The sequence below is a fragment of the Pirellulaceae bacterium genome (genome assembly GCA_019636385.1).
In the GTDB taxonomy this organism is placed as follows: domain Bacteria; phylum Planctomycetota; class Planctomycetia; order Pirellulales; family Pirellulaceae; genus Aureliella.
The window spans coordinates 1,153,431-1,211,101 of sequence record JAHBXT010000002.1 but is presented as its reverse complement, the minus strand read 5'-3'; the positions used below and the strand labels follow the sequence as shown (position 1 = coordinate 1,211,101).

Genomic DNA, 57,671 nt, shown 5'->3' with positions numbered 1-57,671 from the left:
GTCTTCGAAGGCAATCAAGTTGGGCAGCGTGGTCTGCGGTAAGTGCTCGCGACTAGTCAGCAGGATATAGCTCTTTACGGTCTTCAAATGGGGAGCAATTTTCTCGACCAACGGTAGAAAAGTGGCATCAAAGAACAACATCTTATCTTCTGCATGATTGACAATCCACACGATCTGCTCAGGAAACAGTCGAGGATTGACGGTGTGCAGGATGGCTCCCATGCCCATCACACCGTACCATGCTTCCATGTGTCGATCCGTGTTCCAGGCCAAGGTCGCGATGCGATCCCCCAGTTGGACGCCATGTTGCTTGAGCGCGCTGGTGACCTGCTTGGCGCGTCGCCAAATGTTGCCGTAATTAGTGCGCGTGATCGGACCTTCCAAGCTGCGAGTCACCACTTCGCGCTGCGGGAAACAGGTATTGGCATGATCTAGAATTCGATCGACCGTCAGTGGCCAATCCTGCATGAGTCCGAGCATGACGTTGCCTCCTTCAGATTGAGCGTTGTAAAGCTCCGCAGTATAGAGAATTCGTGGGGCAACGTACAGATGCAGAAGGCTAAGTTGCACTTTACCCTGACAACAGCCGTCCGGGCCAAGTAAACCGGCTCGGACCATAGAAACCATGCAGATCGAATATTCCCACGTGGCGTACTAATTCAAGCGACTGCTTCAAGCGGCTGAGCAAACTCATCTGGCGAAGTTTGCTTCTCATCCACTAGCCCCTCTCGATACTCCAGTGCATTTCCTTCCTGGGCTGTGAACGTCACTCGCCCTGCCGATAGCCGGCAACTTGACGACCTTGTCGGCAGCGTCTTGTGCCACACCGTATGCTCACTCGTATGGACCCGTCCGACTTTGTTTCATCCTACCAACCGCGTGCGCGGTTAGCGGTTCTGCTACTCGACCCGAGCGTCTCGAGAGCCAGCGCAAATCTTTTTAAATTAGGTTAGGATTCCCGATCAAGAAGCGCAAGTCCGCACAGTTTGGCCATGCTCGGAGGGCCGCTGCCGCCTCGTCGGGTCGTCGCTATGACACCGGCGATGCTTATGGCATAACATTTCCAGATAAGGCCACTGAGCAACCGGTCGTTCGACTCTTAGACACCTGACCCAGCCCCAGAACTCGTAGCGTTCGCCAGTTTCCCAATTAAGACAGGCCACCCCCCTCCGAAATACCACCATATTGGGTGGATTGAAGATGTTTGCTGGAGTCTTTGGCAAGCAGTGGAACCGCACTGGAACGGTTCTGTCCTCATTCTAAATGGATTAAGGGGCATTGGTCTCGCTTTAAAGCTTGACAGCGAGCGTTGGTCCGCTACACTGGACACTTTGCGGATTATTACGATTCGGCGGCTTGTGCTCTACAGGGTGATTGTTCTGGGTAATTAAGATAGTTACCCGGTGAGCGAGGTCGGTGACTTATGGTTTCCGTTTGGGTGCATTTGGTGTGAATGTGGGGAGTTTTCACTGACTGTTCGCTGGGCGTGAGTCAGTTTTCTTGAGGAGTATTCAATGTCGAGAATTTTTTCTATTGCTTGTGTTTTCGCGTTGGCGGTTGCCGCTGTTGTGGGTCAAGCCAGCGCTAATGTAATTTTACAAGCTCGGGGGCCTGGCGGTTCGAATAATGTGACGCTTGCCCCTAATCAAACGGTCACATTAACGATCTCCTTGGTAGCTCAGTCTGCTCCGACAACCTACGCGGGAGGTGACTTTCGAATTAATTCCGGCAGCACCGCCACATTCCATGGTACGCAGTACCTGCTAAGTGGGGCTGGCCTCTGGACATCTAGTCCGCCGGCTGGAACGACCGCTCGATTTTTCACCGGTGGACCTTTGGGCACACATACCTTCTCAACCGTCGGCAGCACGCTGGACCTTGGTACTATCGTGATGCAGGCTGGGAACGTGCTCGCTACATTTTCGACAAACTTCACCAGCGTAACTCAACTGGATGGTTCATTCCAAAGCCTGCCAGTTACTCTGTCCGGTTTTACCTACACAGTTGCCATTCCCGAGCCTTCCTCGATGATGTTGCTGGGTGTGGCTGCCGGCGGCATGGTACTGCGTCGCCGACGCCGCTAGCTGGTTGTCGTCCAGTACTCAATAGAACAGTACTCAATAGAACAGTACTCAATAGAACAGTACTCAATAGAACAGTACTCAATAGAACAGTACTCAATAGAACAGTACTCAATAGAACAGTACTCAATAGAACTTTACATGCCGATGGCACTCCTGAGTTTTCTCGGGCGTGCCATTTTTCTTTGTAAATTCCAGACAGTTACGCACTGCACACAGCTACATTATGACACGGTAGCCTGTGGGAGGACTCGCATCTACGACGGGAGTCCAGGTGGCAAGCAACGATGGTCCCGCCATCGGTAGTCGCTACAACGACGCGGCCAACTAAGCGCAGGTATTGCTTGTGTTAGTAGCGTTCATTCAAACCAACGCAGGTTCATTGCGGGGATGTTCTGCCGTAGAACGAAATTGGGCATCATCACCGACATCCAGCTTTGAGTACTCCGGTTGCTGATGCGAAGCAGCAAACATCAGGTAAAGAGCGGGAACGACGAATAGCGTGAAGCAGGTACCGATCAACATCCCGGCTACCAATATGATGCCGATGCTGTTGCGCGCCATAGCCCCCGGCCCCTCGACAATCACTAACGGAAAGTGTCCGCAAGCGGTTGCGGCCGAAGTGATCAACACGGGGCGCAACCGCGTTTTGGAGGCTTCCATGGTTGCCTGCAGTTTGCTGAGCCCTTGCTCTTGAAGGTGATTGGCAAACTCGACAATCAAGATGCCGTTTTTGGCTACCAGGCCCACGAGTGTGATCAGTCCTACCTGGGAGTAGATGTTGATCGTAGTCAATCCAAGGAAGGTAAGGACCAGGGCGCCCGAGATGGCCAGCGGTACTGAACCGAGCAGCACGATCAGTGGATCGCGGAATGAGTGGAACTGTGCGGATAGCACCAGATAAATCAATGCCAAGGCAAAGCCGAGCGTTACCGTCAGCGAGGACGATTCACTGCGGATCTGTCGGGATTCACCACCGTAGTCGATCGCCACGCGGTCTCCGGCTACCTCGCGAACAATTTCTTCCACCTTAGACAAACACATCTCCTTGGTCAGCATCGGAATTGGCAGTGGTTCGCCAAAGATCTGTACCGAGGTGCGTTGCTGAAATCGCTTGAGTGAACGAGGGGCCGTGCCGGGTTCAATCGATGCGAAGCTGGACACTGGGATCAATTCTCCAGCAGGTGTCCTGATCTTCAGGTCCATCAGTGAGGAAGCCGACTGTCGATCCTCGGCCGACAACTGAGGTATGACTTGGTACGAGCGGTTGAAGTAGTTGAAGCGATTGACGTAACCACCACCCAAAAGCACCCCTAACTCTTGAGCAACACTGGCCAGATCCATTCCCAGATCGGCAACTCGCTGGCGATCGATATTAACGCGGGCTTGTGGTAGATCAAACTTTAAATCCGAGTCGGCAAACATGAACATGCCCGATTGATTAGCCTTGCGCACGATTTCCGCCGACAGCTCGACCAACTCCTCGGCAGGCAAGTCGCTTTTCAAGAAGATCTCCACGCCATAATTGCCCGCGCCTGGCAGCGGAGGAATAACGACCGGAAAGGCCTGTAGGCCGGCACTCTGGGACGCAATCTTCATCACATCTGGTAGCATCTCTAATGTCGTACGATCCCGATCACGAAAGTCCTTGGTGACAACACCACCAAAGCCACCCGATGCGCTGGCCAAGGCCCACATATAGCTAGTCTCCGGCAAGCCTCCGAACGCCTCAGCAAGCTCGCCAGTGGCCCTTGTGGATGCCTCCAGCGTGGAATCAGGGGCGGCTTGCAGCATGACCGCAATTGCGCTTTGATCCTCGACCGGTGCCAGCTCCTTGCCGCTGAAAACATACAGCGGAACGGCGGCCAGGCTGACCAGCAGTGTTCCGGCAAGTATTCCGTAACGGGCCTGCAGCGCAAACTTCAGGGAGTGACCGTACCACTGACGAAGCCCATCGAAGCGCGCATTGACCCAGCGCGTCAAGACTCCCTCGGTACCGGAAGGGCTAATCATAAATGCGCTCATCACGGGTGACAGCGTCACCGCCACCAGTCCTGAGACCAAGACTGCCGAAGCCAGTGTGAAGGCAAACTCTCTGAACAACATGCCAGTCAGACCAGACTGGATACCGATCGGGGCATACACCACCGCCAGAGTTATCGTCATAGCAATGATCGGTCCAACCAGTTCGCGGGCACCCGTCAGCGCAGCCTGCATTCGACTGCTGCCTTCCAGAATGTGCCGCTGAATATTCTCGACGACCACGATGGCATCATCCACCACCAGTCCGACCGCCAAAACAATGGCCAGGATTGTCAGCAGGTTAATCGAAAAACCCATGATCGACATCATCAGTACGGCACCGATCAGCGATACCGGCATGGCTACCAGTGGCACGATGGCGGTTCGCAAGGATCCCATGAACAAGAATACCACCAGTCCCACGATCAAGATCGTTTCAATTAATGTGGTGGTGATCTCGCGAATCGAATTTTCCATGAACTGTGTTGCATCAAACGCCAATTGCATGTCAATGTGCGACGGTATGGTTGGGCGCAACCGCTCCATTTCCGCGCGTAGCTTATGAGCCACGTCAATTTCGTTGCTACCGGGTAGCGGCCATACAGACACGTACACCGCAGGCTTGCCGCCATACAGCGCATTCATCATCGGCTCTTCGGCTCCCAATTCAACTCGCGCCACTTCGCCCAAGCGAATGACGGCATCGCTACGCTGGGCGACGATCAGGTCCATGAATTCTTCTGGCGTCTTCAAGTCGGTATTGGTCAGCAGATCGATCTGCACATTGTCACTTTTCACCTTGCCAATTGCTGCCAGATAATTGTTGCGCCTCAAGGCGTTGTAGACATCGCCCGCCGTCAAGTTCAATTCAGAAAGCTTCTCGGGCGAAATCCAAATCCGCATCGCCGGAAACTGACCGGCCTCGATGCCAACTTTTTGAACTCCAGCCAGTGTCTTCAATTGCGGTTGGAGATTACGAATCAACCAATCCGTCAATTGCGAGATATTCAGTTCATCAGAGGTGAAACTCAGATAAAACGAAGCATAGGGGCGATCGGCCCGCAGCAGTTCGACCTGAGGCGGCTCGGCCTCGGCAGGCAATTCGCGACGCACTTGTTGCAGTCGAGCACTAATTTCCGCTAGACCCGCAGTGCTATTATGGTTCAACTTCAAACGCACGGTGATTTTGCTAATTCCGGCTGTCGATTCCGACTCGATATAGTCGATCCCGGCGATCGACGACACCGCCTGTTCGATGGGGGTTGTTAAAAACCCCCGTACAGATTCTGCGCTGGCACCAATGTAGGCGGTCGTGATGACGATGGATGTGCTTTCCAGTTTTGGGTACTGCTGCACCGGCAGCGATACCATGGCACGCAGCCCCACCAGGACAATTACCAGATTGATGACGATCGCCAGGACGGGGCGTCGAATAAAGATGTCAGTGATGGACTTCATAAGATCCAGTTGCTTGAATGACCTGAGACGTTCACTTTGTCAATTCACACCCCGGCTCGAGGCGGGGTGTGTGGGTTTTGAGGTTTCTTGCAACAAGCCGCCGTCCAACAATTTGAACGAGCCGGTGGTTACAACCTGTTCGCCGACTTGGACGCCGGAATACAGGATGGCTTGCCCGCCAATCGACTGTTGAACCACAACACTGCGCTGTTCGGCTCGCAGTTGACCGCTAGCGTTCGGTTTGGCGACAAACACCTGAGCCCCCACCGGCGTCCTTCGCAAAGCCTCAATCGGAATCGACACGCCTTGGCACTCGGCACCATACTCGATCTGAACCTGCACGCTGTCGCCGGGCTTGAGATCCGTGGGAGCATCATCCAGTCGAGCGCGGGCCAGTAGATTTCGTGTCAGGCGATCACTGCGCGAATCCAAGGCTTCAATCTTGGCGGTGTAGTTTTGCCGATTGGCCAGCAATTGAACCCTCTGACCTACCTCCACACTTCCGGCTACATGTTGAGGTAAAGCAAAGTCGATGAAGTAGTACCCCTCCACACTCTGCAGCGACGTGATTTCAGTTCCGGAGGGCAGGTATTGTCCTGGGTGGGTGTTGGACAGTCCCACTCGCGCTCGAAAAGGTGCCACCAAACGCTTTCGCTCGATAATGGCTTTTAATTCAGCTACGCGGGCCTCGGCCTGCGCCAACTGACCTTCGGCCTCCTCTAGTTCCAGTTCGGTCATCGCCCGGTTTCGCTGGGCTTGCTTGGTGCGATTAAAACGCGACTGAGCCATTTTGGCGGCGGCGACCGCTGACTCCAATTGCGCCGCTTCGACGCTATTGTCCAATTCCACGAGCACAGTTCCCGGCTCGACCACTGTTCCCGGCGATAATTGCACCTGCGCCACCGTGCCAGAGATTTCATTGCTGAGAACAATTGAGCGCGGAGCAACAACCGTCCCAATGGCAGCGGATGTTGGACGAAATGAACTGGCAGTCGCCTCGGCCAGCACCACGGCAGTAGGCATCTCCGGCGGTGGCCCATGCTGAGCCATGTGAGTCGACTGCCAATACCTCAAGCCCACCAATCCGCAGCCCACCAACACCACGGCTGCAACCACGCCCATCGAGCTGAGAAATACAGCCATTCCTGGCGAGCGTCGTTTGATCTCGATAGCGCTGTGTGCGCTCATGGTCTCAGGCTTTCTTGAAACGTGATGCAGCCCATGAAGGACGGGAATTTCTAGGACAAAACTGAAAAATGCTCGCTTCTCGTACACTAGCCACAGTAAGGCAACAGTCGTTTCAGGGCACCGTGGAGCTGTGCGATTTGTGTCTCTGACATGGGCGATAAACCGGTTACCCAACGCACCCAGACGCCGTCGACCACTGCCAAGACCAAATCGCTGACCGGCAAATCCTTTGATTCAGCTTGCATTTGTGCGTGCAGCCCTTGATAGAAGACATGCATGGGCGTTGCCTTGCCAGGACAATGGACAAGTATCGCCAGCAGCGCTGTCGACGAACGCCGTAGACGCTCGTTCCATTGAGACAAATCCCCCAGGCAACAATCCAAAAGCGCGTGTGCAGTCCGGTGTGGACCCTCTGACTGCAGTTGCTTGGCCTGCTCTAAAGAGTCCTGCCAATGTGCCACGGTTCGCGCCACCAGAGCTTCGATGAGTGAATCTTTGGACGGAAAGTAATGCAGCAGACCACTCTTGCTCAGCCCCGCCTGTTTGGCGACAGCCTCCAGGGTAAAGCGCCCGACGCCCTGAGCATTGACCAATTCCTCAACGGCATCCAGCAGTTGATTTCTGGCGGCCTCACAGGCTAAAGTTCGAGGTACCGCTTCACAGTTATCTGATTTCATGCTTCCTATATTACCGACCGACTGGTCGGTCTGTCAAGCGGCAATGCTTATCAAATCTGGGGCTCAGGCAGTTCAGGGGCGATTCGCATCCAGAGCAAGCTCCTCATAGTTCCTCAAGCCCATGGCTTGGACGCTTATTGACCACATGCCGCCTAGCCGCAGTGGGAGACTAAGCGACGTGGTTGCTCTACCAGCAATTACTTCTTGATGTCTTTCAAGAGTAATGTCCAGTGCTCCCAAGCGCCCGTTGCTGTGTGTCCCCGTGCGCCCCCGTGCGCCTCAGACTCGGTCGAAGAACTTGGAAAGATCCATATCCACTGCGAAACGGTAGCCGCGTCTGATCGTGCGCTGGACTTGCTTGGCTGCTCCGTGAGCAGATCGCTTTGGCCGAAACCCGTAGCTCGATGTCGAAACGTTCGGATCGAAGACTGGGGTCAGGATTTGAACGATGGCTTGTTGGATCAAGCGGTCGATTAAGTTTGGAATACCCAACAATCGCTTGCCGCCATCGGGCTTGTCGATCGATACTCGCCCAACCGGTTGCGGCCTTTGTAGGATGTTTCTGTTCGTAGCCGCGCAGATTCGGTGTGAATGCGCCCGAGTGGGGATTGACGCTCTGACGGCAGTCGACAGACCCGGTACTTACCCACACATTCGCAGGCTTCCTTCCCACGGTCGGTTGCCCTTCCGCAGTTGCCTTCACCTTGTACTTCTTCTCTCGAAGCTGTCATTTGGTATACTGATCTCCCAGAGATTCCTATCTCGTATAGGGGACTTGAACCCCATAAACTCATGTCCATGACGGGCGTACCATCGATGAACACCAAGACCTCGATCGACCGTTTTGACTTGTGGTGAGTCAACCGCTCGGGCTGGGTTATCGCTGCCGTTCGTCCGGAAAATCGTACTCGTACTCAGTGCAACGGTACTCGTACTCGAAGGGGCCGCGATGACGCCACCGGTTTTCGACCACGAACGACTCGACGTTTACTGTCTCGCCATTGATTACGTCGCGGTCTCGTATCGCATCGCCAAGACGCTGGGCGGCGTTAATCGACAAGCTCGTGACCAGTGGCTTCGCGCTGCTCAATCGATCCCACTGAACATCGCTGAGGGCAATGGCAAACAAAGCCTGAAGGACAAGAATCGATTCTTCGAAGTTGCGCGCGGATCGGCATTGGAATGTGCTGCGATTCACGACGTATTGCGTGTTTACGATGTGATTGATGATGATTCCCATCGAAGGGGTAAATCGGATCTGAAACGGATCGTGTCGATGCTGACTCGATTGATCCAACGAACAGAAGCTGTCTCCGAGGCAAAGATCGAGTACGAGTACGAGTACCGCGATGCTGAGTACGAGTACGAGGCCGACCGAAGTGGATAAATTTGACGAACTGACGGATGAACGCGAGCCGGAATAGGCCGGTTGGCTCGCTTCGCTCGGCAACGTCAACTCCCGGCCGCGTTATCGCAATCGTTAGAGCCCACGGAACCACATGCGTATCGCTATCGTTGAACGCGAGCAATTCCCGATCTGGAAGCGGATGCGACAGGCCGTTTACTCGGACCTCGATCCACGGTTCCACGATGAGGAGATGGAGTGGCTGTTCGCGTCTGACCAAGCCGAGTGTTTTCTCGTTTGGTCCGATGAAGGTGACGCTATCGGGCTACTGGAACTCACGCTACGCAATTTCGTCGATGGTTGCATTGGCGGTCCAGTCGGCTACATTGAAGGTATCTATCTGCATCCCGATCATCGTGGCCAACAGCACGGACGCAGGCTTGTTACCTTCGCCTGCGAATGGTTCAAAACCAAAGGTTGCAAGGAAATGGCTACCGACGCCGAGGTGACGAACACTGAAGCTCAGGCGTTCTACCGGAGGCTGGGCTTCACCGAGCGATGGCATGTGGTCGGCCTTACGAGGTCGCTAAATGGGCTCTAACTCCAAAAGGAACCGACGCGCCGGAGCCGGCGTGCCAGCGTTTGGCGCCCGCGCGGCGCGCGGTTCATTACGACGTTATGCCGACTGGTGCTCTACCAGCCAGCGAATCATGCCCCATCCACTCCACCCCAATCGTCTCCACCGCGTTGCTCGCTATGCAGCATCCGTGACGCCCCTCGAATGAAACGCGACACCAACCAGCGGCCAGATACGTTTGGCTGCCACTTCCTGTGATACCGACCCCAAATAATGCAACCGCCTGGGATGTCGTCGCCAACCTCCACCGCGTAGGCTTCAGCGACGTCATCGCATGCGTTCCATCGATCACTGAATGGCACCTCCACCAAAATGGCAAGCGCCCCATGCTCACACGGCGGCATAACAACCGCATGCACGGGAGCACTCATCGGCGTCTTTTCTGATTGCATAGTTTTTCCTATCGTGCACCGTGATGCGGAGCGTTCGGCAAACCTGGATCATTTTTTTTAGCAGAAGAACAATTGCGTGTCGGTGCAGCGATTTTGGGCGAACTGCTCGAACCGGCTGGCTTCAGGTTCGTAATGTTGACTGTCGGAAATTCGTCTGGTGGACAGTATTCCATTGGTGAGTTCGTTCGCGGGAATCATCGACTGGAACTGCATTATCGTTTTGGACTTGGCATTGTCATTTACCACATTGGGGATCGCTCCCTTTCCCATACGGAACTGATGCGATCACAAGGTTTTTCGAAACAGGCTGCATTCCCGACAATTCTCGATAAATCCCTACTAGGTTTTCATGCGGTTCTCTCAGATTTGCGGAATTGCGGCGGCCCATTTCTCGATGCCGAATCGTTGCAGTTTGCTTTGCTTTCTGAATGGTGCGTAAAGAATCCCAAACCCACAGGCTTCAAAGCGTTATCAAATCAGTAGGCGGTGTATAATTGCCGAACAAAGCGATACACCCAAGTCGCCGATCGCGCGGGTTTTGAAATCAAAGGCTCTTGGCGGCGGCCCGGTTACCGCCGTCGGTACGTGGACGAAGACCACCTCCTGAGCGAAACGGATACAACTCTAACGCATACGAATCGCAGGATTGGTTCTCATCATGTCTCAAATGATAATCGTCGCTGGCACGTTCGACACTTTCGAGGACATTGTCGGTTGGGCGCTCGTCGCATTGTTGATGATTCCGATCGCGTTGCTGATTGCACTTCCGTTTCTGGCTGTTGCATCGCGGTCATCAGGCTCATCGCCGGGGCGAATCTTCCGGTTCATTATGGGCGGCGGTTTTGCCGCCATCGGAATTGCGACTGGACACTGGTTGTATTGGCGTGCGACGAATGACATACCGGCAATAGTCTGGTATGTGACTGGTGGACTAGTTGGCGCGATTATCGGTACCATAATTGCGGCCATCTTTTTGTTGGCGCTTGCGGCGATTTGCGAACGCCTTCCTCGAATTTTCGTTGGTACGCCGGACAAGTCCACGTGTCCATGCGGTCAACCGAAGCCGCCGATCACGCGGGTTTGAAATCGGAATTTTTCGGCGGCGGCCCGGTGAACGGTAGCGTTCGTCGCTTTGACATCCAGGATTGAGTATGGTCAATCTCGTCACTAACCGGCACAAGTAACAAGAGCCCGGAGAGCGGCCCACCGTCTTCACGAAGCGACAGTCATCTCGGCGCTTGCGAAGAAACTCACTTAATGACGCAATCGATGACAAAGACTCGTTGCCACACCGTGCGAAGAAACACGCGAATCGAAAGAAATCTGGAATTTGTCCGATCTGCTTGGCACGACTCGCCAAGAATTCCAAGAATACGCGATACGAACATCGTTGCCAAATTTGCAGATCCCAACTCAAACCAGAAATTCGCTTTATTTCCTGCGGAACATATCGCGTCTGGTCGGGACCCAGTGGACAACGCTGCAAGGGGTGTGGCAATGCAGTATAATGACTGCTTGCATTCCCGGAAGACGCAATGAACAATCGCATGCAACGGAGCCGGCGATCAGGTCGGTTTTCAAATCAATGCATCTCGCGCCGGCCCGCTGATGCGTGTCGTTCGGCGTCAGTCTGGTGAGATATCGGTGGAATTCAGAGCATGAAGACGCAGTACTACGCAGCCACGAGTCTCGACGGCTTCATTGCGACCGAGGAGGACTCGCTAGATTGGCTCTTCCCGCTAGGCGATGTGAATGACACCAGTTACCCGGCATTCATCGCCGGCGTAGGTGCTCTCGCAATGGGCTCATCGACCTACGAGTGGATGCTTCGTCACGCGCTCGTCATCAAGGATCAGCTGGGGAGCACTTGGCCGTACGCACAACCCACGTGGGTTTTCTCCTCGCGGGTTCTGCCGCTCGCGCCCGGTGCCGACGTAAGGTTCGTCAAAGGCGACGTACGACCTGTGCATAAAGAAATGCGAACTGCGGCTGGTTCCGCGAACATCTGGATCGTTGGCGGCGGGGAACTTGCCGGACAATTCTTCGATGCGGGGCTACTCGACGAATTGATCGTACAGGTTGGATCGGTGACGTTGGGGCGGGGCAAACCTTTGTTTCCACGGCGGCTGTCGTCGCCGCCTCTGCGCCTCGTATCCGCAAGTCAGATTGGAACGGGCTTCGTTGAACTGCGGTACGAAGTCCCGAACACACTCGCAGTGAGGGCGAACGAAACGCCGAACAGGGCGGTCAACCTGAGCGGCGTATCGGGCGGACACTGAAATCGAAGGTCCTTGGCCGCCGCCGGGTTACCTTGGTCGTTCGGCAGAACAGTCGTACTCGTACTCAGTGCAACGGTACTCGTACTCGAAAGGATCGTGATGGCAGAACCGACTTTCGATCATGAACGACTCGATGTTTATCGACTGTCGATCGCGTATGTGGCATTCTCGTATGAAATCGCTGAATCGCTCGGCGAGACGAATCGTCAAGCTCGTGATCAATGGCTGCGCGCGGCGCAATCGATTCCACTGAATATTGCCGACGGCCATGGGAAACAAGGTCTGAAGGACAACAATCGATTTTTTGAAATCGCTCGCAGGTCGGCGCTGGAATGTGCCGCGATTCATGACGAATTGCGGGACTGCGGAGCGATTGACGATGATTTGAGTTGTCGTGGCAAACGAGAGCTTAATCGAATCGTATCAATATTGACTCGACTGATTCAACGAACCGCTGGGGCGTCCGAGGATCGAATCGAGTGCGAGTATCGCGATGCTGAGTACGAGTACGCGCCCTGCGCGGAAACCTGAAGAACAAGGCGGTGCACCGGAGCGGGCGAACGGGCAGGTTTTGAAGTAGAATGTCATCTGCACGCGCCCGGCGACCTTGGTCGTTATGCAGTCGCAAAACCACTGCTTCATTCAAACACAATCATTATCGATATTCTGAAGAAACGTGTCCATCATCCCATTCAACTGACCATTCTGCTCTGCCACAGGAAAACACATGAACATTTCCGGATTACTTATCGCTTTACTTATTGGCGCGGCCGCTGGCTTCTTAGCTGGACAAATCATGAAGGGACGCGGGTTTGGAATACTGGGAAACATTGTCGTCGGAATCCTGGGTGCTTTAGTCTTCGGATTCTTGTTTGGCAGTCTCAATTTGTTCAACTCAGCCATCCTCAACCAGATCGCTGGAGGAACAATTGGCGCTGTGATTCTGCTGTTTGTTATCGGCCTGATCAAGAAGGCCACTTGACCAAACGGCCACAACGCTTGCGCAAGAAGAAGCATAACAATGCGATCAACCGAAGTCGCGGAGCAGGGCTGATTCGGAGTGGAAAATCAAATCCTGCGACTCGGTTGTAGCGGTCGCTATGCGAAGGACTTGGGCTGCCACCAATCTCTGTCCAGTTGATATGAGAGTAATGTTGAGTAAAAGGTAAGGGATCGCTGTGCTGCTGGAGTTGAGGCGCAGCCAAGACGGAATGCCGAGACGAAGTGCTAGTCGGCGCGTCAACGGGTGCTTAGGCTTGCGCTCGTAATTGTGCTGTGTCCGCAGGTGGAATGAAGCGGCCAGCATTAGCCTACCGGCTCTGTGGGGCACAATAGCGCACTGCAACAAGATTGCAGGTCATCAGAAAACCCCAGGATTCACTTGACGAGAAAAAAGCGAGGCCGACGGGGCTCGAACCCGCAACCTCCGGCGTGACAGGCCGGTGCTCTAACCAATTGAGCTACGGCCCCCATTGGGCATGGGAGCAAATGAACGTTTACTCAGCCCTTTTCTCGTGCCCGGCGATTATACGCAGCCCGTTTTTGGCTGCAAGTCCATTGTTTGCGAAAACGCATTCGCGCACAGATTTGTTGGCAGGACGATTGAACCGCAGAAAACAGCTGGCCATGGCACCCTAACTATTGCCTATAAATTGCCATGCAGATTCAGATACAACTCGTTCGGCAGGCAATTGGACTCGGCCGCCAACGATGCCCACAGACCGACAGGGATAACCGCTACGATCCGACCAGTACAGCGAGTTTTGATCGGCGATCCGCCGACATGTCACCGGCTGATACCGCGAGTTGCTCAACTGCGAGCTACGAATGAATTGATTTTGGATAGCAGGGCTTGGCTGTCACCGACTGGGGACGACCGACGGCGAGGTCAAATTCTACCAACTGAGGCCGGTTTTTAGCGAGAACTAGCGAGGCGAATCATGAATCAAGTATCCAAGCTAGCAGGGCAATTACTGACAGGGCTGTCCGACTTCATCGAGCGACTGGACATGACCCAATGGGGCATCGTCTCCGTCATCTTCGTGATCGTCGGATTCATGGCGCTGCGCTCCAAGCTGTAGCCGACGGGATTCTGGCCAATCCGCATGGATTGGCAACGTCGTGGGCTGTACCAAAGCTTCGCAGTCTTCTTCGCATTGCCAGTTGTAAGCCACAGGTGGGCTAGGGTACACTACGTGCAGCAGTTTTTTTCCCGCATCATTTTCGTGGGGGTTGCTATGCAGGTACGACACCGGCAGCGGTGGAGCAACGCCTGCCGAACTATTCGCATCTGAAGCTCCTGTGCCGTGCTGATCCACTTGGGGTAACGCGGCCACTGCTGCACAGTTACCGCTGGCATCACCCGGACTATTGCCGAACAAAATGAAAAACGCTGGCCATGCATTCCAAAAACGACAACGACTGCATGATTGCTAGCGAACTGTTGACGGCGGTCGGTAGATGCGCGAGCGTGGACCACTTTCGAGAACTTGCCCTGTCGGCCTTGCAACTACATTTTCCTTCAACGCGCATAGCCTGGGTCCATCAACAAGAGGCTCACTGGGCGGTGGCAGGCAAGTCTGATGCGTTGGCGCAGTTGCCGATCGACTTGGCCGCTACCGCTGGAGATGAATCGGAAATCGCGCAAGGCGGCGGCTGGATGGCGATTCCAATCACTGGACGATCTTTGCCCGCCGAAGTATTGCTGGTCAGCCCCCACAGCGCGGTCGCCTTGAGTGAGGCCGCAGCCCTGGGATATTTGTTGCGTTCCGGAATTGAAATCGCCAGTCGGCATGTAGCTCTTGAGGTGCGCAGGCGACAATTGGAGGTGCTGCTGGAGTTAGCAGGACGTTGGCAGCAGAATCAAGATTTGACTGATTTGCTCAGTTCGATGGCCCAAGCTGCGGCTCGTGTGCTCGAAGGCGACCGAGCCAGCATTTTTTTGTGGGACAAACCGCGCGGCGAGTTGGTTGGGTATCCTGCATTGGGCGTTTCCGGAGAAAGGCTCCGAATCCGCGACGACCAGGGAATTGCGGGCGATGTCCTGCGTAATAGTCGTCCGCGGCGTTGGGATCAAACGCAGAATCAAACTGAAATCAATTCCCAGGTCGGCGAAAAGCTTGGCTATCCAACTCGATCATTGCTAGCCGTACCTCTGCTGGATCGCAAGAATCGGCCGCTGGGAGTTTTCGAGGTACTCAATCACCGCTGCGGCGAATTCTCTGAGAATGATCAAAGTTTTTTGACCGAACTGGCACGGCATGCTGCAACGGCGGTCGAGAATCTGCAGCGAATCGCCAATCTGATTGAGTCGCGTGAACGCTTAGTGCGATTGGCCGGCGGCGCAGTTGAATTGGTCGGGGAGTGTCCACAGATTGTGGCGTTACGGGATACAGTCAGCCGCGTGTCAGCCACCGAACTGTCTGTGCTGATCCTCGGCGAAAATGGAACCGGGAAAGAGGTCGTCGCTCGCGGATTGCATTTACAAAGTCGTCGTCGGGACCAACCATTTGTGGCGGTTAATTGCGCAGCTATCGCCGAGACGCTGATTGAAAGCGAGCTGTTCGGACACGTCAAAGGTGCTTTTACGGATGCCGTTCAAGATCGCGCGGGGAAATTTGAGTTAGCATCTGGTGGCACATTGCTGCTGGACGAAATAGGCGAATTGAGTTTGAGCGGACAGGCGAAGCTGTTGCGGGTGCTTGAGGAAAAGTTGGTGACACGTGTTGGTGGCGAGCGGCCAATTCATACGGACGTTCGCGTGGTCGCGGCCACCAACCAAGATTTGGCCAAGCTCGTTCGCGAGAAGCGTTTTCGCGAAGATTTATACTTTCGTTTGAACGTGGTCACGCTGCAATTGCCGCCGCTGCGTGAGCGCGGAGATGACGTGGTCGTGCTGGCTGAGCATTTCTTGCTGCAGTTTGCGCACCAGATTGGTCGCCGGCCGCTCGCCTTAGCACCATCAGCGCAACGTCGTCTGCGATTGCATTCATGGCCGGGAAACGTTCGCGAGCTGCGTAATTTGATGGAGCGCGTCACCTACCTTGTCGGCGGCGATATCGTTGAGGAAACCGACTTGGCATTCGTGCTGGCTCCTGGATCGTCAAGCGATGTGGGGACCGTCCCCACGAATATGCCGCTAACAGATGCTACTGAAGTATTTCAGCGGCAGTATATCCAGCGGCATATTGAGGCTTCAGCGGGGAACCTAGCACAGGCAGCCAAGCAGCTCGGCATGCACCGTTCAAACCTCTATCGCAAGATGTCGCAACTTGGCATGGACACGCATCACAAGTAACTCAAGTCACACGGCCAAAGTGCATCGAGTGCAGGCACCACTACGCAGCCCATTCAGGCGGTGCGCTGAACGCTGGCTGCCCGATGGACCGGGTGAGACTGGTTAGAAGTTTGGCGGAAGCGCCGGCAACGGCGGGACACTGATCTGACCAGCAGGACTGGCCGATGGCGGTGGCGGCAAATGATTGGCGGTCAGGCCTGTCTGCTGCGTTGCGTGGGTGCCGACCACAGTTGGCCCCGCCGAAACCGCAGAATTGTTCAGGCTGGCTTGGGCGGTTCGGTAAATATGGTTCGCAGTGCCATACGCAGCCATGGCTGTCTGCGCCGTTGGATTTTGGGTTATCTTGGCCATCAATTCCCGTGCGGGCTGAAGGTTTGGATCTAGTTGCAAAGCTAGTTGGAGATGCTGCTGAGCCGCTGCCGGATTCTTGTTGCTGGCTTGCAGATGAGCGACGTTGTAGTGCGCCAAGGCAGGCGGCATTACCTGTTCCAACTGCTTGACGGCTTCCTCCGATCGCCCCACAGCGATCAACATGCCCGCCATGCTACTGCGATAACGCGTCGATGTGGGGTCAAGTGAAATTGCCTTTTGAATAGATGCCTGAGCTTCCGGAAGTTTGCCGGCTCTGTGCAAGGCATCGGCCAACTCGGCGTAGTTCTCAGCGGTCGGTGAGGCTTGTGCAGCGCGTTGATAGAAGTCGATGGCTGATGCAAACTGTTCTTGACGCATGTACAAGCGCGCTGTGCTCTGCAAGGCAGCCAGATTATTCGGCTCCTTCTCCAGGGCTTTGGTGTAGTTATCCAACGCGGCGTTGAAGTTGCCTTTCATTTCAAAAATCTGACCATTGGTGACCCAAATCTCGGCTCCCAAGTTTGATGGCATGTGCGCCAGGCTAGTTTCAGGATCAACGTTCTCGACGGTCTTCGTGCTAAAGGTCGACACTACTGCATTTTTGGCTTTGCCCATGGCGCTGCTCATAGCCGTTCCCATCGACTTGAATTGCGCGGTCATGCCGGTCGCAGAATTTGCAAGCGAGGATGTCGCCGGCTGCGCTGGTGTTGAAGCGGTGCCACCAAACCAACTGCGAGGCGAGCTAAGTGAGGTGCAGCCCGTCGAGCTGACGGTGCAAGCAAATGCCAACAGCAATGCTTGCGACGATGATATTTTGGTTAGCTTTTGAAACACAGCATGAACTCCTAGCGCTGGTACTTCGGATGCGGGTGGCTCGGCTGCGAGCGCCCTTGTCCCTCCAACCGACAATCTCGTCACAAACGCTACGGCAACATTAGCTGATTCGCTACAAGTTGCCAAAACGCAGCCTGAATTCTCGCGGCGAGATGGCGGCATTGAGTGCGCGACGATTAGCAGCATTGAAGATGCGCGTAGCGATTTGTGCAGAAAGCAATCTGCAGTTCACTACGCAGCGTTTCGATGATCAAGCTGATATGACTGGAGAGAATTGTGCTGGTCATGAGACTGCACGAGAGGAGCAACTGCCGTTGTATTCAGAATGTTTCCACAAGGGCCGATAAACTTGACCTGATCCTCTTCTAGGAACCAGATGACCTGATAGCCTTCCCACTGGAAACGGCGACCGCAAAATAGTCCGTTGCGAATTAAGATAGTTTCATGAACCAGATCCGGGGCGCGCCCAGCAAGTCTTTCCAGCTTACCGATAACCGCTTGTCGGACGCGTTCCACGGCGGATTGCGTCAATGCTGCACGATCTGAATTTTCTGCCAAATTCATTTGTCTTGTCGCTCAATTAGTCGGCCCAAACCGCGCACTGTTTACCTGAGACACCATCGGCAGATTCTGTTCGATCAGTCAATCATGGTTTTCATGGATGGTAGCGGCAACGCAAACTTCCCAGCTTGAAGTCCCATGGCCACCGCCTGAGGCTGCTTTAAGTTCCGATTATGTGGCTTCTGACGCCTGTGCTTTTCAATCCGTGATCAACCTGAGGCAGCCACCAGTTCAAAAAAGCTTGTGGATTACGTAAAATGGATAAGCTTAGAGCATTGATGCTCTGCGTGCCAATCACGACTTTTCATCCGCCTTCCTTGAGCCTCAGTGGATGGGCCATCCAAACCCAATTCGAGTTGGGACAGTATCCCTCTGCGACTCCGTACGGAGTTATGTGAGGAATTGTCCTGCGCTCTATCGGAGCCGTTTGCCGTGGTGGCTCCGGCTGTCCGCTGTGGCTGGCTTTTTGTGGATTGGCCTAAGCGCTGCCGCGAACGGGCAGGAACCATTGGACTCTGGCGCTGAACCAGGTGTCTTGCTCAAAGAGGGACTGATTCAACCTCAGCAGCGTATTTGGATTCAGAGCAAGGACGGTCGCCCGCTTACGCACTACACCTTGGAAGAATTGCGAGAATTGGAACGTGTGTATCGCGAGGCAGGACAAATGCCGGCGTTGGTTAGCACTGTCGACCTTAGTGTAACCGTCAGCCAGGCGATTGCTTCAGTGCAAGCTGCTTTGGAGGTACAGTCGCCAGCGTCCAAAGCCGTCCAGCGATTTAATATTGGACTGAAGCGTTTGCAACTGGTGCAACCGGCTGAGTTTGAGTCTGTAACTCCTGACGAAGTGGCTCAACAGCGACTGTTGCCAACAGAGGATGGATATCAATGGCTGGTGCTGGCCTCGCAATCTGGTCGCCATCGTCTGAAGCTTTTCGGCAAGTCGCCGGTTGAACAGTCAAGGGAGCGAAGTGAGCTTGCGCTCGACCTGCCAGTCGCGCTGTGTACGATCCAAGTTCACCTGCCACTCGATTCAAATGACTTTCGAGTGCGTGGAGACGACTTGATTGTTCAGCAATCGACCGATGAAGGCGGCATACACCTGCAAATCCGTTCGCGAGGTGGAGGCTTTTCGCTGACGTGGCGCAAAGCACAAACGCACCCGGAAATCGGGGCGATAGAAGCTGATTGTGACACCGTGATGGAAGCGTTTGATCCGATTGATGCCGAGCAATTCTGGTCTGGCACGACAACCATAGCCTTACGTTGGCGTGGAACGCACCCCGGTCACAAGATTTCCCTGGCGCTACCGCCCGGGGGTCAATGGAGCGATCTGCCAGATTCGGAATGGGATCGTTTGCGACTAACGGTGCGCGTCGTGCCGGCGCAACTAGACACGGCCGGCGTTCCGGCGACAGCGTCCGGCCCAGGGACTGCCGATCCCGCGACAGGTGACACTCCGACCGCGACGGCAGATGACGCAAAAATTGAAGTACTAGAGATTGAGAATGCAGATACGTCGGCGCTGCCATCTATCGAGAATCTGAAATTGTCTTGGAGGTGGTTGCCACAGGGTGCCCAAGTATCTGACGGTACCGCACACTATGGCCTACAGGCTCCTCAGTTAGCCGGAGCGGACCGGCAGCGCCGCTCGCTAGAGATCGTTTTTCCCGGCAGCGTCAAAGCAACCTATGACACGGGTACCGCCGCCAAATTGTTAGAGAACAATCGGATTGGTGACAACAACTTTGGCCGGCAGAGCTTAAGGTTTGCTTTCGTACAAACGCAAGAACCAGTCAGTATGTCCTTTCGGAAGCATTCTCAATTGCCCTACGTGCGACCATTCTATCGCGTTCATCTGCTAGAAGACCGCATTGAATTGACGACCTGGTTGGAGTGTCGAATCGAAGGCGACAGTGCAGAGATCGGGCTAATGGCCAACGCCTGGCAAGTGGATGAAGGCTCCATTTGTGTGCTACCTGATCCTGCGCAACCCTATGCGGTGGATACCGAGCCTATTTCAGTTCGCCGACGTGAAGATGGCGTCTATGTAATCGGTCTGCGCAAGTCACCGGCCCGCGATGGCCTTCCAGTCGATGCCACCTGGTTGCGCATCGGGGCGACCGTCGCGTGGGACGGTCAGTCTAACTCGCTGGTGGATGTCTCGCTGCCGTTGGTGGAGCGTACATCGGAAGTTGATCAATCTGTAGTTGAGCAACCATCCGGTTGGCTGTTTGTAACCAGTGACGAGATGATTTCTACGCAGCCTGATCTAGCTGCCTCGTCAGGTTTGTTGCCGGATTCCCTACCGGCTCAATATCAACGATTCTTGTCGGGAAATGTTAGCCGGCAACACATCTATCGATTCCAGAGACGAGTAGATCCCCTGCGCTGGGTTGGGCAGGCAATGTTTCTCCCTCAGCGGGTCAGTGTGGATCAGCAGGTCGATTTAGAAGCCCGTGAAAACCAGATTCTCATTTCGCAGACGTTTTCATTGCAGGTGGCGCATAGGCCCTTAAAACAGATCCTGCTATCAGTGCGAGAAGATGCCTTGCCATTGCAGGTCACGTTGGGAGAGTATGTGGTCTCCTACCAAGAACTGCCGCAGCTGGCGGTTGAAGCGCAGCAGTCGGTTGATCCGCCTATCACTAGTGACAGCGTTGCTGCCAGCCTTCCAGAGGATGAACCCAGGTGGCGCGAAATCGAATTGACCGGTGTCCCAGAGTTGATCGGAAATTTTCGGCTGACAATCCAATCAGCCATAACTGTGGAGCGAGCCAGGCAGACTGTTGTCCACAATGATTCACAGCCTTCGGAGTTGGATTCGCGAGACACGGCCTCTGTCGTTGAACTGCGGGTCCCCGTAGCCCAGTTGAATGTACCAGTCACCGGCCCCGCTTCACGTGGTAGTTGGCAACTGCGACCTGGTAACGGGTTCGACATTCGCTATTTAGACAAAATGCATCGCTTGGCCAATGAATTCTACAACCAATCGGCAATACAGTCATTGTCTCGGGGGCAGCGGTATGTGACGTTCGCCTTGCATCGGCCAGCGGTTTCAAGTGGCATTTACACAACGACTCAAGGTACATGGCTGCAAACCATGTTGGCCGGCGATCTGCGACGAGATCGATTTGTTGCACGCGTGAAAACGAGTGCTGGCGAGTTAATTCTGCAGCTTCCAGATCAAGCCCAGCTCGACAAGGTTGCTTTGGATGGCGTGGCTTTAACAAGTGATCAGGCGATTTACAATTACAACTTGAATCAGGTCGTTGTTGCAATACCGGACGCAGCCGAGCATGTGATCGAGCTGTTCTATCTGCTGAACCAATCGCTGTCATGGGCTCAGAAAGTCCCTTTGTCCTGTGCGTCAGTCTTAGAATCTGATCCTCAAGAGCGATTTTATTGGCAGGTAATTACTCCGGGCGTCTATCACCTGGGCTGGTGTCCGTCAGAACTGACCGCTCATTGGCAATGGCATTGGCAGGGAGCCTGGTGGGCGCGAGCCAACGAACTAGGGCAATCAGATTTTGAAGCCTGGCTGGGAGCCGGTATTCAAACTGCACCGCCATTGAGTTCCAACAACTATGTGATGAGCTGTCAGGGAGAGTTGCCGCCAGTCGATGTCTGGATTTTATCTCGCTTTGTGATGTGGTTGCCCATGGGGTTAATTGCAGTGACGCTGACGCTATTGACGTTTCACCTGCCGATTCTTCGAGCACCCAGCGTTTGGGTACTGGTAGCGGGATTGCTTTTGACCAGTGCCATGATCTGGCCAGAGCAATCGGTGTTACTTGCCCAGACTGCGGTTGTCGCGCTGGGGCTGGTGATGTTGATGTGGTTGACACGTGCGTCCATGCAGCATCGAGTACGACGAAGAAGCGTGTTCTCAGCCGGGTCCGCTTCCAGGTTCGATATGGGCGATTCTCCCAGCGGATCACGGCCTGCGCGCGGAACTTCATCGGGCGTGTCTGCACCGTCAGTTCCGTCAACGGCCGAAACCAGTGGAGTGCATTCATGAGGCAGAGTCCATTCGTCTGGCTAGCCTGTCTGGTGTTGGTGCTGGCTAATTCTGCGCATGGACAACCAGCGGTACAGCGGGAACTGCAGGACGACTGGGAGCTTGAGGCGGTCTTGGTGCCAGAATCCGATGAGGGCCAGCGAATTCCGTCGGATTATTGGCCCGTCGAGATATCCGAGTTGGTGTCACGATTGCAACAGATCCAGCAGCGGAGATTGTCACAACAGATGGATCCGCCGGGAGTCGCCGAGGCGGTTTATGTCGCAACTCTCAATCGTGAAATGGTGGCATCAGAATTATCGTGTTGGCGATTCAGCGGGCTTGTGCCAGAAGTGAATCATTCTGCTACGTTGGGTGAGGTGTCACTGGCCCTTCGCGACGCTCGAGGAATTTCCGATGGAATGTTGCAGTTGTCGCGTGATTTGAGCTTTGACGGTCTCGGTGCACTGGTCATCAGTGCATCCGCGGAAAATCCCACCAGATGGTTCGGATTTCAACTTACACCGACGGTTACTGGCGATCAGCGCAGCTTTAAGTTTCGATTGCCGCCGGCTATGAGCGGGCGCTTGTTGCTAGCCACCGATTCATCGCTCAAGCTTACCTCCCCGCAGGTCGCTATTGAAAAGGTCGAGCGTCCCGAAAGTTATCTGCCTCCGGATTGGCCTGCCAGTAGCGAGCCAACGTTGGTGACCGCAACCGAGAAGCGAGTTTGGTGGCTAGCGCATCTTTCAGGCGTTTCGCAGTTCGAACTGCTTGTGGCCACGGATTCGAGTCAACCTGTTGGCGTATTAAATCATCTGCTGCGATCAGCCAACTGTCGGTACATGTTGGATCACGACGAGCTGCGCGTGGTTAGCAGATTTGTATTGTCCAGTCATTCAGCTGGCGGGACTTTGCAACTGAGGCTTGACCCAGCTCTACGCCTGACCGACTTAAGTCGAGACGGCGAAACCATGGCTTGGGAGGTAGTTTCCGAACCCAACCTTCTTGGCAATATCATCGCGATCGAAAGCGGTTCAACTCCCGGCGGGGTAATTGAAGTGCAAGCTGTGGCGTCGTTGGTTTCGATTTTACAGCCAGCAGCAGACTCTGAGTCGAATTCATTGGAGGCTTATTCAATGTTGGCCGGTGATAAACTGCTTGGCCTACCAAGAATTGAGCTGGTCAACGCTTTTATTGCCAGTGGAACTTCTGAAGTTATCGGACTGACGCCACACCAAATCTTGGACGTTCAGTCGGATGTTGAATTTAGATTGCAGCCATCCGACGAGGCCCCTGTTGGCGAATTGTCAGGCGGGCGGCAACGTTGGGCCGCCGCGTGGATGGGTAACCCGCCCGGAGCTATCGTTCGAGTCGGGCGGCAGAAACAGCGGTGGTCTGGGATGAGCCTCATCAGACTGGAGCCGCAGTTAACATCTGTCGTAGCCAATGTCGCTGTGCAGCTTCGCGGTCGGGACTTGACATCCAACCAACTGCGACTGCCAATTCATCCAGGCTGGACTGTCGATCAGATGCAGATCATGAACAGCGATTTGAATGGTCTCAGCATACAACTGTTAGAGGCTGGCAATCAACCAGCGGAAATCGTATTGAACTGGCAGAAGCCGCAAATGAATGCTGAATGCAGCTTTCAGATTCAAGCCATCAAGATGTTGGACACTCAGTCACCGTCAGCGGCCATTGATTTTCCTGGCATCGTTAATTGGCAGGAAGGTCCGCATGCCAAATACTACTACGTCGCCAATACAAATCGTCACGCATTGCGGTATAGCACTCAACTGACGCAAGCAACCGTTGAGCGGCACGAACTGCCCCAGTGGGTTCAATCGCTTGTGCCGCAACCAGTGACTGCGATATACAAGGACTTGGCGGATGCACACGGTCTGTTTGCATTTGACACGTTGCCACAGGATTTCCAAGCGCAATCCAAAGTTTTAGTTGAACTCGCGGATGAATCAGAATGGAATTGCGTTACTCAAATTGACTGTCAGCCACCAGCGGCTGGAATGGATTCGATTGATCTGACATTGCCAGCCGGCGAGACTCTGAGCAGCTGGAAATTTGAGTGGTTCGAGGGAGTTCAGCAGCCGCAGTCCATTGATGCCACGTTGCTTGAAGGCGATTCGCCACATTCCCGAATTTCGTTTCGTCTCACATTTCCGAGAATTGCCGGTTCCTTGGTGACGATTCGTGCTTCCACAAGTCTGTCGACTGCAGTCCGGGCAGAGGGAGAGTTTCCATCGATTGCATTGATCGGTATTCCGGCGGCCAGCAATCCTGTAGCCACTGTGTGCTTGCCGCAAAACTGGACCGCAGATTTGGCTGGCATTGACGCTGAAGTACTAGCTGCCCAGGCAGACTTGACCCGTGATTCTTTGGGTCACTTGGCAATGAACTCGGATTCAGCCAGTCGCTGTACCTTTCGAGTACGATTGAATTGTGCCGGCAGTCAACGCCTTGCCATTCGGCCAGTTTCGGAACCTCCAGTCAAAAGCTGGATTTGGCGAGCTGCCATACTGCACGAATTTGATGATAATGGTCAGTCAAGGCATTTCGTAACTGCAGATGTTCAGGCATCCGGAAGTTCAGTGGTTTCGTTGCACGGTCCTGAACAATGGCAAGTGGTCCGCATCACTATTGAAGGCCAGGAAACTCAGAGCTACGTTTGGCAGTCAGGTAAATTGGAGTTGGAATTACCAGCCACCCAAACTGCTAATGTGCGGTGTGAGTTCATCGGCCACCAACCGCTTACTGCGACTTTTTCGCGAATCGCATTGGAACCAGTGCGCTTCGATCTGCCGGTGATCGAGCAGTTGGAACAGATCTGGTTCTCCCCTAACAAAGTATTGCTGTTCGGAGCTGATAGAGATTCCGCAAACGATGCTGACGCCGAGCAGTTTATTCCTGGGCGTTGGTGGCAAAATTTATTTTCCATGGAGTTTGGATCGTCGGCATCCGAGGCTGTAGTACAAGCAACCACGGATGGAGACATGAGACCGCAGGCAGGTCAGCTGATGTCGCTGTCGGCTATAGGAGCCTGGGACGTAAAGGAAAGCTCCGGCAGCCTCACTAAGCCAAGGATGATTTGGATCGCCAATCGTCACGCATTAGCAAGTTTCATGGCCGCTACAATGTTGTTAGGGGCTGTTGTCAGTTGGGTTACTGCGCGCCGCTCCTGGATCAATTGGTGGTGTTTGTTGAGTGCATGGTACATCGGATTTTTGGTGACCACAGGTTTCATCGCGGCTTGCGGACAATTGCTGGTGTTGGCGCATCTGATAGGTGGGGTAGCACGACTAGTGGAGACCCTGAGCGTTCGTAGTCAAGACACAGCAGTGCTCAATAGAGCTATTCCCAAGGTCACCAGTCTGCTTCTTGCCTGTCTGATGTTGAACGGCCTGCCGGCCCACGGTCAAGAAACCGAGAAGAGTGCAGTCGGTCATGCAACGGAAAAAAAAGTCTATGGACTTTTCTTGCCGGTGGACCAGCAAGGTCAAGTTGCAGGTGAATATGCGTATCTGCCTAAAGAGTTACGAGACTTGTTGATGTATGCCGGGGCGCAGAGTACCGACAGGGCCGCACCGCGATACTTGTCAGTAAATTACGGGTTGAAGATTCGTCCGGGCACTCGTGAAGCATTCTCGCAAGCGGAGCTGACGGTTGAGCTGCGTGTATCAGCCAGCAATAGTTCGTCAGAATTGCTGCTGCCGTTTAGGCCCAGTCAACTGCGACTCGTGGGAGCACCACAATTGAATGGTCAGGCCCGACTAATGGACGCTAGAAATTTTCGTGTAGCGGACGGCGATGCCGGCATCGTGTTTCGCCCAGATTCAGCGGGAGAATCGCTGATTTCACTTCAGTTTTCGACGCGGGCGCGTACCGTTGGAGATCGCCGAGCTGCAATCGACGTTTCTATTCCACCGATTGCGAATGCAACTCTGCGCATCCATTCTGTCGAGCAAGTGGAGCAATTAAGCGTTGAAGCGCGTGGTGCTATGCAGCGATCATTTTCCGGCGATTATCTGGTGGCAGTGGGGCCAGTGCAGCGCTTGCAGGCCAGTTGGACTGAAACTGACCGCGCTAACGCCGACGAAGTGGCAGAACAGGTCACAGAGACTTGGCTGCATGCTGAGGGTGACCAATTGTATGCTGCCTGTCGGGTGACAATTGATGGCGTGAACGTGCTGCCGGCGGAATGTGATTTGTTGATCGACTCTGATTGGCAACCGGTTGGCACTGAATTGGGAGATGCACAGTTGTTGACTACTGCATTTTCTAATACGACGCTCAAGCGTAGCGTTCGTCGCTTACGGTTGAAAGAAGCGGCGGACTCGCGGCGGGTCATCCAGTTGGCTCTGGTGCGACGAGCCGATATTTCGGCAACCGGATTCGAAGTGCCGTTTATTTCGTTAGACCGAGTTACAATCAAAGCAAAGAACTTTTGGTGGTCTAAAGGACAACGGTCGTCCTGGGTTCCCGACACTGCCGGAGCCAAACCAATTTTGGCCGTTGACGTCGCCGATTGGAATGACTGGGCTCCGGCGCAGCAACGAAGCGGATTCCAGGTGCTGGGCTCGGCGATTCGCGTTCGCTATCAAGCATTGGCCTCTGAGCAGGCCGATTATTCCGAGTCAACCGCCATCTATTTCCAGTCCGGTCGCACTATTCTGCACTGGAATTCCGTTTGGCGGCAGTCTCCGGACCGCTCTAATGTCATTCGACTGGAACTTCCTGAATCGGCCCAGGTCACCTTGTTAGAAGTCAATGGCCGCGTGCAGGAGTCTGGGGCGCTCGTGGATAACCGGCAGCTAGTGATTCCCGCCCGCGGAGAGGGAGTTGGGCAGATGAGCACATTGAATCTCACTTTGGAGTTGCCCCCGCTTCTGGGTGAAATTAACGAAGTGCCACGAATTGTCGTTCACGGTTACCCGCCGCGCGCGGCGACGTATCGTTTGTTTCGTGGTCCCGAACTGAAAGTTAGCGTTCAGCCGATGGACTCCAGGCTTGCCATCGTTTCTCCATCTCAAGCTGCCTGGCAACGCAGCTTGCTACACTCGCTGGACATCATGCTGGGGCAATTCGACCTGCCGGCCTCATGGTTGTCCCGACTCAGGCTACCGATCGCAGTGAGAATTGATGCCGCGCCAGTACCCTCACATCCTATTGGTGTATTGACTGTGGACCGTCAAGGCCCAGGGTGGCGTGCGACGGTAAGGTGTGGCTGGCTAGCAGAGGACAGCCTAGACTTTGGGGTGTTTGATATCCCGCTAACTCTGCGCGAGCGGCTGACTACGAGCGGCGACGGCTTAAGCTTTCTGCCTCATGCAGATGGGAAGAGAACCTATGCATGCATCCCGGTTCCGCCAGCCAATCCCGAAGGCAGGCGCGAGATTGAGTTTTCCTTTCCACTTGAATCATCAAGTGCAACGCGTTCAGTCATCATCCCCAAAATTGCCGTGCAGCAGGGACAAGAACTTGCGCTGCGACTGGCTCTGCCCCGTCACCTGAACGGACAGCCGCTCCGCTGGCGGCGAGGTGAATCCGTCCCCGAACGACTGGAAACAATCGATGCCCATCCCAGTGATGCAGATCATCAAGTTTACGAATTGCCTCTGCGTACAACTCAATGGATTTGGCAATCCGAAACCGAGCAGCAAGAGCCTGCGAAAGTTGCTTTTGTTTGGACGGAATTGCAGTATCACGGCTTAACCAATGCACTAGGCACCATTCATTATTGGGTGGTGCCCAATGGTCAGTTCGTGCAGCAGTTTTCCATCCCGGCAGACTGTCAGGTATTGGGGGTCGAAGTCGCGGGGCGCCAGGCGCTGTGGTCCACTGGCAATTCGCAGTTGGAGGTGGTACTGCAACCCAGCTATCTGCCGGTGCCGATTCGCATGGTGGTTCGATGGCAGAATTCAAGTAATCAACTGCAAATGTTCGTGCCGCGTGCGATTGGCAGCAGGCTGCCTGACGAGATGTTATTGTCTACGACAGCCGCCATGGGAGCGCAATCCCCACCGCGTGAAGCTGTGGCAGTCGATGCGAATCCGCTCAGAGACGCGTGGGAGGCGATGCTCTTGGAATGCTATTCGGGCTTGGAAGGCAGGGAGTCGGATGAGATGCCTGCTGAATTAGAGGGTTGGCAACCTTGGCAATTCGGCTTGAGTGGGCAGGAAAGTATTCGCGATGAACACCTGCAAGCCATACTGGCCAACAGCGATATGAATGAAGACGGTATGCTGACGGTGGCTGAAGCTTGGGCGAGTATTGCAGGCGCGACAGCCACGGAGAATTGGGGGCTACCCAAGAGTGCCAGCCATCGAGCTGCAGTTTCCGGCGTCGAATTCTGGAAGCTGCCGGCGTGGGAGATGAACTGGGATTTTCCAACTCAGCCCAGGCCGATGACCCGTAGCCGATCCATGGTTGTCGGTCTGCTGGTCATCGCATTCATCCCAATTCTGGCGTCACTTTGGCTTGGTCAGCGGATGAGCATGTTGCAGGAGCACCGCTACTGGCCACCTTGGATTTTCCTGACAGTGCTGGTTGGTGTGGCCTCGCCGTTCAGTTGGATCACAGGGCTGGTTGGCTGTCTAACCGCATGGGCACTGCTGTCTCGTCGATTTTTAGGTGGACGCCGAACAGACCGTCGCCTTCATCGCAGCGGCAAAGGCGATCGCGAATTGCTGAGTGTGTGAAATGCTGATCATGATTTGGCCGAATCCTAACTTATCGCTGATCTGGCTGGCTTGTTGATAGAGCATAATCATTGGGCGGCCGCTGTCTTGATTGCATAGTTCGACGTCGGTCCACTGGATGCCCGCCGCCCAACCTGTGCCGAGCACTTTCAGCACCGCCTCTTTGGCCGCCCATCGCGCAGCATAATGTTGATAGGCCATTTTCCCTCGGCTCTGACAATAGTCGATTTCGCGGGGCGTAAAGACTCGCCGCAAAAAGACCTCGCCATGACGATCCATGATCCTAGCGATTCGTTGGCACTCGATGATATCAGTCCCAATTGCTAGAGCCCCGGGCCAATTACTGGCGAAAGCTTCAACTGGAGTAATCGCCGAGCCGCTCATGTGGTGTACTCGGAATTGAATCGCACGTATTCGACCCCGAGATCGCTGGTCCAATGCGTACAGGTGCCACTGCCCGATCCTACCGATAACTCTATAATCGTATCAAAACTCTGGCGAATTGCTTGGCTGGCCTGACGCGCGTCAAAACTAACGGGCTCACCGCGACGGAACAGTTCAATGCCGTTGACCTTTAAATCAACCTGCTGCGGATCAAATTCCGCACCGGCGTAACCGGCCGCTGATACAATTCGCCCCCAGTTCGGATCTCCCCCGCGCACGGCGCATTTGACCAGATTGCTACGGGCGATTTCCACTGCGATTTGGCGAGCGTCGCTGGAGCTGTCTGCACCGACGACACGCACTTCGATCAGATGCGCGGCCCCCTCGCCATCGGCGGGGATTTGTTTAGCCAATTCGATACACATGGCCTGCAAATGTTCGGCAAACACCTGTTCTTCGTCGCCCGTCAGCTGCTGACCGCCTGCCATTCCATTTGCTAACAAGAGCATCGAATCGTTGGTGCTCGTGTGACCTTCGACGCTGATGTTGTTAAACGATAGATTGGCTGCGTCACGCAGTAGCCGTTGCGCTTGCATAACCGCAAGTGGTGCATCGGTGACTACACAACACAACATCGTGGCCATATTCGGCCCGATCATCCCGGCACCTTTAGCCATTCCAGCCAAGCGAATCAGGCGGCTTCCGAGCTGGCAACTTCGGGTGGTAACTTTCCGACCTTGATCGGTCGTCAAAATCCCCTCAGCGGCCCGCAGAAAAGCGGTCTCTCCCTGCGCTAGCTCGACCGCAGCCTGCTCAATTCCTCGGCTGACTTTTTCCATGGGTAAGAAACGTCCGATAACGCCAGTGCTCATGACCAGCACCTGCTGCTCAGTCACCGATTGGCCCGTCATTTGTCGCTGGAGAGCGCTTGCGGTCAATCGACACATTTGCTGTGCATCCTGCTGGCCTCGTTGGCCGGTACAGGCGTTGGCGTTACCGCTATTGACCACTACCGCGCGCACTGTCTCCAGCGGTGTGCGGCTACGGCACAACACCACAGGTGCAGCCACCACCAAGTTCTGTGTGTACACGCCAGCGGCAACAGCTGGCACATCGGAGAGGATCAACGCCACGTCTGGACGATCACTGGCTGACTTCAAGCCACAACGCACTCCGGCAAACTGAAACCCAACGGGAAGCTGCAAACTAGTCATACGCTTCAGGCTCCAAGTCCTAGTGCTTCGGGTTGATCAAACATTACATTCATGCATTGCACCGCAGCTCCAGACGCTCCTTTAACTAGATTGTCCAGCGCAGACAGCAAAATGATCCAACCACCGTTCGCGCGGACCGCCAAATCACAATAGTTTGTATTGGCCACGAACTTGGTACTGGGGAGATTTGACCGCACACGTACGAACGGTTCATTCTGGTAATACGCGCTCAAACACTCACGCACTTGATTGGCCGTGACGCCGTCACGAGGACGGACGTAGATGGTAGATAAGATGCCGCGATCCATCGGCACCAAGTGTGGTGTAAAAATCAGGTTCGGAAAAACTCCACAACGGCGACCGACAATATCAACGATCTCCGGTTGATGGCGGTGCGTACCCACGCCATAAGCCGAGAACGACTCATTGACCTCGGAATACAGATTGGTCAGCTTGGCTGTTCGACCAGCCCCGCTGGCACCGCTCTTCGAGTCAACCACAATCCCATCGGCTTCGATCAGCCCTTCCTGTATCAGCGGCGTCAGTGGTAGGATCGCGCTGGTGGGATAGCACCCTGGATTGGCAACCAATTGAGCCGTACGAATCTGATCACGAAACAGTTCTGGAAGCCCGTAAGGTGTTTGACCAAGACGCCCTGGATCGGGATGCTGGTCGCCGTACCATTGTTGATATAGTTCGGGAGTGCTCAGCCGGTAGTCGGCGCTCAGGTCAATCACCCGGCAGTCACTTTGCAGCAAACTTGAAACAATGGGTGCGGAGGCACCATGAGGCAAGCAACAAAAAGCCACGTCACACCCGGCCGCGATATCGCTGGGGGCCAAGTCCTCAACCACTAAGCTAAGCCGCTGGTGCAGAGCCGGATGCAAGTCGGCGATTGTGCCGCCATCTGCCTGGCGGCTAGTGGCCACAGTGATCGAAGCCTCGGGGTGGCGCAGCAATATTTTGATGGCCTCAATGGCTGTATAACCTGAACAACCCACTATTCCGACGCGAATCATGGGAATCGTCTCTCCCGTAAAAACTGTCATCGTTCACGAACGGGTCGAGATTGTACCAGTTACACCGATTGGGTTCAGGGGGCCTACACGTCTTACTCTACCGTTGGAAATCGAGTCAGCTTTTCCACCCGGCATTCTTTACGCTAGCACTTCGCTCGACTTTTTATGCACAGCCCGCACCGAGGAGACATGGTTGAACATGATTTGGTTCGGAATATTGACCCGGACCAGGAATTACAGACGATACTTCAACCGTGTGTTCTGGGATGGATCCTAGTTGCGATTCACGCTGAAGCCCAAGCAGGATAGCCATTTTCTGCTGACGAACAGGATTTCAGTGTGACGGGCGTGACGAGGCGCATGGTGGCAGGCTCGCCCGCATTACGAGACTCAGCGTTGTTTCGCTGAGACATGCAAAGAGGATCTATTCGATGGTCATTCGCAAGCGTTGGCCCATACTGTTCGCCGCCGGGTCGGCCTTGGCTTATCTAGCCAACAACTATCAGCTGCGCGGCTTAGAGCAGCTGCGCCTTGAGACCCGGCCTACTCAGCACAATCATCAACAACCTCAGCCCGGCCTGTACGGCCAGGCGGGCTGGAATGGGGCACTGCCCTCGGTATCGCCAACGGACTACTATTCATACACAGGCGGCATGAATACCTCACCCGCCGCTGCATCTAGTATTTTCGATTCACTGCCACCCTGGCAACCACAGCTTAACTTGGGCGAAAAGCTGGCGGTAATGCAGGATCAGCTTTCTCACAAGATATCTGGGCTAACGCAATCAGGCACAAAATCCCTGACCGCTGCTCAAATTGGACAAAATGGCGCTAACGGGCTAAGCAGCTTAGTCGGCAGTGCGCAACCGCCGGGCGACGGCAGCTATCAAGGAATCGGCCGCGAAATTAATGCGGCTACGTCGTTTCCTGTAAGCCCTCCGATTCCGCTGACCCCAGACTTGGAGCTGACGCGCCGCACATCAAGCGGGCCTCAGCCAGTGGCTTCAAACCAGATTGGATTACCGCGTTTGCCTGGTACTTCCCCGGCGGCGACAGGCGCATCCTCCATGGCTCCAGGCAGCATGATCGCGAGCCATTCCAGGCCGGATCGTTTGTCTGTAATTCGCATCGCCTCATTCAACGTTCATCCTTTGAACACCACCAAACTGGCGAAGCCGCAAGTCATGGAAGCGCTGACTGCCATCATCCGAAATTTTGATATCGTCGCCTTGCAAGGAATACAAACGGATCGCGATGACGCATTACCCCAACTTGTTGAACGATTAAACTCATCTGGGGCGCAGCGCGCCTATGACTACTTGATTGGACCGCGCACAGGGCCAAGCGGAATGACTCAGCAGCTTGCCTTCCTGTTTGATACCAATCGCGCACTAACCGATCGGTATCAACTGTACTCAGTAGATGACCCTGAGAATCTTGTGACCCACGAGCCGCTGGTCGCTTGGTTTCGGTGTGCCGAGCTACCATCCGATCAAGCATTCACGTTTACGTTGGTCAATGTATGCATCAATCCCAGCAGCGCGGCTAGTGAACAAGCTTTTTTGCCACATCTGATTCATGCCGTCGTCAATGATGGTCGCCAAGAAGATGACGTGATCTTGACTGGCGACTTCGCCGGTAATATTCATCAGATGGCCAATCTGCGGGCAGATTCCATTCGTTTTGCTGCCAGCGACCTAACGACGGACTTAGCGGGGCAAGCAGTCAGTAGCGGGATGCTGTTTCCGACTCGAGGTACCTGTGAATACACCGGCCGCAGCGGTGTTCTGGACTTTCTGCGGCAATTTAATCTGTCGCTTCAGCAGGCCGCTGAGATCAGCCAGCAACTGCCTGTTTGGGCTGAATTCTACGTGGGTGAAGGTGCAGAGCCCGGCCGCGTCGCACCGCCAGCCGGCTGATGCTATGATTGCCACCGCATCAGCGAATTTTCCTGGTCAATGCAAGGTCCTGTCGCCTTGATATTTTTTTGTCTGTTCGAATTGTCAACCACTGACCCAAGTGGGCCGTACTTGTACGGTTGTCACATCAGCTGCCGGACGTTGACGAAACCCGGTGCGGCAGGTTAGATTGCAATATGTCATGTGCAGACATGGCACGTGTGGGAGCGAGTCTGGGAGTATTTTATGTTGTGTTCATCCGTCGCCAACGATCAAGCGAATCTGGCTACGAGACTTGTCTGGCGGTCATGGTGTTGGCTGTTAATGATCGGTGCGACGGGTTGGCTGATGCCGCTGTCCACTGATGCGATTGCGCAAGTTGTTCAGTTGCCAGCCACCAGGCAGCTAGCCTACTCCGGCGGTATTATTGTGCCTGACGGTGGCGCGGCTTGGCTGGCCGGCTCTGCTGGTGCATTTGGCGCATCGAACAGCAGTGGCTCGAATCGTCAATTATCGACTACAGGCTCTGCAGGGAATTTTTCCCTGAGTGCCCACATTATTGATTTGGATGCATTGGATCAGGCCCTGTTGGCGGCCGGTCCAAATTCAAGCAGCCTACAGACGGCCTCATTGCCGTCGGGCGCTATTGGCGGTGCAGCATCGGGTATCAAGCGGCAGCTACCGACACAACAGCAGGAGCAGGATTTGAAGCCACTGGCTCGGGGAGACTATCAGGACTTTCAGCGCACCTTGCGCGGGCCAAGTGAATTAGCTCAGCGGACCTGGCCTAATCCATTTCACCCTGAATTGACAGTATCCAACATTCAACATTACCAAAAGTTAGTCCGAGAAGCTGAGTTGGCCGGCAGAATTCAATCGGCTCGGGTCTATAACCGGCTGGCACTACAGCACATGACTCCTGAGTTGATGTCGCGATACGAACAAATCCTTCGCCAGCGTCAGAAAGATGAGGATGCCGACAACGCCGATTCTTCGCGGTCCGATACGGCTGGCCGGCGGCGATTCTGATTCATCTAAACATTTAATTCACCACATCGTTCAAAGATAATAGGATTGGTAATGCAAGCCAAAGAGATGAAGCCGGGTTCCGTAGTCGTGCATGACAGCGGAGATCCCATCATGATCGAATCCGTTGCAGTTCAGTCGCCCAGCGCTCGAGGCGCATCGACACTGTATAAGTTCCGCGCGCGCAACTTAATAACCAAGCAAAAGGTTGATCTGACGCTCAAAGGTACCGACAACTGTCCGGAAGCTGACTTTCACAAGCGTCCAGTCAAGTTGATGTACAAGGATGCCGATCAGGCGCACTTCATGGATCAAGAAGATTACAACCAATATGCGATTGCCATCGCAACGATTGAGGAGCAACTGAAGTTCATCACTGAAGAAACAGAAAGCATTTACGCGTTGATCTACCAAGACGAGTGTGTCGGCATTCAATTGCCCAGCGCGACGGAATTGAACATTGTCGAATGTGATCCGGCAATTCGCGGTAATTCAGCCACCGCTCGCACCAAACCGGCCGTGCTGGAGACCGGTCTGACCGTCCAGGTACCTGAATACATTAAGCAGGGCGAAAAGATCAAAGTTAGTACTGAGTCAGGTGAATTTCTGTCACGGGCTTAGTGCACTCATTCCCATTGGGGCCCATGCAAGGTGGGACGGTGCGAGGCCCCGAGCGGCTGCTAGTCGAGCCACGGATAGTCGAAGTGTTCAGCAATACCATTTGAATTATTGGGTCAGCTCATGCCAATTGAAACGGCTCCGTGGTTCCCGCCCTGCGAATCCTGCAAACGACAAGTCAATTCTATTTACATCCTTACATCTTACTTCGATTATCAATTATGATTTGTCATGGCATCGTACCACCACTGGCAACGCCGTTAACGACCTATGAGAGCCTGGATATCGCAGGGTTAGAGCGCCTGGTAGCTCATCAACTGCAAGGCGACGTCAACGGCCTGTTTATCTTAGGCACAACCGGCGAAGCGCCAAGTTTAAGCGGTCGAGTGCAGCGCGAACTGATCCAGCGCACTGCGCAACTGATGTCTGGCAGTGATCGGCCACTGTTGGTTGGAATTACGCATTCCTCTATGAGCGAAGCGGTCGATCTGGGGCGCTTCGCGGCCGAACACGGTGCTACGGCAGCGGTGGCTGCAGCGCCGTTTTATTTCGCAATTCATCAGGCAGAGTTGTTGCAATGGTTCAGGCAACTGGCCGACGAATTACCTCTGCCGTTGATGCTCTACAATATGCCCAGTTGCGTGCGCATCGACATTGCCGACGACACGCTGTTGGCATTAACGCAACATCGGAATATCGTTGGTCTCAAGGACAGTTCTGGCGACTTGCAGTATTTTCAGCAAGCCGTTGCGATGGCCCAGGCTCAGCGGCCAGACTGGCCGGTGATGATTGGTCCGGAAGCGCTGCTGGCGCAGGCGATTGACCTGGGCGCGGCCGGTGGCGTTACGGGAGGGGCCAATTTGTGTCCACGCCTATTCGTAGACATGTATCGCGCGGCCTCCAGCGGTCAAGTGCAGGAGCGCACTCGTCTGCAGGTCGTCATTGACGAATTGCAAATGCTTTACGAGCAGGGCGCTTACGGTTCTGCATACCTGCCAGGGCTGAAATATGCTCTGCAATTGGCAGGTCTGTGTAGCGGCAAGCTGGCTCCACCGTGGCGTGACCTTCCACAGCAGAGTCAACTGGCCGTGCGTGAGTGGCTAGATAATTTCAAGCGCCATGGCTATCTGCCATGAGCTTACTGGCGTGACTTTAGAAATTGCAGTCGCCGCAACACGACACCTCAATGCCCAGTTCATGCGCCGCGACGGCTCGGGCTTGCAGGGCCAAGCGAGCGTCAGCGGCCGATGTTGCGTAGGCTACTTGAATGTGGTTGGCCTTGTGGCGAGCCATCATCTGATTGCGGGAGACTCCGTGCAGCACTGCGTGCATAATTGGCCACTGGGGCGTGGTGTTGTCCCAGCGGCGCTGGGTTTCCTGGCTGGGAAGGGCCACAGCAGAGAGCCGACCAAGGTCCATTTTCAAGCGATTGTCTTCCACAAAGATGCGTGACCAGACTACATCCCCCGGCTTGCTGACGCCACGTATAGTGCTGCCGCCCGAAGGAAAATACATGGCCGGCTGTCGAAAGCCCTCGGCAGCCGACCAACCGCCGTCGAAGTGCGAGGCGGGAACTGCGCCGCTGATCTCCAGAACCCACACTTCTTGATCCGTCGTTCCGCTGTGGTCACGATCCGACCAGCGCAGGTCGTGAAGCGTGTTTTCGGGCGGCTGTCCTAAGGCCGTGTGAATCCGCTGGATCAGCAATCCGTCTAATCCAGCGCACTCATCAACTTCATTAAAGTGGGTTACCGGCCGGCCGGCAAATAGTTCACGCGCGCCGTCGCGCGACTTGACCGGTGGTCGCTGACTGTCATTCAATAAACCTTCAACCAAATCGCTGGCTGGCAGCAAATCCTTTAAGCCCTGTTGATACTGAATGCCAATGCAGTCACAACCAAAGTCGTCGGCAATACGAACTGCGGCGATGTACATGCGGCACTGATCAAGAATCTGTGCATCGGTCAAATCCGTGGCGTGATTTGGACCGGTGTGGAACTTCATTCCGGCAGCATCTAACCACTGTCTGACGGCCTGAGCTTCGTGATCGCTGACTTGGCGTGTCTCAAAGTACAATGCGGACTGACTGAGTCGTTCTTTGAAAACGCCGGTTTTATTTAACAGTGCATCGGGGATGATGGCATTGAACATGCCCATGCAGCCTTCATCAAATACCCCCATGATGGCTTTGTTCTTCAGTAGTTCGGCGGCTACCTTACTTCCAATTTGCTGAGCTTGAGGCAAAGCTGCTGCCGGATCAAACCGGCGCACATGCGACAAATCATGTTGGACGCTGCCGCTACGCAGCCAATCGGCCAGTTGATCGACAAACCATTGATCTGTAAATGTCTCGCTCCACAACGAGCTGTAGCGCACTCCCGCCTTGGTGAGCGACCCGTTCAGATTCAACATTCCCACCAGGCCCGGCCATTGGCCCGACCAATTGGCAACTGTCAAAATGGGGCCACGGTGTGTTGTTAAACCTGGCAACACATGATGCGAGTACTGCCAGACCGCCTCGGCAATGATAAGGGGGCAGTCCGGATCAAGCCGCCGAAACACGTCTAGCCCTTCTCGCTGCGAGGACAAGAATCCGTGGCCTCGCGCGGCGTGGTACGGATGTGCCCGTTGGACTTGATAGCCTAGAGAGTTGATGGCTGCAGTGAGATCGGCTTCCATCTGTTGTTGAGCCGCCCAGCACACGCGATTGGCAGATTCGCGCAGATCACCTGAAGCGATGAGAAATACAGGACCGGACATCGTGACTCCTTGTGAGAAGCTAAAGCGTTAAAAATTCAATTGTCGGACCGCATCGGCCAAGCGGCGATAACGCGCGTAATGTTGTTGGTAAGCGACCGAGGCGGACGGGTTGGCCGAAACAATCTTCCGCTGACCGGAGGGCGTGCTGGCCATGGCCTGGGCCGCAGCGGACAGATTGCTAAAGCCACTAGCCTGGTGGCCGGCGGCGAACATGCCCAGCACAGCGGCGCCTACAGCGCAAGCATGTTGACTCGGATGAATCTCAATATCTGCACCTAACACGTCGCAATAAATCTGAATCAGTTCTGGATTGTGGTGCGGCAAACCGCCTGTTGCCACAAAGCGTTTTACTGGAACGCCGCCGTCACGTAATAGCTCCACAATCCATCTCAGCCCGTAGGCCGATGCTTCCAATAACGCGCGATACAGGTGCGCCGGAGTTGTGGCCAGCGTCAGTCCAGCGAAAGCGCCTTTCAAGGCTCCATCCATCAATGGCGTACGGCAACCGTTCATCCAATCTAGACACAGGACGCCATCGGCACCGGGCGGCAGGGCTTGCGCCTGTCGCGAGATGTCGGCAAAGTCCGGTTGCTGTAACAGTTTAATCAACCAAGCGAACGCATCGCCTACAGCGGCTTGACCCGTTTCATAGCCGTACAGTTCTGGCAGGATGCCCCCCTGAACAATTCCGGCTATACCTGGCACATTGCGGTTGGCGGTGCTATTGAGCATATGGCAACTGCTAGTTCCCAGCACCATCACCAATACATCCGGGTCTGCCACGCCCACGCCAGGCACCGCAGCATGCGCATCGATAATCGCTGCCGACACCGCGATTCCCGCAGGCAGTCCCATTGCACTGGCCATTTGCTTACATAGCGATCCGGCCCGTTGTCCCGGCGAAAGGAGCCGGCCCGGCATGCGCCGCTCAGCAGCTTCGGCCAGTAGTGGATGTACCGATGCCAGATATTGAGCTGTGGCGTAACCAGCTTCGGCAGACCATAGTGCTTTGTAGCCAGCTTGGCATGTCGAGCGAGCCATGTCGGCCGCCGAACCACCGGTAAGTTGCCACACAAACCAGTCGCCAGCCTCCAGCCAAACTTCGGCTGCCTCAGCAACTTGCGGAGCCAATTCAATGGTCTCCAACATTTTCGGAAAGAACCACTCTAGGCCAATCACACCCCCGTAACGATTCAAGAACGGTTGGCGTTGTTCTGTGGCGATAGCGTTCATGCGCTCCGTCTGTTTGATAGCCCCGTGGTGCTTCCAGAGTTTTGGCCACGCCAGCGGTTGTTGTGCCAATTCTGCCAAACGGCACAGTGGGGTACCATCGGCTAAAGTCGGCAGCATTGTACAGCTCGTGAAGTCAACGCCTATGCCGACGATTCGAGTGGGGTCCACAGGCTGTTCGTTCAGGGCTGCCTGTACGGCCAGTCGAGCCGACTCGAGCCAATCGTCTGGCGACTGTAGCGCATAATGGGGCGGCAATTGCTGCTCAGTGCCAGGCAATCGATCGATGATCTGTCCGTGACGATAACTGTGCGTGCCGTTTCCGCATGGCTGACCAGTGCAGTCGACCAGAATCGCTCGCACGCTCTCCGTGCCAAAGTCCAATCCAAGTGCAATGGGCGATTGATTTCGATTCATAGGAAACACACTTGATAGAGCCATAACGGAGAACTGATAGTTCGCGATATTCTGCGTGTTCGTGGTGAACTGTCGCGCCGATTGTGCAATGCCCAAGCGCTAGCCTGGAGGCCAGTTGAGAGGTCGCCCGCCCAGAATGTGAAAATGCAAGTGATCTACGGACTGACCACCGTGCGCGCCGCAGTTCACAACCACACGATAGCCCGACTGAGCGACTTCTAGCTGCTGGGCCAGACGCTGGATCGTCATCCACAAGTGCCCCAGCAGCGGCTGGTCTTCATTGCTCAATTCATTCAGTGAAGCGATAGGCTTCTTGGGAATCACCAACACGTGCACAGGGGCTTGAGGGGCAACGTCATGAAACGCGAGGCACAGCTCATCTTCGTGGACAATCTTGGCGGGGATCTCACGGCGAATGATTTTGCCAAATATGGTGTCGGTCATCGAAATCTCCTACAACGACGAGGTAGCCATGTGCGCCGCGCCTAATGCGTAAAAAAGAATCGTGTCAAATGATAGAAGACAGGTGCTGCAAAGCAGAGCGTATCGATGCGATCCAGGACTCCAGCGTGCCCGGCCACCAGCGATCCATAATCGGTTACACCGCGATCGCGCTTGATCGCGCTCATCGTCATGCCACCGAACATCCCCATAACACCAATGACCATGGACATGCAGGCGGCTTCCCAAATGGTGAACGGCGTGACCCACCACAGCACCGCCCCCACAATGCCCAGAGAAAGCGTACCGCCGATAAATCCTTCCCAAGTGCGGCTGGTGCTGATCTCTTCGGCAATTAAGTGCTTTCCGACCACTTGGCTCCAAGTCCACTGTAGGATCTCGGACAACTGCGACAGCAGCACAAAGAAGAAAAATAGACCAATGGTACTTCCTCCCCAGGGGCGCCCATCGCTACCGGCCAATTTCAAATTGATCAGTGCTGGAGCGTGGCTGAAGGCATACACACAAATCAGCAGCCCAGACGTAATCTGGGCCGATCGCTCCAGGTAACGCTTGTGATCGCCGGACAGCGCAATGCGAGCGGGTACAAAAATCGAAGCGTACACCGGAATCATAATGCTATACAGGCCATAGTAGTCGACCGACTTAAACCACCCTAAGCGTTCTAAACCGATCAGCACGTACTGCAATGGAGTGAACACAATCAGCGCCCAGAACAGCGCGCGATGATCGCCACGGCGAGTGGGAGCCATGGTAATGAATTCGCGCAGTCCCCAAAACGATACCAACGCAAACAGCACTACGGTCCCAATCGCATGGATCAAGATGCTAAACGCCAAAATGGCTGACATCAGCCACCAGGCATTGACGCGTTGATTGAACTTGTTCATCAGAGCCGGGTTGATCCGCTCTGAAGGCTGACGACGCAAGTACTGGCTAGCGATGGAGGCAATCGCCAAAGCCACCATAATGACACCGACCAGCATGAAGGTGGGAAACAAATCGACTTGAGTGTCGGCATCTCCCAAGATTGGAACTTCCGCCGGCGCAGCAGCGGGGACTGAGGTTGCGGCCGGTTCAGGGGACTCGTTGGAATCGGCCCGCGCCTGGCCATTGCCCAGTACCAGGCAGATGCAGATACACGATACTAATGCAGTTTTCAACACGCAACTAAGTCCGATTCGCCAACTCTAGTTAATACGACTTATCACTCAACAGCCACTACCACAGCGGTGGCGTTGTCGCGGCCTGACTCAGCAACTGCTGTACTGACCAGTCGCTGAGCCGACGATCGAGTGTCTTCTGCGGCTGGGCAGCGCACTAGATCTTCGATGCCACGATCCCACAGTCCCTCGATCACACCATCGCTACATAATACGAACTGATCGCCGGGTTGGTAGTCGAGCGCCCCGATTTGCGGATTCAAATAGCGATGACCGGCCCCCAGCGCTTGTAGCAACACGTTCTTTCGAGGATGTTGTCGGTGTTCACGTTCGTTGATTTTGCCAGTCCGTCGAAGCCAACCCACGTGCGTGTGATCCTCCGAAATCTGCTCAATTCCACCTGAGGCTGGCAGATAATACAGACGGCTGTCGCCAATGTGCCCATAGTAGACGCGTCCGCGTCGAAACCAGGCCAACGTCAAGGTCGTTCCCATGTCGCGGCAATTCGCATCGTAGCGTCCCAGTCGAATCATCTCGGCATGGATGCTACTGAACAGCTCCTGTAGAATCTCGCTGCTGTAGGCCGAGAAGCGATCTTCAACCAAGCTGAACTGTTTGGGTAATTGCAGCGTGATCTTATCGACAGCGATGCGGCTGGCGAACTCGCCCGATCTGGCCCCGCCCATGCCATCGCTGACGGCAAAAATAAAATCGGCTGCCTCCATTTTGGCTTGACCGGTCTTGCCCAAGTACCGTAAGCCACGATGATCCAGCAGCATCCCCAGGAAATGGTCTTCATTGTTTGGTCGAAATCGACCCCGATCGGACATGCCAGACCATTGAATGGTTTGTGCGATCACCTGCGCCGGCCCAGCCGCGGCGACATCCGCCGGTGGCGCCTGGCCAATGATCTCCGCGAACTCGAAGTCGATCACGCAGAAGCGACCATCTTGAGCACGATAAGTTACATTCCGCAAGAACGGATCATCGTGGCGCACTCCGAATTTTTCGAGCTCGGCAAAAATCTCGGCCACCTTCGCATCGGTCAGATGCTGAACGCGCGCACCACAATTGGTTGTCAGAATCTCCAGTGTCTGTTCGTTAGCGGACAGCAAGCGCGGCACAAACGGACAGCGCCGCGATTCCAGATACCGCAGCACACGTGCTTCGTTGGCAAATCTCTTGTCAGCTTCAGGGCCACGGAACTGTTTGGAGACCGTCCCATCAAATCCGATGCGCACCAATGCGCGTTGCGTGTTCTTGGCTTCCTGCATGAGACATGCGATCACTGAACGAGTAGTTTATTGCGTTCGACACCTTGTTGATCGACATCGAGCGATTCGGCACTATCAACGGTTAGGAGGCGGGATTGCTCCCGCCGTCCTCTCACACCACCGTACGTACGGTTCCGTATACGGCGGTCCTAGTGTAACGGGCGATTCAATTCATGACACTTCTAGACGAGGCTGGTCAGCCCCAATTGCGTAAAATAGCGGGCGGGCAAGGCCTGGTTCGTGTGGCTTGCACCAGCATTCCACCAAGGGCCATGTCCGTTGTTGAGACTAGCCCACGCGCGAACGCGGTCGGTGCCTAGGCGGATCAGTTCGCGGGCTCGTTTGGCGGGACGTTTCCACTGACGCCAGTAAACGGCGCGCAGCTTGCGACGAAACCACTGGTCGAGGTCCTCGAACGTCTTCTTCGCTTCGCTCTTCCGGTAGTACGACACCCAACCGACCAAGACCGGCTGCAACTTGGCAAGCACCCTGCGCACGTTGCGACCGCGTGCCTTGCGAAGTTCCTCGCGTAGACGCCCCTTGAGGCGTTGGATCCCATCAAGCACGCGCTCACCGGCGCGGCGACTGCGAACATAAATGTTACAATCGTCGGCGTAGCGAACGAACTTGTGGTCGCGACGTTTCAACTCCTTGTCCAGCTCATCGAGCAAGACGTTAGAAAGTAGCGGTGAGAGCGGGCCACCTTGCGGCGTCCCCCCGCTGCGTGGATTCACAACGCCGCCATCCATGATGCCAGCTTGCAGATACAAGCGGATCAGTTTCAGGATGCGTTTGTCTTTGATCTGGCGTGCCAGACGACTCATCAGGATGTCGTGATTGACGCGATCAAAGAACTTTTCCAGAGCCATGTGGACGACCCAGCGGTGGCCCGATGCGATGTGTTCCTTGGCCCGATCCAAAGCCTGATGCGTACTCCGGCCGCGACGATACCCGAAGCTAGAGTCCGAGAACATCGGATCGTAGAGCCGAGTGAGCACTTGCTGCAGAGCTTGCTGGATCAAGCGATGGAGCACTGTCGGTATGCCCAGCATCCGCATCCCTTTGCCGCCGGGCTTGGGTATTTCTACCTTTCGCACAGGGCTCGGGCGATACGTTCCCCTGAGCAGTTCTTCCCGGTGGCGTTCCCAGTGCTCTTGGCAGTAAGCCCACAATTCATCGACGGTCATCCCGTCGACGCCTGCGGCACCTTTGTTGCCAACGACTCTGTGATACGCCTGCAACATATTGCTGCGGCTTAGCACCTCCTCCATCGTGACGGTGACTGAATGTTCGGTGGTCTCATTGCATGCCGGAAGTGTTTGACGCGCGCACGAACTACCCTCAGCGGTTCCGCCACTTACCTTCGTTGGTCGCTCGGGCCTCTCAGCCGTCATGTCTGCTTCTGCCTGACTTCGCGAATACTTTGCACCAAACGGTTAAAACTAGTTCGGCCCTTGGTCGGCTGAAGCCTCCGACTACTATGGCCTCGGCTGACTTCTGCGGTGACATCGCTGCTTCTCGCGAAGCAACTAGCTGTGCAGTATCGCCGCAGATCTCTCAGGGTAAGTCGCCTAAGTTTCCTCTCGTATATCCGCCACATATCCGCCCGCTTGCTCCGAATGAGATCGGGCATGGAGTCTCATTGCGCTCTCGCCCAGCAAGCCGTCGCCTCGTATGTGGTTCGTGTTTTTCGGACCCGGGAGTTTGCCTGCTGCTTCCTTCAGATTCAGGGTCGCCCCTGACACCCTTGCAGTTCGGCGAGGAGTTCCTGTCATCAAGGCCTCCATCGGGACTTGCACCCGACAAGCTAATTCCTGGTTCGCTTTCGCTTACCAGTTGCGAGCGTCAGTCAATGACGCTTCGCGTCATGCCTGACGCACAACGAAAAACGCCGTTCTCACTGGGGAGAACGGCGTCGCTATTGTACCAACCGTTGTCGGCAGACCTAGGGCGAGGCCCCGAATTAGCCTTCAACTTCCTTGATTGTCTTGAGCAGGCGAGACAAGATTTTGTAGGGATCGGCTTGAGAATTGGGGCGACGATCTTCGATGTAGCCCTTGTAGTTGTTGTTCATGAACGAATGCGGAATCCGCAGCGAAGCACCGCGATTGGCCACGCCCCAATTGAACTTGTCGATCGACTGAGTTTCGTGCAGTCCGGTCAATCGAAGATGATTGTCGGGGCCATACGCAGCGATGTGCTCGTTGGCGTACTTCTCAAAGGCTGCCATCAACTTATTGAAATAAGCTTCGCCACCCGTTTCACGCATGTACTTCGTGGAAAAATTGGTGTGCATGCCGGAACCATTCCAGTCACCCTTGATTGGCTTGCAATGGAATTCCACATCCAAACCGTACTTCTCAGCCAGACGCAACATCAGATAACGGGCAATCCACATGTCGTCGCCAGCCTTTTTCGATCCGGCTGAGAAAATTTGGAATTCCCACTGTCCCTTGGCAACTTCGGCATTGATGCCTTCAATGTTGATGCCAGCGTCCAGGGTGATGTCGATGTGTTCTTCAACTACTTGTCGCGCGATGTCGCCAACATTCTTGTAGCCAACACCGGTGTAGTAAGGGCCTTGCGGACCAGGATATCCATCTTTGGGGAAGCCTAGTGGGCGGCCGTCTTCGTAGAAGAAGTACTCTTGCTCGAATCCAATCCACAAATCGTCAGCGTCACCCACTGTGGCGCGGAAGTTTGATGGGTGAGGCGTTCCGTCCGGCAGCAGTACTTCCGACATCACCAAGAAGCCGTTCTTGCGAGTGCTGTCAGGGTACAGCGCGACCGGCTTGAGTACGCAGTCAGAACTCTTGCCTTCGGCCTGCTGCGTTGAACTACCATCAAAACCCCAGATCGGCAGATCGGCCACCGATCCCGGAGCCTTGGAGACGATCTTCGTCTTACTGCGCAGATTTGGCTCAGGCAAATAACCATCCAGCCACACATACTCCAGCTTGTACTTGGAATCCGAGGACATACAACTCTCTTTCAATTCTGTTAAAGAACTCAGAAACAGGACTGCCACGCCGGCTATACACCGCCAGCTATACACCACAGCATAGAGACCTACAGGCAGCATCACACGACGTTGCGACCGCCAAGGCGGTAAGCATACCACGCCTTGTGGGTGTAATCAATTGGCGACACTCGACTGTTTGTGGTGGTCCGACACAGAGGATTGTGCAATCCTCCAGCTGCGAGATTTTAACCGCCTGTAAGGCTGGTAAAATGGCATCTTGAGACGCCTTAGTTTGTAATCCAGCCACAAAAAATTGCTAGAGCATTATGGTCAAGGTATCGCCTGTGGGTGTTCCAGTTGTCGCAGGCATTCCAGGCTAGATACGGAATTCTTTGCAGCCCCCAACAGGTGGGACTTGCGTTTCTGATCCGCTCACAGAATGATTGAGCTTATGGAAAACGAATTAGGCAGCCGGAGCCTGCGTCCACTTATCCAGCACAGTCCGGCGATCCTGCCAAGCCTCCTGCAGTGCGACTTCGGAAATTTGCACGCTGAAATTGAGCGACTAGAAGCCGCTGGTGTAACAGGGTTCCATTTGGATGTCATGGACGGAAATTTTGTCCCCAATTTCACCTACGGCATGCCCATCGTGGCAGCTGTGCGCAAGTTGACCAAGCTTCCCTTAGATGTTCATCTAATGATGTCGCACCCCGAACGGTACTGGCAACAGTTTGTCGACGCCGGAGCCGATTGCCTGACCATTCACGCAGAGATTCAGGCCGAGAAGCCTCCCCTGTTGGAAGCCATCCGCCGGGCTGGTATTGCCGCCGGAATTGCCGTCAATCCGGGGACAGCGTTGCAAGAGTTAGAAGATTGCTTGGATCAGTGCGATCTATTGCTAGCCATGAGCGTCCAGGCGGGATTTGGGGGACAGGCGTTTAATCCAATTGCATTGGACAAGTTGCGGAGTGTAAAAACTTCGCATCCAGGTTTACTGCTCGAGATTGACGGAGGAGTCAATCGACAAACGATTGGTTCGTGCGTCCAAGCTGGTGCCCAACTATTGGTGGTGGGCTCGGCCATTTTTAATCAGCCGGATTATCGACAGGCCATTGATCAACTGTCCGATGCCATGTGCGGCTGAAGTTGTAATTAGCAAAGTCTTGTATGTTAGAAATCTTGATTATTCGTCCAGGTAGTACCGCTTTTGACGAAGCCGGCCGCATCAAGGGCGCACTGGGTATTCCGCTGTCCGACAAGGGGCGGGAGCAGGCCCAGCAACTGTCAATCGAACTCCAAGCCGTAAAAATGGATTGCCTCTATGTGGCACCCTGCACGTCGGCACAGCAGACTGCCGAAGCGATCGGCGAACGGAATTTCAGCCGCCAACGCACGCTCGACAGCCTGCACAATTTAGACCATGGCCTGTGGCAAGGCCGTCTGCAAAGTGAAGTCAAGCGATTACAGCCCACACTGTATCGACAGCTCCAAGAGGATCCGCAGAACGCGTCTCCCCCAGGAGGTGAAACCATAGGCGATGCCACCAAGCGAATCGAGGCCGTGCTCAGCAAGCTGCTGTCCAAACATCGCGATGGTCGCATTGGCCTGTTGATCCCAGAGCCCCTGGCAACGATTGCACGACACGCGTTATCGGGCGGTAGAATGACCGACATCTGGAAATCCGAAATCGACAGTGGTACCTATCAAGTCACACAGCTGGAGACCTCGGGACAGCCGTCGCTGGAACCGGCATAGGCAAGTAAACTAACGCCAGGCCAGCTCGCGTCGCTACGCTTGCTTGTAGTTGGGCTCGCCAGAGCGTAGGCTGGCGGAGTGGTGCGAGCGACTGTAGATGAGAAACATAGCCGATGAGAAACCTGGCCAGTAGGTGACTGCTCGCGGCGGCCTAAGTGAATTATCAAGGGAGTGTTGAGTGTAATCATGGCTTCCGCTGAATTAGCACAAGAACAAACCATGCCTGAAAAACGCGGTGTCCCTGACGGCTTGTGGATGAAATGTCCCGGCTGCAAGGCCATCATTTACCGCAAGGAAGCGGAGCGGATGCTGAACGTCTGCCCCAAATGCAGCTACCACTTCTATGTATCCGCCCCAGATCGCATTCTGCAGGTCTTGGATGTCGGTACGTTTGAAGAGTGGGATGCACAATTGTCTCCCACAGATCCACTTGCTTTCGCTGACTCCAAACCCTATCGCGAACGATTAATTGGCGAGCAACAGCGCACTGGCTTGACCGATGCGTCGCTGACGGGAACCGGAATGATCCGCGCCCGTCGGGTGGCCATCGGCGTGACCGATTCGGCGTTTATTATGGGCAGCATGGGGTCGGTTGTTGGCGAACGACTGACTCGCTTAGTCGAACGAGCTACCGAGCAACAATTGCCGCTGATTATCATTAGTGGTTCGGGCGGAGGGGCGCGTATGCATGAAGGCATACTTTCGTTGATGCAGATGGCCAAAGTCTCAGCAGCAATATCACGCTACCATGCTGCTGGTGGACTGTATATTTCGGTGCTCACCAATCCGACGATGGGAGGTGTCGCGGCCAGCTTCGCTTCGCTGGGCGATCTGATTTTTGCCGAGCCCAAAGCGCTGATCGGATTTGCCGGTCCGCGAACGATCAAAGCCACCATCAAATTGGAACTGCCGCCAGGCTTCCAAACCAGCGAATTCCTGTTGGCCCACGGATTCATCGATCGGATTGTCGAGCGGGCTCGCATCAAAAACGAAATCGCTCGGGCCATCGACTATTGCGGCAAGTAGTACTCGTTAGATGTAGGCTGCAGTACGATGGGGCTCTTTGACAAACTAGCCTGGTTTGGCGGCAAAAAATCGCCTGGCGCAGCATCCGCCATCAAGGCGCGAACGCGCGTTGATATCGACGCCCGCTTCGAACGGCTCAAGACTGCAGTCAGCGGTACGATGAGCCGTTTCTATGCGGCCCGCGATCGCGAGTCGGGCAAGATTGTGGGACTTAAGTTGTGCGACCTGGAGAAATTCAATTTTTTCGAGAGTCGCTTCAAGGGTTTGCAGAAACCACCCGAAGGCGAAGTCGCCGTCGGCATGGACCACCCCAATATCATCAAGACGTTGGAATACGGTCGCACCATCAAGAATGAACCCTATTTGGTCATGGAGTTCATTGACGGTCCCGGTCTGAACAGCTTGATTCAACTGAAGGATTTGGAGCGTCTGCAAGGCAAACGCTTGGGCCTCATTCGCCAGATGGCCGATGCCCTGAATTATGTCCACAAACGCGGTTTCATCCACCGCGATATCTGCCCGCGAAATTTTATCTGTAGTCCGGATATACTGCAGCTCAAGCTGATTGACTTTGGCCTGACCGTTCCCGCTACCGAACCCTTTATGCGACCCGGCAATCGCACCGGTACGCCGCTGTATATGGCACCGGAGATTGTGCGCCGTCGCGCCACCGATCAGCGACTGGACATTTTTGCGTTAGGCGTTTCAGTATATCAGCTGCTAACGTTCGAACTCCCCTGGCCTGGTGGCGAAACCAGCGGCATGGCCGCGCTCAATCACGACTCGTCTAACCCCAGAAGCATTCTTGAACTGCGCCCGGAATTGAACCGCAACTTGGCCAATCTAATCATGCTCAGCATTCAACCCGACCCCAAGGACCGCGTTCAGACAATGGAACTCTTCGTCCAGCAGCTCAAAAAGGTTGAGCAGGAAGTTAGTCCATAGTCTCTGCCTACCAGCCAGTTCACTGAGTACCGCCCACCCCAAATTTGTGGTCGCCGATTTTGCAATTTGCCTGGCCTTTACACCTCAATGGCTCCAGCGAACCGCTGTATCCCGGAGGATCGAAGCTGTGGGGTATGCGCGTCCCCAAAGGGATCGTCCTTGCCCAATTATTCGGCTTGGTCAGGTTTTGGCACAAGGAACCCGAGGTGATGTGCGGTGTGAATTCTGTGCAAGTGTACTAGTTGCTCTTTCTCCAGTAAGCCAAACAATGGCGATGTCTGCCAAGGGCCATCGAATGTTAGCAGTCTAGTGACCGCCAGTTTGAATTGTTCGACGGCAGGTCGATCACGCCCAGTTTCGACCGGCAGTGACTGTGTATCAGTGGGAACGCCTGCGGGCCATCGATTTGTACTCAAAATTCTTTTCAACATGATCGGTGCAATGGTGTAACGCATGAGCCGTGTGGCAATCTGCATGTGCACAGGGAACCGAGGAAATCCATCGATTGGATATAGCATTACCTTGGTTATGTGATTGCAGCACTGAGTCAAGTCCCAGTTTCCAGTCTTCTCGTACCCGCTCTCGAGTAGCCTTTCTGCTTCCAGAACCGCCTCTGGTAGGGTGTCAAACTGCAGCTTACGTCTAATCGGTGAATCTCCCCGTGTTGCATTGAATCGATGGTCTGAGTCAATTAACCAACCAAATCACGCGGATACGGCCAAGTCACTCACCATCAGGAACCGCTCGATCTGCAACTCGCACGCAACTTCTCAAGCGCCTTCCTGATTGGATCTAGTAGAGCCAAGGCAAGCTTGGCACGTCGCTACCGTCGGCGATCCATCGGGCACTATCGTAAGTGTAATGAGTTGATTGCCGACAATACAACCGGCCAACACCGCCGCAGTGCGCTGACGTCCGGCTGATTAGGCGACATACTTTGCGAACCGTCACCTAGCGATGGCGACCCAGACGCGCTTAAATGTCCAATTTGTCTTGGCGGGCCTCCATGGGCTATTCTAAGAATTCAGCAAGACATAGCCTGGCGCTCGCCCGATAATCAGAGTAATCTCTGGTGGTAGGGGCTGAAGGTAGCGTCCATGCCCATGCCCATGCCCATGCCCATGCCCAGGCAGATCGGCCTATCGGAGGAAGCCTGAGTGTACCAAGTCTTACGAGCTGGCCGGTAGAAAGGCTTAGGCGTGTAATAGAACATTTGTGGGTCTCCGGACAGAAAAAACCGGAGCGGACGCAAAAACCAGCCAACACGAGGACCCACAACAGGGGAAAATCTACAAACTTTACCCCATTAATCTCTGACAACAATCTCTGACACGTGATTTCAAATTGACGTAAGTCTAATACACCCAACATGATTCGAACATGTAACCTTCGGTTCCGTAGGCAGCTTCAGGGCCAACAAGAAACTCATCAGTTTCCATGGGGATTTGACAAAGACGAGATTAAACGATCATTGCAGTTCTTGCAATGGCAAGCACTCATAAAGGGTATTGGTGGGATATTCAGTATTGAGTGGTAGGGCATGGCTGTAGTGGCTTAACCTCACAGAAGTCTTATTGCAGCGATTGGCTTCTTAGGGCTCTGCAGCCCAGGCTGCTCGTTTCCACCTCGCCAGCTTGCGATAACTCCCCGCAACTTTAGAACCGACCGCCGTGTCCGGCAGTGAGATGTATTCGGGTATAGTACCCCGAGAGACTTCAACCAGCTTGATTCGACAGAGACTGATTTTCGTCGAGTGAGAATTAGCTGTGTCGGCCGACGATTCAACAAGCAGGCTATCTGCGGATGTCAACTTGTTCGCCAAGCAAGGGACATACTGCACTGCTGATCATCCACTACCGCCAGGAACGACCCATTTCGTGTCTTAGAGAACACCGAACAGCTCTCAGGCTCGATAACCTTCTCGGCCTTGCAGTATTAGTCTCACCATACTAGATAGCTCAACAACCGCATACCACATGGACAGCTACAGAATTATCGCTTAGCCAGCTCGAAAACATCGGGATCAGAGGGCTTAAGGCGAATCGATAATCAAGTCTACTATGGGGGCGCACCCCTTTTTTCTCGTTACTCGAATGAGATTAGCCTGCTCGAGGTCTGAGAGTCCTCGAGCAACAGCCTTTCGCCCCAATCCAAACCTTACACAACGCTTCGCTGTTAACTTTAGCCCTGAGTGCTTGGATGTCAAACCGGATAGCCACCATAGCACTTGGCTGACAACCATTGCATTTCTTCGTGGTATGCTGCACGCTTGCAAAATCCAATCCAAAGGAATCGGGCCACGGACAAACGGTTTGCAACGCTGTGTTCCCTTGAGGCTGGTTCTCTTGAACTCGTGCGTCTTTTTGATACGGAACTGCTCCGGGTCAAATTCGATAGTCAAGGCTTACTCCCTCACTAGTCAGAATCTATTAAGTACGAGAAATAGTATTAGATAGACGGCTGGTCCCGTTTGGTGCCAAACCCTGTCCCGTTTGGTTCCACGTCGGCACTGTAACGGATGGGGTTAGCTCGGCAAGAATCCCCGTTACCAACGCCCACATCTCGGCCCCGCGTTCATCTTCAAATCGATTGGGAAAGTTGATGACTTCGGCATCGGTTTGTAGCTCAAATCCCCCGAGCACAATTGCCGACGCTTCCCGCATGCATGCTTGGGCAGTTCGAACAACATCGCCAATTGAGTCCGTCGGCCCTTCAATCAATACCGCATCGTGGATCGGGCAACACAAACCGACGCCTTGTTCATCCATCATCGAACATGCCAGCCGTAACATCTCAGCCCCATTAGCTTGGCATGGGAAGTTAGCCAACGAACGCGGGTTATAGTCGGCCCCAACATGCAACCGCCAACCAAACACGGTTTGCAAATAACCGAACAATGTTGCATAATCGACCGCAGCCGCAGACCAACTCCAAAAGCTTGGGTAGGTTTGTTTGTGCAGTCGCAACAATTCCCGGCCAACGTCAACGCATTCACCAATCGACTGGGAAAGCGACTCAGCGCCCATTCCATATTGAACGCCAAGTGTGCATGCCTTGAACAATCCGCGTTCACGTCTGTGTGATTGCTTCGTGGCATTTTCAGGAACGGCCCCAGCTTGCTTTGCAAATGCCAAGTAGGGGTCCCCGGAACGATATGCCACCAGCATATTGGCATCGTTAGAGAGAGCCGCAGCAATGCCAAACTCTTGTTGAGACCAGTCAAGATATGCTACCGAATTGCCCTCGGTCGGCTTGATCAACGAACGCAACCAATTACTTGGACCAAAAATGTAACGCGAGTTGCCCGGTTGATTGCGGCCCGTTCGAGATGATAGCGGGCTTAACATGCAACGATTGCGACCGTCAGCTCCAACCGCCAACGATTCCAGACGCATTTGTCCAAGAATATGCCGCAGCTCTCGAAACTTGCCGACTGGCTTGGGATAACGTTTGGTCATTTGCCGGAATGTTTCATCATCCAACGCCAACGAACCACTCGGTAGTCTAGTCCAAGCAACTCCGTTGCGATTCAAGTATGCAGCCCAACGGTCGGCTTTGAATGTTCGACCGTCGTATACTTCCGCATTTGGGTCGACCCGAACAATCAATTGTTCTTGGATGGTCGGCCAATGTTCACGCAACTTACTAAGCAGCTCGGCATCAACTGGAACACCCCGATGTTCCATCGAAGCAACGGCCCGCATATAACGACCACGAAGTAGCGCGTATGGCAAATCAATACGTTCGATTGTTTTCTCCAACAACTCGGGTAACGCATCAACGTCGGTTTGGCAGTAGTCCAATAACGCAGCGCGTTCGACTTCGTTGTACGGCCCACCACGCGACGCTAGTTCCCGCATCTCTTGTTTCTCAGTTGCGGCCAAGCAATTGAGCCCGCAGCGTGCCAACGCACCCAGCAATCCGTTCCCGCGGGGATCCGTTAGACCATTGGTTAAGCATCGAAACTCGGCATACAAATCAAGCACACGAGTCGGCATAGGCCAACCCAAGGCAAGGTGACAACTCAACTCGGCGGGTGCATAGAAGGCCACGAACAACGAATTGTCACCCACATCGTAGGGCAGTTGCTTAGTCGATCCGTCGGCCAACCATTGTCGAATCAGTTGCCTCGAGCTTAGTTCCCGAGCAACCAAGCAAACGGGCTCGGGCCGTTCACCTGGTTGTACTCGGAACTCAAAATCGACAAACCAAGCCGACCGAAATTCAGACAGTTTGGAGTGCATTAGTTTTCACCCCGCAGACGACGTAATACGGGATGATCTTCAGAGTCAATAAAACGCCCTTTGAACGCCAGCCGCAACAGCTCGTGCATCATTGGGACGTCGGACCAATCTGGCTCGGCCAAATTGCCAAGTGCAACCATTGGGACATACAGCCCCGCAGACATATCGGCAACAACTTTCAGCCATTGCGACTCGGCTAAGTGTGCGGCCTCGATTGCCGAATCATGCCAACGATTTGACCGCCCTTCGGAATCGGGCACCGTCAACGGCCAAAGAAACGGAATGTCACAATTCCGCGCTTTGCATACTACCAACATCGTCGGGGTTACATCGCCTGCTAATAAATGCCAAAGATTGGGCGAGACCAAATAGACTTCCCGAGTTTCCTTATCTACGAAGCACCCCGTATGGAATTGGTTTTCAACTCCCGAGCGAACGCGGACAAACTCTTGCCTGTGAGGTTTGCGGCAACGAATGTTGGTCAATGCCGGTTTCACTTTGGCGACTCCCGCAAAGTCTTGCGACAATCGCAACTTGTCTAGATTCTCGGTAGCGAATGGGTCTGGATTTTGACTTGCGTCAACATTTTTGTTATAATCGCTCATCGCAGTGCCTTTCATGTAAGGGCAGGTTGTTTGTGCGGCCGAGCGCCTGTCGGGGCGCTCGAGCCTCCTTCTTCTTCTGTAAACGTATCAAACAGATGATCGGGACAGTCCACCTCCTCTCGCCCGCTGCGTGGAGCTATTGACAACAATAGTTGCGGTCCTGGCTACAACAAATCGATGAACTGCCTGCTCCGAAGTAAAGAGCTGACGTCCGAGTTTGATTGCTTCCAAACGGCCGGCGTTTATCCAGCGACATACTGTTGCTCTAGCCGGTCGATGACCGATTGACTTTTCAATCAGCCTTTCGGCTTCAGACAGACTGATTACGCTCTCTGTCAATATTGCAGACACCACCTTTTCGGCAGCTTTTTTTCCCAATAGGCTTCGCGACATGTGCCCTCCACTGAAAGAAGTGATACACACATATCAAACATAGCCGGAACAACATTGGATAGCCGCCGAACCCGGCCGTTGGAATATAATGGAATAAACATGGAATACGGCTGTGTCCTCTGCAGGCTCTCTCGGAATGGGAGAGTTTGGTGTATGCAGTACACTCTTGGATAAGACTGAAAACCCAGCACTGGGATTTCTGCGACAGGCCGGCGTTTGAAAAAGCGTATACAGTGAACGACCATAAGAGCTTGCGGAAATCAGTAATCACACCTCCGGCTGATTCGCAATTCAATGCCTAGCTTGCCAAGTGGGCTACAACTACAGGCAGTCGGACAGCAAAAGAACTAGATTCCGCCAACTGACAGATTGGCATCGTCGAATATCCAAGCGGTTAGGGCTAATGATCAATTTTGAAATCCCGATGCTCTTGGAGGATGCTCGCTGCCTGTTCGGGATTTTCCAACATTTGCTGCTTGGTCGATGACCTAGGCTCTAGGGTCACACCATCTAGATCAATGCCAGTCGCTTTCATGTAGGCATTGCGCTCGTCGCTACCTCGCGGAATTGGCCTCATTGACCGCAGAGTGTCGACCAACGCTGCAACCCAGTTTTGCTCCAGGGTGCCATTGTCGCGTTCTCGGTCCAGCTTTCTCAGCGACACAAAGCCTTCAACAATTGACCGCAAGTCGTATTTGCTGGGCTGGAAAAGTGTGCTGACAATAGCCGCTTGAAGCCTAAGATTCTTGTCCACGGCGCTCTCAAGATACCCAAGCACCTCGTCGTCCGAATTAACGTCAGCAGTCCTAGTAAGACCGTAGAGCACGTGCCGAAGCATCAATGGACCGCCGAAGTATCCGAAGTATCGAGCCATCAGCGGAGCGTTAATGGACTCGATGCCGAATTGGAACACTGGGCCAATGACATAGCCGGCAATGTATTCGATGTTGTCCAGGTGATCCCTGACGTCCCAGAACAGTTTGCTATAGGTTTCGATTATCTCTGGGGTTCGACCAAACCTTTCGGCAATTTCCTCGATTGTCAATTCGGTCAACAAATGACCCTGGAGAGAAATGGCAGATAATGTGTTTCGATGTCGGTAGAATTCATCGGCGAAATGAAGTATCGGATCACGCTTCATCAGTTTTCGCTGAAGCTCGTAATCTGGGTAGTTGGCTGCAATCAGTCGATTCTCGAATTTCAAAAATCGGACATAACGCACCACAAGCGGATCTTCTTTGGTCAGTCCTCTGGACGTTTTGGATCTGACCAAATCCTCCGCTCTTGCCCGTCGCCACTCGGGATGCCGGAAAAAGCTTTGGGGGTCGAATTGTTGGTCCGTGTGTTTCATCGTCTGGGTACCCTGCAAATCACGTTCAAAGCGATCGATGTTCAAAAACGTCATGTCTCATCGAGCTACAAGCCAGTGCCACCCACAAGCGCCAATTCTTCGCGGGGCAGCGTTTGAAAATCGCAGCCCAGAATTGAACCAGGCGGGCAGCCTTCAAGCTGCCTGAGATACTTGCAATATAGCGAAGCCAAGATGCTGACCAAAATTTTAGTTTTCCATAATTGATCCAATTGCCTCACGCTGCACATGCCAATCTGCTCAAGTTAGCCAAAACCGATCGAATTCTGCCGTCTATTGCCAGAACGAGTCGCTGGTTGGACCTGGACACATCCATCACTAACGCCGTAGAGAGATCAGGGTACAATTCATTCAGACGTTGCCGGACGTTCATGAATTATCTTGAACAAAGTGCGAGATGCTACTTTTCTCGCAAGCGAACAGCGTTCTGCAGGATCTTGCCGCTGATGGAATTGAACCTCAAGGCACCGGTGTTCCTTAACCGGGCATACCAGAACTTTGATTGACAGAAAGTAAGCGAATGACTTGGAGCCAGTGGTACAACAGCCTTCAGAAGCCGTCATGGACGCCAGAGCCATCAACAATTGGCACAATTTGGCAAATTCTCTACCCCATCATTCTGGTGACGTTCGGCTTTGTGTTTGTGCAGTCCATCAGGCAAAAACTGCCGTGGTTTGTCGCTGTGCCGTTCGGTATTAACTTGATCGCAAACCTGATCTTCACCCCGATTCAGTTTGGGCTGCGAAATTTGCCGTTGGCGGCGATCGACATCGTGATTGTGTGGGCTACCATCCTCTGGATGATGGTAGCTATCTGGCAGCACTACCGCTGGGTAGCCGTGGCGCAGGTGCCCTATTTTGTCTGGGTTTCACTTGCCAGCGTCCTGCAATTGTCGATTACGTTTCGGAATATGGGTAAATGATACTGCGACTTTCCGACAAGCTCAGCACCAAGATCAAGGCCGGCAAATTGGCCGAAACATCACTGGACGAGAATCCGTATGCGGACTGGTCCTGCAATCTCTTCATCACCAATCGAACTCAGTACATTCTTTTGACAAACACAGCTTCGCTATATTCGTGCGCGATGTACGGTCGAGGCATTAGAGCAGACCTCGAATTGATGTAGCGTCGGATGTAGCGGATTTGCTTTAATACATTTTGCCCAAGGAGGTGGCCAAATGCGTGCTTATTCGATGGATTTGAGAATTCGTGTACTCAAGGCCTGTGATTCAGGGTTGGGAACGACGGAAGTTGCCGAATTGTTTGACGTGTCGACCGCTTGGATTCGAAGGCTCAAGCAACGCCGTCGTGAAACAGGTCAAATCGGTGCTCGTGAGCAAAGACACGGCCCGCTTCCCAAACTACACGGACACGAAGAGGAGCTCGTGAGAATTGTCGAGGAACAGCCGGATCGAACGGCCAAGGAAATCGCGGCATTACTTCCGCTTTGCATCTCGCATCAAACCGTCGACCGCTTTGTTCGTCGTTTGAACTATCGATTTAAAAAAAGACATTGACGGCGGCCGAGCAGCAGCGGCCTGATGTAGCAGAGAAGCGGCTGCGATGGCGTCGTTCGGTGCCACACCTGGACGCAAGGCGATTTGTCTTTCTGGATGAGACTTGGGCAAAAACAAATATGTCACGCTTGCGAGGTAGAGCCCTCCCGGGCAAGCGAATCATCGAAATGATCCCCCACGGCCATTGGAAAACCACGACTGTATTGATGGGACTACGATCCGAAGGAATCGTATCTCCATTGGTCATTGATGGGCCGGTGAACGGTTCGGTCTTTCTAGCTTGGATAAAACAGCAGTTCTGCAAAGAGCTTCGCTATAAAGACATTGTCGTCATGGACAATCTCTCGGCGCACAAAGTCGCCGGAGTCGTCGAAGCCATCGAGTCGGTTGGCGCCGAGGTTCGCTACCTTCCCCCATACTCGCCCGACCTGAACCCGATCGAAAATCTCTACAGTAAACTAAAGTGGCTGATTCGAAGCGAGGCGACCCGGACCGTCCAAGCCCTCTGGAACGCAGTTGGCAAACTGGTCGACCGATTCCATCCGAAGGAATG

50 protein-coding genes and 1 tRNA gene (2 of these 51 cut by a window edge) are annotated in these 57,671 nt (G+C 54.3%); 25 read left to right on the top strand and 26 right to left on the bottom strand.

The window, feature by feature from the left end; translation table 11 throughout:
- Nucleotides 1–480: the beginning of a long-chain-fatty-acid--CoA ligase gene (locus KF752_10075; GenBank protein ID MBX3421887.1), read on the bottom strand. 1,164 nt of this gene lie to the left of the window's left edge; 480 of the gene's 1,644 nt are visible here — the first part of the coding sequence; its start codon is at nucleotides 478–480; the stop codon falls past the left edge of the window.
- A 1,034-nt stretch (nucleotides 481–1,514) separates the two neighbouring features.
- On the opposite strand from KF752_10075, the gene KF752_10070 reads away from it, so the two are divergent.
- Entirely contained in the window at nucleotides 1,515–2,084 is a 570-nt protein-coding gene (locus KF752_10070; protein MBX3421886.1) for a PEP-CTERM sorting domain-containing protein, read from the top strand.
- On the opposite strand, the gene KF752_10065 is transcribed toward KF752_10070, so the two are convergent.
- The 5 genes from KF752_10065 to KF752_10045 form a co-directional block, all read right to left on the bottom strand.
- Complete coding sequence (locus KF752_10065; GenBank protein ID MBX3421885.1) at nucleotides 2,081–2,212, bottom strand: Cys-every-fifth RiPP peptide CefA; 132 nt, start codon at nucleotides 2,210–2,212, stop codon at nucleotides 2,081–2,083. The genes KF752_10070 and KF752_10065 overlap by 4 nt on opposite strands.
- A 232-nt stretch (nucleotides 2,213–2,444) precedes the next feature.
- On the bottom strand, nucleotides 2,445–5,561 hold the full coding sequence (locus KF752_10060; GenBank protein MBX3421884.1) for an efflux RND transporter permease subunit: 3,117 nt from the start codon (nucleotides 5,559–5,561) through the stop codon (nucleotides 2,445–2,447).
- A gap of 39 nt (nucleotides 5,562–5,600) precedes the next feature.
- Nucleotides 5,601–6,749, bottom strand: a complete 1,149-nt coding sequence (locus tag KF752_10055) for an efflux RND transporter periplasmic adaptor subunit (GenBank protein MBX3421883.1) — start codon at nucleotides 6,747–6,749, stop codon at nucleotides 5,601–5,603.
- An 86-nt stretch (nucleotides 6,750–6,835) separates the two neighbouring features.
- Nucleotides 6,836–7,426 carry a TetR/AcrR family transcriptional regulator gene (locus KF752_10050; protein MBX3421882.1) on the bottom strand — a complete coding sequence of 197 codons (591 nt, stop codon included), beginning with the start codon at nucleotides 7,424–7,426 and terminating at the stop codon, nucleotides 6,836–6,838.
- 279 nt (nucleotides 7,427–7,705) lie between these two features.
- Complete coding sequence (locus tag KF752_10045) at nucleotides 7,706–8,059, bottom strand: hypothetical protein (protein ID MBX3421881.1); 354 nt, start codon at nucleotides 8,057–8,059, stop codon at nucleotides 7,706–7,708.
- A 316-nt stretch (nucleotides 8,060–8,375) separates the two neighbouring features.
- On the opposite strand from KF752_10045, the gene KF752_10040 reads away from it, so the two are divergent.
- Both KF752_10040 and KF752_10035 read left to right on the top strand, forming a co-directional pair.
- Nucleotides 8,376–8,813: a four helix bundle protein gene (locus KF752_10040; protein ID MBX3421880.1), complete on the top strand. Its 438-nt coding sequence runs from the start codon at nucleotides 8,376–8,378 to the stop codon at nucleotides 8,811–8,813.
- Between the two features lie 112 nt (nucleotides 8,814–8,925).
- Nucleotides 8,926–9,372, top strand: coding sequence for a GNAT family N-acetyltransferase (locus KF752_10035; GenBank protein MBX3421879.1), 447 nt, complete (start codon nucleotides 8,926–8,928; stop codon nucleotides 9,370–9,372).
- A 107-nt stretch (nucleotides 9,373–9,479) separates the two neighbouring features.
- Here the strand turns inward: KF752_10035 and KF752_10030 are convergent, their stop codons facing one another.
- Nucleotides 9,480–9,800, bottom strand: coding sequence for a hypothetical protein (locus KF752_10030; protein ID MBX3421878.1), 321 nt, complete (start codon nucleotides 9,798–9,800; stop codon nucleotides 9,480–9,482).
- A gap of 72 nt (nucleotides 9,801–9,872) precedes the next feature.
- Here KF752_10030 and KF752_10025 point away from each other — a divergent pair, with 72 nt between their 5' ends.
- From KF752_10025 to KF752_10005, 5 genes are all read left to right on the top strand, one after another.
- Nucleotides 9,873–10,283: a hypothetical protein gene (locus tag KF752_10025; GenBank protein ID MBX3421877.1), complete on the top strand. Its 411-nt coding sequence runs from the start codon at nucleotides 9,873–9,875 to the stop codon at nucleotides 10,281–10,283.
- Nucleotides 10,284–10,458: 175 nt separating this feature from the next.
- The gene (locus KF752_10020) at nucleotides 10,459–10,884 is read left to right on the top strand and encodes a hypothetical protein (GenBank protein MBX3421876.1); all 426 of its coding nucleotides are present in this window, start codon (nucleotides 10,459–10,461) and stop codon (nucleotides 10,882–10,884) included.
- 574 nt (nucleotides 10,885–11,458) lie between these two features.
- The gene (locus tag KF752_10015; GenBank protein MBX3421875.1) at nucleotides 11,459–12,079 is read left to right on the top strand and encodes a dihydrofolate reductase; all 621 of its coding nucleotides are present in this window, start codon (nucleotides 11,459–11,461) and stop codon (nucleotides 12,077–12,079) included.
- A gap of 99 nt (nucleotides 12,080–12,178) precedes the next feature.
- Nucleotides 12,179–12,610: a four helix bundle protein gene (locus tag KF752_10010; GenBank protein ID MBX3421874.1), complete on the top strand. Its 432-nt coding sequence runs from the start codon at nucleotides 12,179–12,181 to the stop codon at nucleotides 12,608–12,610.
- Nucleotides 12,611–12,806: 196 nt separating this feature from the next.
- Nucleotides 12,807–13,061, top strand: a complete 255-nt coding sequence (locus tag KF752_10005) for a GlsB/YeaQ/YmgE family stress response membrane protein (GenBank protein ID MBX3421873.1) — start codon at nucleotides 12,807–12,809, stop codon at nucleotides 13,059–13,061.
- 414 nt (nucleotides 13,062–13,475) lie between these two features.
- Here KF752_10005 and KF752_10000 read toward each other — a convergent pair.
- A tRNA-Asp gene (locus KF752_10000) sits at nucleotides 13,476–13,549 on the bottom strand.
- 470 nt (nucleotides 13,550–14,019) lie between these two features.
- On the opposite strand from KF752_10000, the gene KF752_09995 reads away from it, so the two are divergent.
- The gene (locus KF752_09995; protein MBX3421872.1) at nucleotides 14,020–14,160 is read left to right on the top strand and encodes a hypothetical protein; all 141 of its coding nucleotides are present in this window, start codon (nucleotides 14,020–14,022) and stop codon (nucleotides 14,158–14,160) included.
- Between the two features lie 317 nt (nucleotides 14,161–14,477).
- Nucleotides 14,478–16,376, top strand: coding sequence for a sigma-54-dependent Fis family transcriptional regulator (locus KF752_09990; GenBank protein ID MBX3421871.1), 1,899 nt, complete (start codon nucleotides 14,478–14,480; stop codon nucleotides 16,374–16,376).
- Between the two features lie 102 nt (nucleotides 16,377–16,478).
- On the opposite strand, the gene KF752_09985 is transcribed toward KF752_09990, so the two are convergent.
- Nucleotides 16,479–17,342, bottom strand: coding sequence for a tetratricopeptide repeat protein (locus KF752_09985; protein MBX3421870.1), 864 nt, complete (start codon nucleotides 17,340–17,342; stop codon nucleotides 16,479–16,481).
- On the opposite strand from KF752_09985, the gene KF752_09980 reads away from it, so the two are divergent.
- Nucleotides 17,341–17,556, top strand: coding sequence for a hypothetical protein (locus KF752_09980; GenBank protein MBX3421869.1), 216 nt, complete (start codon nucleotides 17,341–17,343; stop codon nucleotides 17,554–17,556). The genes KF752_09985 and KF752_09980 overlap by 2 nt on opposite strands.
- Before the next feature lie 236 nt (nucleotides 17,557–17,792).
- Here KF752_09980 and KF752_09975 read toward each other — a convergent pair whose 3' ends face one another.
- Nucleotides 17,793–18,125: a hypothetical protein gene (locus tag KF752_09975; GenBank protein ID MBX3421868.1), complete on the bottom strand. Its 333-nt coding sequence runs from the start codon at nucleotides 18,123–18,125 to the stop codon at nucleotides 17,793–17,795.
- A 391-nt stretch (nucleotides 18,126–18,516) separates the two neighbouring features.
- Here KF752_09975 and KF752_09970 point away from each other — a divergent pair, with 391 nt between their 5' ends.
- Complete coding sequence (locus tag KF752_09970; protein MBX3421867.1) at nucleotides 18,517–22,140, top strand: hypothetical protein; 3,624 nt, start codon at nucleotides 18,517–18,519, stop codon at nucleotides 22,138–22,140.
- On the top strand, nucleotides 22,137–28,835 hold the full coding sequence (locus tag KF752_09965) for a hypothetical protein (GenBank protein ID MBX3421866.1): 6,699 nt from the start codon (nucleotides 22,137–22,139) through the stop codon (nucleotides 28,833–28,835). Before KF752_09970 ends, KF752_09965 begins: the two co-directional genes overlap by 4 nt.
- On the opposite strand, the gene acpS is transcribed toward KF752_09965, so the two are convergent.
- From acpS to argC, 3 genes are read right to left on the bottom strand one after another with little or no spacing between them, the layout of a single operon-like run.
- Nucleotides 28,764–29,219, bottom strand: a complete 456-nt coding sequence (gene acpS / locus KF752_09960) for a holo-ACP synthase (protein MBX3421865.1) — start codon at nucleotides 29,217–29,219, stop codon at nucleotides 28,764–28,766. The genes KF752_09965 and acpS overlap by 72 nt on opposite strands.
- On the bottom strand, nucleotides 29,216–30,433 hold the full coding sequence (argJ, locus tag KF752_09955) for a bifunctional glutamate N-acetyltransferase/amino-acid acetyltransferase ArgJ (GenBank protein MBX3421864.1): 1,218 nt from the start codon (nucleotides 30,431–30,433) through the stop codon (nucleotides 29,216–29,218). Before argJ ends, acpS begins: the two co-directional genes overlap by 4 nt.
- A 5-nt stretch (nucleotides 30,434–30,438) precedes the next feature.
- Nucleotides 30,439–31,452: an N-acetyl-gamma-glutamyl-phosphate reductase gene (gene argC, locus KF752_09950; GenBank protein ID MBX3421863.1), complete on the bottom strand. Its 1,014-nt coding sequence runs from the start codon at nucleotides 31,450–31,452 to the stop codon at nucleotides 30,439–30,441.
- Nucleotides 31,453–31,883: 431 nt separating this feature from the next.
- Here argC and KF752_09945 point away from each other — a divergent pair, with 431 nt between their 5' ends.
- The 4 genes from KF752_09945 (at nucleotide 31,884) to KF752_09930 (ending at nucleotide 36,130) form a co-directional block, all read left to right on the top strand.
- Complete coding sequence (locus tag KF752_09945) at nucleotides 31,884–33,371, top strand: hypothetical protein (protein ID MBX3421862.1); 1,488 nt, start codon at nucleotides 31,884–31,886, stop codon at nucleotides 33,369–33,371.
- Nucleotides 33,372–33,596: 225 nt separating this feature from the next.
- Complete coding sequence (locus KF752_09940) at nucleotides 33,597–34,379, top strand: hypothetical protein (GenBank protein ID MBX3421861.1); 783 nt, start codon at nucleotides 33,597–33,599, stop codon at nucleotides 34,377–34,379.
- Nucleotides 34,380–34,430: 51 nt separating this feature from the next.
- On the top strand, nucleotides 34,431–34,997 hold the full coding sequence (locus tag KF752_09935; GenBank protein ID MBX3421860.1) for an elongation factor P: 567 nt from the start codon (nucleotides 34,431–34,433) through the stop codon (nucleotides 34,995–34,997).
- Between the two features lie 218 nt (nucleotides 34,998–35,215).
- Entirely contained in the window at nucleotides 35,216–36,130 is a 915-nt protein-coding gene (locus KF752_09930; protein ID MBX3421859.1) for a dihydrodipicolinate synthase family protein, read from the top strand.
- 16 nt (nucleotides 36,131–36,146) lie between these two features.
- Here the strand turns inward: KF752_09930 and KF752_09925 are convergent, their stop codons facing one another.
- The 7 genes from KF752_09925 to KF752_09895 form a co-directional block, all read right to left on the bottom strand.
- Nucleotides 36,147–37,754, bottom strand: coding sequence for an L-fucose/L-arabinose isomerase family protein (locus KF752_09925; protein MBX3421858.1), 1,608 nt, complete (start codon nucleotides 37,752–37,754; stop codon nucleotides 36,147–36,149).
- 27 nt (nucleotides 37,755–37,781) lie between these two features.
- Nucleotides 37,782–39,401 carry a ribulokinase gene (locus tag KF752_09920; protein ID MBX3421857.1) on the bottom strand — a complete coding sequence of 540 codons (1,620 nt, stop codon included), beginning with the start codon at nucleotides 39,399–39,401 and terminating at the stop codon, nucleotides 37,782–37,784.
- A gap of 99 nt (nucleotides 39,402–39,500) precedes the next feature.
- Complete coding sequence (locus tag KF752_09915; GenBank protein ID MBX3421856.1) at nucleotides 39,501–39,845, bottom strand: histidine triad nucleotide-binding protein; 345 nt, start codon at nucleotides 39,843–39,845, stop codon at nucleotides 39,501–39,503.
- Between the two features lie 41 nt (nucleotides 39,846–39,886).
- Nucleotides 39,887–40,849: a phosphatidate cytidylyltransferase gene (locus tag KF752_09910; protein MBX3421855.1), complete on the bottom strand. Its 963-nt coding sequence runs from the start codon at nucleotides 40,847–40,849 to the stop codon at nucleotides 39,887–39,889.
- A 221-nt stretch (nucleotides 40,850–41,070) separates the two neighbouring features.
- The gene (locus tag KF752_09905) at nucleotides 41,071–42,300 is read right to left on the bottom strand and encodes a serine/threonine-protein phosphatase (protein ID MBX3421854.1); all 1,230 of its coding nucleotides are present in this window, start codon (nucleotides 42,298–42,300) and stop codon (nucleotides 41,071–41,073) included.
- Between the two features lie 182 nt (nucleotides 42,301–42,482).
- Entirely contained in the window at nucleotides 42,483–43,694 is a 1,212-nt protein-coding gene (gene ltrA / locus KF752_09900) for a group II intron reverse transcriptase/maturase (protein ID MBX3421853.1), read from the bottom strand.
- Nucleotides 43,695–44,263: 569 nt separating this feature from the next.
- Nucleotides 44,264–45,256 carry a glutamine synthetase beta-grasp domain-containing protein gene (locus KF752_09895; protein ID MBX3421852.1) on the bottom strand — a complete coding sequence of 331 codons (993 nt, stop codon included), beginning with the start codon at nucleotides 45,254–45,256 and terminating at the stop codon, nucleotides 44,264–44,266.
- Nucleotides 45,257–45,701: 445 nt separating this feature from the next.
- Between KF752_09895 and rpe the strand changes: the two genes are divergently transcribed.
- The 4 genes from rpe (at nucleotide 45,702) to KF752_09875 (ending at nucleotide 48,988) form a co-directional block, all read left to right on the top strand.
- On the top strand, nucleotides 45,702–46,406 hold the full coding sequence (gene rpe, locus KF752_09890; GenBank protein MBX3421851.1) for a ribulose-phosphate 3-epimerase: 705 nt from the start codon (nucleotides 45,702–45,704) through the stop codon (nucleotides 46,404–46,406).
- A gap of 23 nt (nucleotides 46,407–46,429) precedes the next feature.
- Nucleotides 46,430–47,017, top strand: a complete 588-nt coding sequence (locus KF752_09885; protein MBX3421850.1) for a histidine phosphatase family protein — start codon at nucleotides 46,430–46,432, stop codon at nucleotides 47,015–47,017.
- 186 nt (nucleotides 47,018–47,203) lie between these two features.
- Nucleotides 47,204–48,043 carry an acetyl-CoA carboxylase, carboxyltransferase subunit beta gene (gene accD, locus KF752_09880; GenBank protein ID MBX3421849.1) on the top strand — a complete coding sequence of 280 codons (840 nt, stop codon included), beginning with the start codon at nucleotides 47,204–47,206 and terminating at the stop codon, nucleotides 48,041–48,043.
- A 27-nt stretch (nucleotides 48,044–48,070) separates the two neighbouring features.
- Complete coding sequence (locus KF752_09875; GenBank protein ID MBX3421848.1) at nucleotides 48,071–48,988, top strand: serine/threonine protein kinase; 918 nt, start codon at nucleotides 48,071–48,073, stop codon at nucleotides 48,986–48,988.
- A gap of 167 nt (nucleotides 48,989–49,155) precedes the next feature.
- Here the strand turns inward: KF752_09875 and KF752_09870 are convergent, their stop codons facing one another.
- The 6 genes from KF752_09870 to KF752_09845 all read right to left on the bottom strand — a co-directional run bounded on the left by KF752_09870 (nucleotide 49,156) and on the right by KF752_09845 (nucleotide 55,581).
- Nucleotides 49,156–49,680, bottom strand: a complete 525-nt coding sequence (locus KF752_09870) for a DUF1569 domain-containing protein (GenBank protein MBX3421847.1) — start codon at nucleotides 49,678–49,680, stop codon at nucleotides 49,156–49,158.
- A 365-nt stretch (nucleotides 49,681–50,045) separates the two neighbouring features.
- Nucleotides 50,046–50,201, bottom strand: coding sequence for a hypothetical protein (locus tag KF752_09865; protein ID MBX3421846.1), 156 nt, complete (start codon nucleotides 50,199–50,201; stop codon nucleotides 50,046–50,048).
- Between the two features lie 1,216 nt (nucleotides 50,202–51,417).
- Nucleotides 51,418–53,232: a DNA polymerase I gene (locus KF752_09860; protein ID MBX3421845.1), complete on the bottom strand. Its 1,815-nt coding sequence runs from the start codon at nucleotides 53,230–53,232 to the stop codon at nucleotides 51,418–51,420.
- Nucleotides 53,232–53,837 carry a hypothetical protein gene (locus tag KF752_09855; GenBank protein ID MBX3421844.1) on the bottom strand — a complete coding sequence of 202 codons (606 nt, stop codon included), beginning with the start codon at nucleotides 53,835–53,837 and terminating at the stop codon, nucleotides 53,232–53,234. The genes KF752_09860 and KF752_09855 overlap by 1 nt, the downstream gene beginning before the upstream one ends.
- An 87-nt stretch (nucleotides 53,838–53,924) precedes the next feature.
- A complete protein-coding gene (locus KF752_09850; GenBank protein ID MBX3421843.1) occupies nucleotides 53,925–54,230 on the bottom strand; it encodes a DUF1580 domain-containing protein in 306 nt (101 codons plus the stop codon).
- 400 nt (nucleotides 54,231–54,630) lie between these two features.
- Nucleotides 54,631–55,581, bottom strand: coding sequence for a hypothetical protein (locus KF752_09845; protein MBX3421842.1), 951 nt, complete (start codon nucleotides 55,579–55,581; stop codon nucleotides 54,631–54,633).
- Between the two features lie 538 nt (nucleotides 55,582–56,119).
- On the opposite strand from KF752_09845, the gene KF752_09840 reads away from it, so the two are divergent.
- The 4 genes in view from KF752_09840 to KF752_09825 are tightly spaced (at most 52 nt apart) and all read left to right on the top strand, a layout consistent with a single transcriptional unit that may run on beyond the window.
- Nucleotides 56,120–56,521 carry a tryptophan-rich sensory protein gene (locus KF752_09840; protein ID MBX3421841.1) on the top strand — a complete coding sequence of 134 codons (402 nt, stop codon included), beginning with the start codon at nucleotides 56,120–56,122 and terminating at the stop codon, nucleotides 56,519–56,521.
- A complete protein-coding gene (locus KF752_09835; protein ID MBX3421840.1) occupies nucleotides 56,518–56,727 on the top strand; it encodes a hypothetical protein in 210 nt (69 codons plus the stop codon). Before KF752_09840 ends, KF752_09835 begins: the two co-directional genes overlap by 4 nt.
- 52 nt (nucleotides 56,728–56,779) lie before the next feature.
- Nucleotides 56,780–57,118: a transposase gene (locus tag KF752_09830; protein MBX3421839.1), complete on the top strand. Its 339-nt coding sequence runs from the start codon at nucleotides 56,780–56,782 to the stop codon at nucleotides 57,116–57,118.
- Nucleotides 57,115–57,671 carry the 5' portion of an IS630 family transposase gene (locus KF752_09825; protein ID MBX3421838.1) on the top strand. It continues 61 nt past the right edge of the window, so the window shows 557 of its 618 coding nt (coding positions 1–557); its start codon is at nucleotides 57,115–57,117; its stop codon lies off the right edge, out of view. Before KF752_09830 ends, KF752_09825 begins: the two co-directional genes overlap by 4 nt.

What these genes read in the sequence shown, in the direction of transcription:
- KF752_10070 (MBX3421886.1), top strand. Translation starts at nt 1,515, where the DNA reads ATGTCGAGAATTTTTTCTATTGCTTGTGTTTTCGCGTTGGCGGTTGCC.
- KF752_10060 (MBX3421884.1), bottom strand. Translation starts at nt 5,561, where the DNA reads ATGAAGTCCATCACTGACATCTTTATTCGACGCCCCGTCCTGGCGATC.
- KF752_10055 (MBX3421883.1), bottom strand. Translation starts at nt 6,749, where the DNA reads ATGAGCGCACACAGCGCTATCGAGATCAAACGACGCTCGCCAGGAATG.
- KF752_10050 (MBX3421882.1), bottom strand. Translation starts at nt 7,426, where the DNA reads ATGAAATCAGATAACTGTGAAGCGGTACCTCGAACTTTAGCCTGTGAG.
- KF752_10040 (MBX3421880.1), top strand. Translation starts at nt 8,376, where the DNA reads ATGACGCCACCGGTTTTCGACCACGAACGACTCGACGTTTACTGTCTC.
- KF752_10035 (MBX3421879.1), top strand. Translation starts at nt 8,926, where the DNA reads ATGCGTATCGCTATCGTTGAACGCGAGCAATTCCCGATCTGGAAGCGG.
- KF752_10030 (MBX3421878.1), bottom strand. Translation starts at nt 9,800, where the DNA reads ATGCAATCAGAAAAGACGCCGATGAGTGCTCCCGTGCATGCGGTTGTT.
- KF752_10020 (MBX3421876.1), top strand. Translation starts at nt 10,459, where the DNA reads ATGTCTCAAATGATAATCGTCGCTGGCACGTTCGACACTTTCGAGGAC.
- KF752_10015 (MBX3421875.1), top strand. Translation starts at nt 11,459, where the DNA reads ATGAAGACGCAGTACTACGCAGCCACGAGTCTCGACGGCTTCATTGCG.
- KF752_10010 (MBX3421874.1), top strand. Translation starts at nt 12,179, where the DNA reads ATGGCAGAACCGACTTTCGATCATGAACGACTCGATGTTTATCGACTG.
- KF752_10005 (MBX3421873.1), top strand. Translation starts at nt 12,807, where the DNA reads ATGAACATTTCCGGATTACTTATCGCTTTACTTATTGGCGCGGCCGCT.
- KF752_09995 (MBX3421872.1), top strand. Translation starts at nt 14,020, where the DNA reads ATGAATCAAGTATCCAAGCTAGCAGGGCAATTACTGACAGGGCTGTCC.
- KF752_09990 (MBX3421871.1), top strand. Translation starts at nt 14,478, where the DNA reads ATGCATTCCAAAAACGACAACGACTGCATGATTGCTAGCGAACTGTTG.
- KF752_09980 (MBX3421869.1), top strand. Translation starts at nt 17,341, where the DNA reads ATGGCGCTGCTCATAGCCGTTCCCATCGACTTGAATTGCGCGGTCATG.
- KF752_09985 (MBX3421870.1), bottom strand. Translation starts at nt 17,342, where the DNA reads ATGGGCAAAGCCAAAAATGCAGTAGTGTCGACCTTTAGCACGAAGACC.
- KF752_09975 (MBX3421868.1), bottom strand. Translation starts at nt 18,125, where the DNA reads ATGAATTTGGCAGAAAATTCAGATCGTGCAGCATTGACGCAATCCGCC.
- KF752_09965 (MBX3421866.1), top strand. Translation starts at nt 22,137, where the DNA reads ATGAGGCAGAGTCCATTCGTCTGGCTAGCCTGTCTGGTGTTGGTGCTG.
- acpS (MBX3421865.1), bottom strand. Translation starts at nt 29,219, where the DNA reads ATGAGCGGCTCGGCGATTACTCCAGTTGAAGCTTTCGCCAGTAATTGG.
- argJ (MBX3421864.1), bottom strand. Translation starts at nt 30,433, where the DNA reads ATGACTAGTTTGCAGCTTCCCGTTGGGTTTCAGTTTGCCGGAGTGCGT.
- argC (MBX3421863.1), bottom strand. Translation starts at nt 31,452, where the DNA reads ATGATTCGCGTCGGAATAGTGGGTTGTTCAGGTTATACAGCCATTGAG.
- KF752_09945 (MBX3421862.1), top strand. Translation starts at nt 31,884, where the DNA reads ATGGTCATTCGCAAGCGTTGGCCCATACTGTTCGCCGCCGGGTCGGCC.
- KF752_09940 (MBX3421861.1), top strand. Translation starts at nt 33,597, where the DNA reads ATGTTGTGTTCATCCGTCGCCAACGATCAAGCGAATCTGGCTACGAGA.
- KF752_09935 (MBX3421860.1), top strand. Translation starts at nt 34,431, where the DNA reads ATGCAAGCCAAAGAGATGAAGCCGGGTTCCGTAGTCGTGCATGACAGC.
- KF752_09930 (MBX3421859.1), top strand. Translation starts at nt 35,216, where the DNA reads ATGATTTGTCATGGCATCGTACCACCACTGGCAACGCCGTTAACGACC.
- KF752_09925 (MBX3421858.1), bottom strand. Translation starts at nt 37,754, where the DNA reads ATGTCCGGTCCTGTATTTCTCATCGCTTCAGGTGATCTGCGCGAATCT.
- KF752_09920 (MBX3421857.1), bottom strand. Translation starts at nt 39,401, where the DNA reads ATGAATCGAAATCAATCGCCCATTGCACTTGGATTGGACTTTGGCACG.
- KF752_09915 (MBX3421856.1), bottom strand. Translation starts at nt 39,845, where the DNA reads ATGACCGACACCATATTTGGCAAAATCATTCGCCGTGAGATCCCCGCC.
- KF752_09910 (MBX3421855.1), bottom strand. Translation starts at nt 40,849, where the DNA reads ATGCTGGTCGGTGTCATTATGGTGGCTTTGGCGATTGCCTCCATCGCT.
- KF752_09905 (MBX3421854.1), bottom strand. Translation starts at nt 42,300, where the DNA reads ATGCAGGAAGCCAAGAACACGCAACGCGCATTGGTGCGCATCGGATTT.
- ltrA (MBX3421853.1), bottom strand. Translation starts at nt 43,694, where the DNA reads ATGACGGCTGAGAGGCCCGAGCGACCAACGAAGGTAAGTGGCGGAACC.
- rpe (MBX3421851.1), top strand. Translation starts at nt 45,702, where the DNA reads ATGATTGAGCTTATGGAAAACGAATTAGGCAGCCGGAGCCTGCGTCCA.
- KF752_09885 (MBX3421850.1), top strand. Translation starts at nt 46,430, where the DNA reads ATGTTAGAAATCTTGATTATTCGTCCAGGTAGTACCGCTTTTGACGAA.
- accD (MBX3421849.1), top strand. Translation starts at nt 47,204, where the DNA reads ATGGCTTCCGCTGAATTAGCACAAGAACAAACCATGCCTGAAAAACGC.
- KF752_09875 (MBX3421848.1), top strand. Translation starts at nt 48,071, where the DNA reads ATGGGGCTCTTTGACAAACTAGCCTGGTTTGGCGGCAAAAAATCGCCT.
- KF752_09865 (MBX3421846.1), bottom strand. Translation starts at nt 50,201, where the DNA reads ATGTTCTATTACACGCCTAAGCCTTTCTACCGGCCAGCTCGTAAGACT.
- KF752_09860 (MBX3421845.1), bottom strand. Translation starts at nt 53,232, where the DNA reads ATGCACTCCAAACTGTCTGAATTTCGGTCGGCTTGGTTTGTCGATTTT.
- KF752_09855 (MBX3421844.1), bottom strand. Translation starts at nt 53,837, where the DNA reads ATGAGCGATTATAACAAAAATGTTGACGCAAGTCAAAATCCAGACCCA.
- KF752_09850 (MBX3421843.1), bottom strand. Translation starts at nt 54,230, where the DNA reads ATGTCGCGAAGCCTATTGGGAAAAAAAGCTGCCGAAAAGGTGGTGTCT.
- KF752_09845 (MBX3421842.1), bottom strand. Translation starts at nt 55,581, where the DNA reads ATGAAACACACGGACCAACAATTCGACCCCCAAAGCTTTTTCCGGCAT.
- KF752_09840 (MBX3421841.1), top strand. Translation starts at nt 56,120, where the DNA reads ATGACTTGGAGCCAGTGGTACAACAGCCTTCAGAAGCCGTCATGGACG.
- KF752_09835 (MBX3421840.1), top strand. Translation starts at nt 56,518, where the DNA reads ATGATACTGCGACTTTCCGACAAGCTCAGCACCAAGATCAAGGCCGGC.
- KF752_09830 (MBX3421839.1), top strand. Translation starts at nt 56,780, where the DNA reads ATGCGTGCTTATTCGATGGATTTGAGAATTCGTGTACTCAAGGCCTGT.